Raw genomic sequence first — 57,671 nt, 5'->3', positions numbered from 1 at the left:
ATCATCCTGATCTCGGCCTCGCTGCTCTCCACGACGCTGGGCTATCTGCACCTGCCGCAGGAGCTGGGCGCGGCCATCGGCGCGATGAACCTCGACCCGCTGGCGCTGATCATGCTGCTGGCGCTGTTCTACCTGTTGCTGGGGATCTTTGTGGACGGGGTGGCGATCATCGTCATGACCCTGCCGATGACCCTGCCGCTGGTGACGGCGGCGGGTTACGATCCGGTCTGGTTCGGCGTCTTCCTGGTGCTGATGGTCGAAATCGGGCTGCTGACGCCGCCGGTGGGGATCAACCTCTTCGTGTTGCAGGGGCTGACAAACTGGCCGCTGGGACGGGTGGCGCGCGCCTCGGTGCCGTTCTTCCTGCTCTTCGGTCTGGCGGTGGTCATCCTTGTGGCCTTCCCGCAGCTCGCGCTCTGGCTGCCGAACCTGCTCTACGGCGCGTGATCCGTCGCGCCGGGGCCATCAGAGGTCGCGGCGCGATGGAATCCGGCGGCAATGTTCGTGTATATTTGCGACACCCCGCCTGAAGGATGCCGCCATGCCCGCCCCGTCCTCTCCCCCCGCAAAGCGCCTGCGCGTGGCTTTTCTGCTGGCCGACCGCTTCACGCTCTCGGCCTTTGCCAATTTCGTCGACGTGCTGCGGCTGGCCGCCGACGAGGCCGACCATTCCCGCCCGATCCTCTGCGACTGGGTGGTGCTGTCTGACACGCTGGAGGCGGTGCGGTCGAGCTGTGGCGTGCGGGTGCAGCCCGACACGCGGCTGCGGCAGGCCGGGCGCTACGATTATATCGTCGTGGTCGGCGGGCTCATTGGCGACAGCGCCGCGCTGAACGGCGCCGCGCAGGGGTTTCTGCGGCGGCAGGCCGAGGCAGGGGTGCCGGTGGTGGGGCTTTGCACCGGCGTCTTCATCCTGCAACGCATGGGGCTGCTCAAGGGCTATCGCTGCTGCGTGAGCTGGTTCCACCATCAGGATTTCCTCGACCAGTTCGAGGCGGAGACGCCGATCTCCGACCAGATCTTCGTGGTCGACCGTGACCGGCTGACCTGCTCCGGCGGCCATGGCGCGGCGCATCTGGCGGCCTTCCTCGTTCAGCGGCATGTGGGGCAGTCGGCGGCGATAAAGAGCCTCAATATCATGATGATCGACGATGCCATGGGCGGCGAAAAGGCCCAGCCCGGCCTGACGCTGGCGCGCCGCGCCAAGGACGAGCTGGTGCGCCGGGCGCTGCTGCGGATGCAGCAGAACCTGGAGATGCCGAAGACGGTGGAGGATCTGGCGCGCGAGCTGGGGGTGGGGCGGCGCACGCTGGAGCGGCGCTTTCTCGCGGATCTGCGGCAGACGCCGCTCAAGGCCTATCTCGACCTGCGGCTGGAGCGTGCGCTGCAACGGCTGCGCACCACGGATGCCTCGGTGACCAATATCGCGCTGGCCTGCGGCTTTTGCGACGGGCCGCACCTGTCGCGCACGATGAAGGCGGAGCGTGGCGTGACGCCGGCGGAATACCGCAAGGCGCAGGGTCGGTTCGAGCCGGGCGACGATCTGCCCGCGGTCGGCGTGCTGATGCGCGACGCGGAGTGACCGCGCCGCGCCATGGCGTTCAGAGTTCGAGCGTGACCTTGCCGCGCGGGTTCGAGCAGCAGGCGAGGATATAGCCCTCTTCGATCTCTTCGTCAGTGATGCCGCCGTTGTGCACCATATGGACCTCGCCAGAGATCTTCTTGGTCTTGCAGGTGCCGCAGACGCCGAAGGTGCAGCCCGAGGCAATCGCGATCCCGGAATTGCGGGCCACGGCGAGCACGGTTTCGGTTTCGGGGCAGGATTGCGTGACGCCCGAGATGTCGAAGATGATCTCGGCCATGACGTTCTCTTCCGGCAAGTGATCGTCCGGAATTTCGACCTCGATGAGTTCCGGCCCCGGGGTGCCCGGCGCGTGGAAGCTTTCCTGATGGTAGTGGTCCATGTCGAAACCGAGGCCGGCCAGCGCCTCGCGCACCGACTGCATGAAGCCTTCGGGTCCGCAGCAGAACACTTCGCGTTCGAGGTAATCCGGCGCCATCAGACCCAGCATCAGCTGGTTGAACGTGCCCTGATAGCCCGTCCAGGGCGAATACGGATCCGATTCCTGCACGACCCATTTCAGATCGAGCCCCTCGATCCGCGTGGCCATATGCTCAAGCCGGCGCTTGAAGATGATCTCGGACGGGCGGCGGGCGCAGTTCACGAAGACGATGTCGCAATGGCGGCCGAGATCGTAGATCTCGGTCGTCATCGACATCATCGGAGTGATGCCCGACCCGGCGGAGATGAAAAGATATTTCTCCGCCGGATACTCGGCCGATGTGAACCGGCCGCCGGGGCCCGTCGCCTTCAGCGTCATGCCCGGGCGCAGGTTGTCGATGATCCAGCGCACGCCGATGGAGGTCGACTGCGCCTTCATCGTGATCGTCAGGGATTTCGGCCGCGACGGCGCGGAGGAGATGGTGAAGGTCCGGTAGAGCGGCCCCCCCGGCACGGGCAGTTCCAGCGTGAGGAACTGCCCGGCCTGGAAGTTGAAGGGTCGGCCCGACGGAGCCTGAAAGCAGACCGTGACCACGTTCGGCGATTCAGGAAGAATCGAGACGCATTCCAGCACCTCGTCGTCGGTCCATGCTCCGGCGGCGGTTGCCTGGGTCTTGGCCATATCGCTTTACTCCGCTGCGAGGGTGGAAGGGGTGTGCGCGGCGCGCATCCGGTCGAGATACCAGCTCACGAACTGGGCGACGCCGTCCTCGTGAGTGGTCGAGTAGGGGCCGGGCTCGTAAACCGGCGAGTTGATGCCCTGCTGGTTGTCCTCGACGACGCGGCGGTCCTCGTCATTGGTGTGGGTCCAGACGCGGGTGAGATTTTCGAGATCGTAATCCACGCCCTCGACCGCGTCCTTGTTGACCAGCCAGGTGGTCTGCACCTCGGTTTCCTGCGGGCCGATCGGGGTCACGCGGAAGGTGATCGAGTGATCGGTGAGGAAGTGGTTCCAGGTGGTCGGGTAGTGGAACAGAAGCAGCGTGCCGGCGTCGAGGAAGGGCACCTGGCCCAGGCGCTTCTGCACGGCGATCTTGCCGTTCACCGTGTAGCTCTCGGCACCGTCGAGCAGCGGCATGCGCGCCACGCGGTACTGGCCCTCCTCGCCGAGCTTGAAGCGCGACGGCGCGCCGGCGGATTCGAGACGGTTGAAGTGGTTTTCCACCTTCTCGGGGAAGGTGCCGTCGGCGCTGACACCGGTGATCGTCGGATCCTCGGGATAGGTGCGGCACAGGTCGGGGTGGTTGCCGGCGCAGTGATAGCACTCGCGGTTGTTTTCCCAGACCAGTTTCCAGTTGCCCTTTTCGATGATCGTCGACTGATGCGCGACCTTGGCATTCGACAGGTCGTGCACACCCAGATAGGGGGCGACGGTGCCGGCGAAGGCGTCGAAATCGGGCGCGTCGGCGGCCAGGCAGATATAGACCAGCCCGGCCACGGTGCGGCAATGAACCGGCTTCAGCCCATGCTTGGACGGGTCGAAATCGGCGCCCATGTCGCGGGCCCAGATCAGCTTGCCGTCGAGATCGTAGGTCCACTGGTGATAGGGGCAGGTGAGCTTGGCGACGCGGCCCTGGGAGGCCGAGCAGATCACCGAGCCGCGGTGGCGGCAGGTGTTGTGGAAGGCGCGGATCTCGCCCTTGCCGTCGCGGATGGCGATGACGTCATAGGCGCCGATCTTCAGGCGCTGATAGGCGCCGGTCTTGTCGAGCATGCAGGCCGGGAAGGCATAGAGCCATTCGCGGTAGAAGATGGTTTCGAGATCGACCTCGAAGATTTCGGGCGCGGTATAGAAAGGCTGCTGGAGCGCATGGCCGGGGCGGTGCTGGACGAGCAGGTCGGAGAGCGGGGCGGTCTGGCTTGCCATATCGGAACTCCTGTCGCGGGAGAGGGGGGAATTTCCGGCAAAGAGACATTCCACAGTTGCGTTGACAATTGGCAAAAATCTCATCTGGGTTTAGACTGGCTAAACTCTCTCGCGATTTGTTCCATTCGCGACATACCTTGCCCGAAAGCGACCGAAGATGCCGAAACCCTATGATTTGCCATCCCTTGGCGATCTTGCCTGTTTCGAAGCCGCTGCCCGAAATTTAAGCTTCAAGATGGCGGCGGCGGAGATGAACGTGACCCCGGCGGCGGTCAGCCATCGAATCAAGGCGCTGGAGGAAGAGCTGGGCCAGCCGCTCTTCAACCGCCATTACCGGGGGGTGGAGCTGACCGAGGCGGGGGCGCTTTTGTTCGTCTCGCTGCAACGCGGCTTCGAGGGGATCTCGGAAAGCGTCGCCCGCATCCGCAGTCGCCACGACCGCAGCGGCGTGTCGATCGCCGCCACCACGGCGATGAGCGGGCTTTGGCTGACGCCCCGGCTCGCAGCCTTCTGGAAGGCGCATCCGGGCGTCGCGATCTCGCAGATGATCGAGGATTACGGTCGCGCGCGGGGCGTCGATCTCAGCATCCATTACGGCGATCCGGCGCTCGAGGATGACGAGACCCGGGTGCTGTTCCGCGACCGCATCCTGGCGCTGGGGACCGAGCAGTTCGCCGATAGCTACGGTATCCGCGACATCTCGGATCTGCTGGACGTGCCGCTGATCCACACGCAATCTGGAGTAAATGCCTGGACGGAATGGCCGGAATGGTTCTCGACCCTGGGCCGGACCGCGCCGCAGGGGCCGGGGTTCTTCCTCAACAATTACCTGATCTCGCTGAAGGCCGCCGAGGATCATGTCGGCGCGGTGCTGGGCTGGGAGGGACTGCTGGGCGGCTATCTCGACAGCGGGCGGCTGGTGCAACTTGTGCCCGAGGCGATGGAGTCGCCGCACCCGTTCTACCTGCGCATCCATGGCCGCGCCTCGGCCAATGCGCGGCTCTTCGCGGACTGGCTGGCGGAGCAGGAGACGCCGCTTTAGCGGGGGTGTGTGCGTCGGGAGCGGTGGGCAGATTGCCCACCCTACGTGGATTGTAAGATCGGGAGGGCAGTAGGGTCCGGCGCTGGCGCGCCTCTCGGCGTTTGCTTGCAAACGCCTGCCTCTCACACATCGCTTTGCGATGTGTGAGAGGCGCCCTGCGGGCTTGTCCCGCGCCGGGGCAATGCACAATCGTAGGGTGGGCAATCTGCCCACCGCTCCGCACAACAAAAAACTCCGGCGGAAAACCGCCGGAGTCGCTTGAGTTTATCTATACCGGTCCCGCCTCAGCTGCGCGGCTTGAGGTTCTCCGGGTCGTAGAGCGGCGCATAGCCCACCCCGGCGACCTCGACCGGATAGGTCTCGTCGAAATAGGTGACGTTCAGCGTGCGCCCGACCTGGCAGTAGTCCCAGGGCAGATAGGCCAGCATAATGTTCTTGCCGACCGTCGGACCGAAGGTCTGCGAGCTGGTATAGGAGCGGCGGCCCAGCTCGTCGACCAGCACCTCGCCGGTTTCCGGATCCATCACCGGCATGGTGTTCACCGGGTAGCGGGCCACACCCTTGCTGTCGGTGTTTTCGGTCATCACCAGCGTGCAGAGCATCGCCGGCTGGTGCTCGCGCGCACGGTATTCCAGATGCTTCTCCTTGCCCCGGAACTCCGCTTCCTTGACCTTCGGACGCGCCAGATCGGCCTCGTAGAGGTTGTACTCCGTTTGCAGGTCGGCGTTTTGCAGGCGCAGGGATTTCTCCAGCCGCCGGGAGTTGGCGTAGGTCTCGACCCCCACGGCCATCACGCCGGCATCGCGCAGCGCATCCCAGACGGCCAGACCGTCCTCATAGGCCATGTGAAGCTCCCAGCCCTGTTCGCCGACATAGGAGATGCGGAAGGCCGAGACCTTCTTGCCCGCGATTTCGATGGTCTTGATCGCCGCGAAGGGGAAGTTCTCCTTCTCCAGCATGTCCGGATCCGCGACCACCTTCTTAAGGTTCTCGCGGGCGTTCGGGCCCCAGATGCCGATGGTGGTGAAATCCTCGGTCACATCCACGATGGTGACGTCGAAGCCTTTGTCCTGCGCCATCCGCTTCATGTACATCTGGTCGCGCGGGCCGGCATCGGCTCCGTTCACCAGACGGCAGCGGTCTGCCATGCGGAACACGGTGAAGTCGGCGCGGACATTGCCCTCGTCATCGAGCATATGGGTATAGATGCCCTTGCCGATATTGTTGTCGCCGCCGATTTTCGCGGCGCAGAGGTACTCCATCAGCGCAACGTGATCCGGGCCCGAGATATCGGTCATGTGGAAGTGCGACAGGTTGATGATGCCGCAATCGGCGCTCATCTCAAGCTGCTCGGCGTTGGACACGCGCCAGAAATGGCGGTTGTCCCATTCGTTTTCGCGCAACGGAACCTGATCGGCGTATTTCTCCAGCAGGTGCTCGTTGGCCGCGTAGCCATGCGCCCGCTCCCAGCCGCCGAGCTCCATGAAGTAGCCGCCCAGCTCGACCTCGCGCTCGTAGAAGGGCGAGCGGCGGATGCCGCGTGCGTTGGCGAAGGGTTCGCGCGGGTGAACCGGCGGGTTGTAGATCTTCTTGGCGGTCTCTTCGCAGCGGCTCCAGATGAAGTCTTCGGTGAGCTGGTAATCCTGGAAACGCGAATAGTCGATGCCATGATGGTCGATATGGGTGCGCCCGTCGGTCATCCAGTCGACCAGCAGCTTCGCCATACCCGGCGCGTCCTTGACCCAGATCGCGACCGCATACCACAGGCCCCGCACCTTGCGGCTTTCGCCCATGGAGGGGCCGCCATCGGTGGTGGTTTGCAGCAACCCGTTGAACGAGTGGCTTTCGTTGAAGCCCAGCTCGGCGAGGATCGGGGTCAGCTCCATGGCGCGTTCGAGCGGCTCGATCACGTCTTCCAGTTCGAGGTCGCGCATGGACGGCCCGAGGCGTGCCTGGCCCTTCTCGAGAATGTCGCGCGGATGCACCATGCGCGGTTCTTTCTCGTAGTAATAGCCCCATTCGATTTGCCCGCCCTCGGTTGTGGCGGGGTCGCCGGTGTCGCGCAGATAGGCAGAGTTGCCCTGGTCGCGCAGCAGCGGACGGCCGATTTCGAGGCCGGTGCCGGCGAACTCGTCATAGGGGCCGAAGAAGGTCAGCGGGTGATCGACGGGCATCACGGGCAGGTCTTCACCCACCATGTCGGCGATCAGGCGGCCCCAGAGGCCGGCGCAGACGATGACATGGTCGGCCATGATGGTGCCGCGATGGGTCTTCACGCCGACAACGCGGCCGTTCTCCTGGATCAGCTCCAGCGCCGGGGTGTTTGCGAAGGCGCGCAGCTTGCCGGCCTTTTCGCCGGCATCCACCAGCTTGCCCGCGACGGTCTGCGAGCGCGGCACGACGAGGCCGGCATCCGGGTCCCACATGGCGCCCTGGATCTGGTCTTCCTCGAGCAGCGGGAATTTCTCTTTCGCCTCGGCGGCGGAGATCATCTTGACGCGGGTGCCGAAGGCGCGGCCGGAATCGCAGCGGCGCTTGAGCTCTTCCAGGCGCCCGTCATCGCCGACGCGGGCAACCTCGATGCCGCCGATACGGCTGTAATGGCCAAGCTTTTCGTAGAAATCGACCGAGTAAGTCGAGGTCCAGGTGGTCAGCTGGTCATGTGCGGTGACGTAGCAGAAATCCGACGCGTGGCCGGTGGAGCCGATATCGGTGGGGATGGCCGATTTGTCGATGCCGACGATGTTGTCCCAGCCGCGCTCGATCAGGTGATGCGCGACCGATGCGCCGACGATGCCGCCGAGACCGACGATGACGACGTTTGCACGTTCAGGAAACGAAGACATGGGTGATTCCACTTGTTCGAGAGGTTTGCTGGCAGAGTAAGTATGAACCGGCGCGGCACTGCGGCCCAACCGGCATTCACCGCGCGAAAAACGACCGTTTCACGCGCGGCGGGGAGAAGGTTACCAGAGTTGCGGCGCGGGCAGCCCGGCACGGCGATAGGCGGCGAGCATGGTGTTGTGCATCAGGCTCATGATGGTCATCGGTCCGACGCCGCCCGGCACCGGGGTGATGGCGCGGGCCTTTCGCGCGGCACCGGCGAAATCGACATCGCCGACGAGGCGTTTCTCGCCGTCGCGGATCACCCGGCTGGTGCCCACGTCGATGACCGTGGCGCCCGGCCTGATCCAGTCGCCCTGGATCATCTCAGCAGAGCCCACGGCGGCCACGACGATGTCGGCCTTGCCGACCTTCTCCGCCAGATCGCGGGTGCGCGAATGCGCCAGCGTCACTGTGCAGTTCTCGGCGAGCAGCAGCTGTGCCATCGGCTTGCCGACGAGGATCGAGCGGCCCACAACGATGGCGTCGAGCCCCGAGAGATCGCCCAGCGAATCCCGCAGCAGCATCAGGCAGCCGAGCGGCGTGCACGAGGTCAGCCCCGGCAGGCCCGAGGCGAGGTAGCCCGCGTTGACCGGGTGCAGCCCGTCCACATCCTTGGCCGGGTCGATGGCCTCGACCACGGCCAGGCTGTCGAGATGCCGGGGCAGGGGGAGCTGTACGAGGATGCCGTCGACGCTGTCATCGGCATTGAGCTCTGCCACCAGCGCCAGCAGAGCCGCCTGCGTGGTGTCCTCGGGCAGCACATGCTCGAAGCTTTCCATGCCCAGCTTGCGGGCCATGCGGCCCTTGCTGCGGACATAGACCTCGCTGGCCGGATCGCTGCCCACCAGCACCACCGCAAGGCCGGGCGCGCGCCCGGTCCCGGTGGTGAAGGCGGCGACGCTGTCTGCGATCTTGTCGCCGAGCCCGGCGGCATAGGCCTTTCCGTCGATGATATGCGCGGTCATGGGCGGTCTCCCTTCCCCGTGGCTGGCGTCAGAGCTGGCTTTCGAGTTGCGGCAATACGTCGAAGAGATCGCCCACCAGACCGTAATCGGCGACCTGGAAGATCGGCGCCTCTTCGTCGGTGTTGATCGCGACGATGACCTTGGAATCCTTCATCCCCGCCAGGTGCTGGATCGCGCCCGAGATGCCGCAGGCGACATAGAGATCCGGTGCCACAACCTTGCCGGTCTGGCCGACCTGGAAGTCGTTCGGCGCATAGCCCGCATCGACCGCCGCGCGCGACGCGCCGACAGCGGCGCCGAGCTTGTCGGCAACGGGGTTGAGCACCGCCTGGAACTTCTCTTCCGAGCCGAGCGCACGGCCGCCGGAGACGATGATCTTGGCCGAGCTCAGCTCGGGGCGGTCGCTGACCGAGAGGATGTTCTCGACGAAACGCGACAGCTCGGCGCCTTCGGTGCCCGCCTCAACGGTCTTGACCGGGGCGCTCGCATCGGCGGCAGCGGCAGCAAACCCGGCGGTGCGCACGGTGAGCACCTTTTTCGCCTCGCCGCTCTGCACCACCTCGATGGCGTTGCCCGCGTAGATCGGGCGCTTGAACGTGTCGGCGGAGACAACCTCGATCACTTCCGAGATCTGCATCACGTCGAGCAGGGCGGCGACGCGCGGCAGCACGTTCTTGCCGGTGGTGGTCGCCGGCGCGAGGATGGTGTCGTAATCGCCCGCCAGTGCCACGATCAGCGCGGCGGTGGGTTCGGCCAGACGCTGCTCCAGCGCGTCGCCCTTGGCCAGCAGCACCGAACGCACGCCGGCGAGCTTGGCGGCCTCATCGGCGACGGCGGCGGCGTCCTTGCCGGCGATCAGGATATCGACTTCGCCGCCGATCTGGGTCGCGGCGGTCAGGGTCTTTGCGGCGGCTTCGGAAAGCGCCGCGTTGTCGTGGTCTGCAAAGAGAAGAATAGCCATGGTCTTTGGTCCCCGTCCGGTCAGATGACGCCAGCTTCGTTTTTCAGCTTGTCGAGCAGTTCGGCAACCGAGCCGACCTTCACACCGGCCTGACGGCCCGCGGGCTCCTCGACGCGCAGTACGTTCAGGCGGCGCGCAACATCGACGCCGAAATCCTCGGGTGTCTTGGTGTCGAGCGGCTTTTTTTTCGCCTTCATGATGTTGGGCAGCGAGGCATAGCGCGGCTCGTTGAGGCGCAGGTCGGCGGTGACGATGGCGGGCAGGGTGACCTCGATCGCCTGAAGGCCGCCGTCGACCTCGCGGGTCACCTTGGCCTTGTCGTCCGACAGCTCGATCTCGGAGGCAAAGGTCGCCTGCGACCAGCCCAGCAGCGCCGAAAGCATCTGGCCGGTCTGGTTGCAATCGTCGTCGATGGCCTGCTTGCCCAGGATCACCAGGCCCGGCTCTTCCTCGGCGACCACGCCCTTGAGGAGCTTTGCGACGGTGAGCGGCTCGGTGGTGCCCTCGGTGGCGATCAGGATGGCGCGGTCGGCGCCCATGGCCAGCGCGGTGCGCAGCACGTCCTGCGCCTGCGCAGGGCCGACGGAGACCACGACGACCTCGGAGGCGGTGCCGGCTTCCTTCAGGCGCACCGCCTGCTCGACGGCGATCTCGTCGAACGGGTTCATCGACATCTTGACGTTGGCCAGATCGACACCGCTGCCATCCGCGCTGACGCGGATTTTGACGTTGTAATCGACGACCCGTTTCACAGGCACCAGGACTTTCATGCCAGTTCCTCTCTGTCAGAGCCCCGGGCCCGCCGGGACAGATGCGCCCGGGCTTTGCCGCCGGGCCGGTTTATTCGGAAGAACGGGTGCGACGTGCAATCCGCCGCGCTCCCCGTTCCGTTTACGGTGCGGGATCGCTCCCGCTTTGCTTGATTGTGCGGTGCCATGCCTCAAAGACAGGCAGTCTCCCGGATTCGTGATCGGAACTATTGCGATGAAGCGCCGCAAAAAAACAGGACGATTGCGTCAACCCGGGATTATGGCTACGACACCGGATCAGAAAATTCCCCCGACCGGCGGAGCGACCCGATGGAGACACGATCCGAGCTGCCAAGACCGGCGCCCCGCAACGCCGCGAGCCATGCCCTGCGTGCGCGTCCCGAGGGGGCGCGGCTGAATGTGGGCTTTATCCTGGCCAAGCGATTCACCCTCTGCGCCTTCGCGAATTTCGTGGACGTTCTGAGGCTTGCCGCCGACGAGGGCGACCGCTCGCGCCCGATCCTGTGCAACTGGACGGTGCTCTCGGACACGATGGATGCGGTCTCGTCGAGCTGCGGCATCACCGTGCAGCCGAAGGAGCGGCTGGGGGATCCGACGCGATTCGACTATATCGTCGTGGTCGGCGGGCTGATGGACGAGATGCCCGGGCTGAGCGCCGCCTATGTGCGCTTCCTGCATCAGGCGGCAGAGGCGGGCGTGCCGCTGGTGGGCATCTGTACCGGCGCCTTCATGCTGCACCAGGCGGGGCTGCTCGACGGTTACCGCTGCTGCGTGAGCTGGTTCCACCACGCCGATTTCCTCGAACAGTTCGAAGGGCTGAACCCGGTGGCCGACCAGATCTTTGTGGTCGATGGCGACCGGCTGACCTGTTCCGGCGGCGCCAGCTCGGCGCATCTGGCGGCCTATCTGGTCGACAAGCATGTGGGCCGGGCGCAGGCCAGCAAGAGCCTGCATATCATGATCATCGACGACGCCTTGCAGGCGGAGAAACCGCAGCCCGGCATCACCATGGATTTCAAGACCCGTGACCCGATCGTGTTGCGCGCGCTCTTGCTGATGCAGCAGAATATCGACACGCCGCTTTCGGTGACCGAGGTGGCGCGGCGCATCGGGCACAGCAAGCGCCAGCTCGAGCGGCATTTCCGCGTGGCGCTCGACACCTCGCCGCAGGCGGCGTTTCTCAGCATCCGCCTGTCGCTGGCGCATCACCTGCTGGAGAGCAGCGAGAAATCCATCGCTCAGGTCGCGGTGGATTGCGGCTTTTGCGATTCCTCGCATCTCAGCCGGATGTTCCGCCGCCGCTTCGGCTGCACGCCGCTGGCACTGCGCCAGCAGCGCGACACGGCGCTCGCCTGAAACGCAAACCGCCGCGGGGGCGGGGCCCCGCGGCGGTTGTTCAGCATGGTTCGAGACTCAGCGCGGTTCGCTTGCCAGCCCGCGCCAGATCGCGACGCACATCACCAGCAGCACCACGGTGAAGGGCAGGCCCGTCGAGATCACCATAGATTGCAGCGATTTCAGCCCGCCCGCCGAGAGCAGCAGGACGATTGCGACCACGCCCTCGAACAGGCACCAGAACACCCGCTGCGGCACCGGTGCATCGACCTTGCCGCCCGAGGTGATGGTGTCGATCACCAGCGAGCCCGAATCCGACGATGTGACAAAGAACACGATCACCAGAACGATCCCGACAAAGGAGGTGATCGCGGTCAGCGGCATCGCGTCGAGCATGGCGAAGAGCTGGAGCGGCAGTTCCGAGTCTTGCACGGCGGTATAGCCGTCGCGCAGCACCTGGTTGATCGCGGCGCCGCCAAAGACCGACATCCAGATCACGCAGACCAGCGACGGGATGAGCAGCACGCTGATGAGGAACTCGCGCACGGTGCGCCCGCGCGAGACCCGCGCGATGAACATGCCGACGAAGGGCGACCAGGAAATCCACCAGGCCCAGTAGAAGCTCGTCCAGCCCTGCATGAAGTTCACGTCCTCGCGCCCGACCGGGTTCGACAGGGCGGGCAGGTATTCGAGATAGGCCAGAAGATAATCGCCGATCCCGGTGAGCAGAAGCAGGCTCGGCCCGGCCACGAGCACAAAGACCAGCAGCAGGAAGGCCAGGCCCATGTTGATTTCAGAGAGCAGCTTGACCCCGGCTTCCAGCCCGCGGATCACCGAGAACAGCGCGATGGCGGTGATGGCGATGATCAGCACGATCTGCGCGGTGCTGTTGATCGGCACGCCGAACAGCTTGTGCAGCCCGGAATTCGCCTGCGCCGCGCCGAGGCCCAGCGAGGTGGCCAGCCCGAACAGCGTCGCGAAGACCGCGAGGATGTCGATGACATGGCCCGGCCAGCCCCAGACGCGCTCGCCGAAGATCGGGTAAAAGGCCGAACGGATGGTGAGCGGTAGGCCCTTGTTGTAGCTGAAGAGCGCGAGGCTCAGCGCCAGGATGGCGTAGATCGCCCAGGGGTGCAGCGCCCAGTGGAAGATCGAGGCGGCCATGCCGAGGCGCACCGCCTCGTCCGCATTGCCGCCCGCCGCGCCGAGCGGCGCCCAGTCGCTGCGCAGCCCGTCCGCGCCCATGGCGGTGCCGCCCAGCGAGGAAGAGAAATGGCTCAGCGGTTCGGAGACGCCGTAGAACATCAGGCCGATGCCCATGCCCGCGGCGAAGAGCATGGAGAACCAGCTCACATAGCTGAAATCCGGGGTGGCGTCGCGCCCGCCGAGGCGGATCTTGCCGTAGGGGCTGATCACCAGCACCAGGCAGAGCAGGACGAAGATGTCCGCCGCGCCGATGAAGAACCAGTCGAAGCCCTTGGTGACCTCGGAGAACATCGCGCTGAACAGCGCATCCGCCTGATCGGGCAGTGCGAGGGTGAAGATCACGAAGGCGACGACGGCAAAGGCCGAGATCGCGAAGACCGGGTTGTGTACGTCAAAGCCGAACGGCCCGACCGAGCCCTCGATATTGTCGCGCCCGATGGTGTAGTCGGTCTGGATGAGCCCGTCGGGCGGTGTTTCGGCTTCGGAGCCGTCCGTGTCGGAGATTTGCGTCAAGAGAAGTCCTCCAGTGCTGGCGTTGTGCCTGCCGGGGTGAAGGTCCGGAATTCGCTGTCCCGTCTTGACGCGGGAGCGAGCGGTATGTGGGGCGCCGGCCGGCTCTCCCACCTGCATCGGCAGGCTGTGACCGGGAGGACCGGGGCGATTCCCACGCTCGCCTTTTGCTTTTGCGCTGACCTGAATCCGGACCGGAGACAGGCAAAATTGTCGATCACCGGGTTATTCAGGGAAGCGTAACCACGCGGCAGAACGGGTGCGACAGGCGCGCGGTAGCATCGCGACGAAACTGCCGCCGTTCAGGCCCGGAAAGCGGCGAGGCGCTCAACTTAACCGGGTTTTCGCCGCGGGCTTGGCGCGACTCGGGTTTTGTGTCCGGGGGCCGCGATTCGCTCTTTTCGTCGACATCTGCCGGACCGGAACGGCGCTACGTGAAGGGCCGGGGCGCTGCGGAAAAAACGTTGCGTCATGGCGTGGCGCATATCTCCACCCAACCTGTCGCAAAGCTTCACGCATCGCGCCGCGCGGATCGCTACCCAAGCCCGAATACCTTCCCAGCCCGGGGTGCCATCATGACGCGTTTCAATGCCTTCAACCTTCTAAAGAATGCCCTTTCGGGGCATAAAAACTGGACCGAGCAGTGGCCTGACAGCCAGCCCAAGGCCGAATACGATGTGATCATCGTCGGCGCCGGCGGCCACGGTCTGGGGGCCGCCTATTATCTGGCGACGCAGCACGGCATCACCAATATCGCGGTGATCGACAAGGGCTGGCTGGGCGGCGGCAACACCGGCCGGAACACCACGATCATCCGCTCGAACTATCTCTATGACGAGAGCGCGCGGCTCTTCGACCACGCGGTCGACCTGTGGGAAAACCTCAGCCAGGAGCTGAACTACAACGTCATGTATTCGCGCCGTGGCTGCCTCATGCTCGCGCATAACGTGCATGACGTGCAGAGCTTCAAACGCCACATCCACGCCAACCGCCTGAACGGCGTGGACAACCGCTGGCTGACGCCGGAGGAGTGCAAGGAGTACTGCCCGCCGGTCAATATCTCGCCGAATGCCCGCTACCCGGTGATGGGCGGCGCGCTTCAGGAGCGGGCCGGCACCGCGCGGCACGATGCGGTGGCCTGGGGCTATGCCCGCGGCGCGGCGATGCGCGGCGTCGACATCATTCAGAACTGCCCGGTGACGGCGATCCGCCGCAACGCCGACGGCTCCGTCGCGGGTGTCGAGACTGGCAAGGGCTTTATCAAGGCCAAGAAGGTCGCGGTCTCCGCCGCTGGTCACACCTCGGTGGTGATGGACACCGCCGGCGTGCGCCTGCCGCTGGAAAGCTATCCGCTTCAGGCGCTGGTCAGCGAGCCCGTCAAGCCGATCTTCCCCTGCGTGGTGATGTCGAACGCGGTGCACGCCTATTGCAGCCAGTCCGACAAGGGCGAGCTGGTGATCGGCTCGGGCACCGACCAGTACACCAGCTACAGCCAGCGCGGCGGCCTGCCGCTGATCGAGCACACCGTGGCGGCGATCTCCGAGGTGTTCCCGATCTTCAACCGCATGCGCATGCTGCGCAAATGGGGCGGCATCGTCGACGTCACCCCGGACCGCTCGGCGATCATCTCCAAGACCCCGGTCTCGGGGCTCTACGTCAACTGCGGCTGGGGCACCGGCGGCTTCAAGGCGACCCCGGGCGCGGCGCATACCTTTGCCTGGACCATCGCCAAGGACGAGCCGCACCCGATCAACGCGCCCTTCACCATGGAACGCTTCCGCACAGGCCGTCTGATCGACGAAGCCGCCGCGGCGGCCGTGGCCCACTGAGACGAGGTTTCCAGAGATGCTTCTGATCCATTGCCCCTATTGCAACGAAACCCTGCCGGAACTCGAGTTCACATATGCCGGCCAGGCGCATGTCGTCCGTCCCGAGCAGCCCTCGGGCCAGAGCGATGAACAGTGGGAAGAATTCCTGTTCATCCGCGCCAATGTGCGCGGTCCGCACTACGAACGCTGGCGGCATTTCCACGGCTGCGGGCGCTTCTTCAACGCCGTGCGTGACACCGTGTCCGACAAGTTCCTGACCACCTATGAGGCGGACGCCCCGCGTCCGGACCTCTCCAGCCTGACGGAGCGCCAGAAATGAGCCAATATCGCGTTTCCGGCCGGGGCCGCGTCGACACCTCGCGCCCCGTGACCTTCACCTTCGACGGCAAGCGCTTCACCGGCGCGCAGGGCGACACGGTCGCCTCGGCGCTGCTGGCCAATGGCGTGCATCTGATGGGCCGGTCGTTCAAATACCACCGTCCGCGCGGCGCCGTTGCCGCCGGCAGCGAAGAGCCCAACGCGCTGATCGGCACCCGCCGCGGCCCGGGCCGGTTCGAGCCCAACACCCGCGCCACCGTGCAGGAGATCTGGAACGGTCTCGAGACCAATTCGCAGAACAAGTACCCGAGCCTCAAGTTCGACGTGGGCGCGGTGAACGACGCGGCCTACATGCTGTTCTCGGCGGGCTTCTACTACAAGACCTTCATGTGGCCGAAGAACTTCTGGCACAAGGTCTATGAGCCGTTCATCCGCGCCGCTGCGGGCCTGGGCGTGAGCCCCACCGAGGAGGATCCGGATCACTATGCCTCGCGCTATCTGCACTGCGATGTGCTGATCGTCGGCGCCGGCCCCACCGGCATCGCCGCCGCGCGCGCCGCTGCGGTGGACGGTCTCAAGGTCGTGCTGGTGGACGAGAACGCCGAGGCCGGCGGCACGCTGCTGTCCGAGCCGCAGGCGCAGATCGACGGCCGTCCGGCATGGGACTGGCTGGCCGCCGAGCTGGAAGCGCTGAAGGCGGCGGGGGTCAAGATCATGACCCGCACCACCGCCATTGGCTACTACCACCAGAACATGATCGGCATGGTCGAGAAGCTGACCGACCACCTGCCCGAGCTGCCCGAAGACACCCCGCGCGAGCGGATGTGGCGGGTGCGTGCCAAACAGGTCGTGCTGGCGCAGGGCGCGCTGGAAAAGCCGCTGGTGTTCCACGGCAACGACCGCCCCGGCGTGATGCTGGCGGGCTCGGCGCAGACCTACCTGAACCGCTATGGCGTGCTGGTCGGCAAGCGTCCGGTGATTGTCACCTCGCACGATTCCGCCTGGTTCGCGGCCTTCGATCTTCAGGATGCCGGTGCGCAGGTGCAGGCCATCGTGGATCTGCGCGAAGGCGTGCATGAGGCGCTTCTGTCGGAGGCCCGCGCACGCGGCATCACCGTGAAGCTGTCGCACACCGCCACCGCCACCTCCGGCCGTCTGCGCGTTTCCTCGCTGCGTGTGAACCCGGTCAGCGGCGGCAGCGTCGGCGCGGGCGAAGAGATCCGCTGCGACGCGGTGCTGATGTCGGGCGGCTGGACGCCCTCGCTGCACCTCTTCTCGCACACCAAGGGCTCGCTCGCCTGGGACGACGACCGCACCACCTTCCTGCCGAAGGACACCCCCGAGGACTGCCTGATCGCCGGCGCGAGCCGCGGTCTCTGGGGCGTCGAGGCGGTGCTGAAGGACGGTGCCGAGAAGGGCCGGGAAGTCGCCGAACTGCTGGGCAAGACCCCGGCGCAGGTGGCCTATTCGGTGGCGGGCGACCGCACGGGCACCGGCATCTCAATGAAGGAACTGCCGACCGACCGCAGCCCCGGCAAGGCCAAGGCCTTTGTCGACTATCAGAACGACGTCACCGCCAAGGACCTGCGCCTTGCCGTGCGCGAGGGCATGCGCTCCATCGAGCACGTCAAGCGCTACACCACCAACGGCATGGCGACCGATCAGGGCAAGATGTCCAACATCAACGGTCTGAACATCGCCGCCGACGCGCTTGGCAAGAAGCAGCCGCAGGTGGGTCTCACCACCTTCCGGCCGCCCTACACGCCGACCTCCTTCGGGGCCTTCGCGGGCTATCACCGGGGCGATCATTTCGAGGTCACCCGCAAGACGCAGATCGACGCCTGGGCCGAAGAGAACGGCGCGGTGTTCGAGCCGGTCAGCCAGTGGCGCCGGGCGTGGTACTTCCCGAAAGCGGGCGAGGACATGGATGCCGCCGTGGCGCGCGAATGCGCCGCGACCCGCAAGTCGGTGGGCATCTTCGACGCCTCCACGCTGGGCAAGATCGAGGTGGTCGGCCCCGACGCGGTCGAGTTCATGAACCGCATGTACACCAACCCCTGGACCAAGCTGGGCGTGGGCAAGTGCCGCTACGGCCTGCTGCTGGGCGATGACGGCTATATCCGCGACGACGGCGTGATCGGGCGTCTGGGTCAGGACAAGTTCCACGTCACCACCACCACCGGCGGCGCGGCACGGGTCATGAACATGATGGAGGATTACCTCCAGACCGAATGGCCCGATCTCAATGTCTGGCTGACCTCGACCACCGAACAATGGTCGACCGTCGCCCTGAACGGCCCCAACGCCGCCAAGCTTCTGGCGCCGCTGGTCGAAGGCGTGGAGCTGACCGAAGAGACCTTCCCGCACATGTCCTGCGTGGAATGCACCGTGGCGGGTATGCCCGCGCGGCTCTTCCGGGTGAGCTTTACCGGCGAGATCGGCTTCGAGGTCAACGTGCCGGCGCCCATGGGTCGCCAGCTCTGGGAAACGCTGTGGGAGGCGGGCCAGCAATACGGCATCACCGCCTACGGGACCGAGACCATGCACGTCCTGCGGGCCGAGAAGGGCTATATCATCGTCGGTCAGGACACTGACGGCACGGTGACGCCCTATGACGCCGGCATGGGCTGGGCCGTGGGCAAGAAGAAGCCCGATTTCGTCGGCATGCGCGGCCTTGCGCGGCCCGACCTTCGGGCGAAGAACCGCAAGCAGCTCGTCGGCCTTCTGACCGAAGACCAGAGCAAGCTGGAAGAGGGCGCGCAGATCGTCTTCGATCCCAAGCAGCCGGTTCCGATGACCATGGTGGGGCATGTGACCTCCTCCTACGACACCGGCACCACCGGGCGCCCCATCGCGCTCGCGCTGGTCGAGGGCGGGCACGAGAAACTGGGCGAGACCGTCTATATCCCGATGCCCGACCGCACCATCGCCGCCAAGATCACCTCGACGATCTTCGTCGATCCCGAAAACGCCCGTCTGAAGATCTGAGGAGTCTGTCATGAACGCACCTGTATCCTCCTTCACCTCCGGCGCGCTGGTCGAGACCAGCGCCGCCCGGATCAGCAAGGCCCCCGCCATCGGACGCCTGTCGCTGCGTGCCCGTGGCGATCTGGCGCCCTTCGACGCGGCGCTCGGGGTGGGGCTGCCGCTCTCCATCGGTCAGCGCGCCTCGGTGGACGGGACCGAGATCCTCCGGCTCGGCCCCGACGAATGGACGCTGACCACGCCGGTGCCGCGCACGGCCCAGATCGAGGCGGCCTTTGCCGAGATCTACGAGGCACATCCTCATAGCCTGGTTGACATCTCTGGCCGTGAGGTCACTTTCGAGATCGAAGGCGCGCAGGCCGCCGAGCTGCTGACGCTTGGCTGCCCGCGCGACATCGAGACGATCCTGCCCGGCCAGGGCCGCCGCACGGTGTTCGATGGGGTGACCGTCGTGCTCTGGCGCGATGCCGAGGACCGTTTCCGCATGGATGTGTGGCAAAGCTTTGCACCGCATGTCCTGGCGCTGCTCGACACCGGGTGCCGCGAACTCGCGGCACAGTCCCACTGACCCTTTTCACAGGATCGCATCCATGTTCGACCATCTTCCCAAGACCCGTATCGGTGATGCCGAGATCGCCTCTGCCGTGGCCGAGGAGCTCGACCGCCAGCAGAGCCAGATCGAGCTGATCGCCTCTGAAAACATCGTCTCTGCCGATGTCATGGCGGCGCAGGGCTCTGTGCTCACCAACAAATATGCCGAAGGCTACCCGGGCAAGCGCTATTACGGCGGCTGCGAATTCGTCGACAAGGTCGAGACCGTGGCCATCGAACGGCTCAAGCAGCTCTTCGGCGCGGGCTTTGCCAACGTCCAGCCGCATTCCGGCGCGCAGGCCAACCAGGCGGTGTTCCTGGCGCTGCTGCAACCGGGCGACCGCATCATGGGCCTCAACCTCGCCCATGGCGGCCACCTCACCCACGGCTCGCCGGTCACCATGTCGGGCAAATGGTTCGACGTCGTTTCCTACGAGGTCGATGCCGACAGCCACCTGATCGACATGGAAAAGGTGCGTGAAAAGGCGCTGGAGACCAAGCCCAAGCTGATCGTCGCGGGCGCCTCGGCCTATCCGCGCAAGATCGACTTCGAAGGTTTCCGCAAGATCGCGGACGAGGTCGGCGCCTATCTGATGGTGGACATGGCCCACTATGCCGGTCTCATCGCCGGCGGCCATTATCCGAACCCCGTGCCGCACGCCCATGTTGTGACCTCGACCACCCACAAGACGCTGCGCGGTCCGCGCGGCGGGGTGATCCTGACCAATGACGAGGCGCTGGCGAAAAAGCTGAACTCGGCTGTCTTCCCGGGCAACCAGGGCGGCCCGCTGATGCATGTGATCGCGGCCAAGGCCGTGGCTTTCGGCGAGGCGCTGCAACCGTCCTTCACCGAGTACGGCGCGCAGGTCATCGAGAACGCCCGGGCGCTGGCCGATGTGCTGCAAGTGGGCGGTCTCGGCATCGTCTCGGGCGGCACCGACTGCCACATGGTGCTGGTCGACCTGCAACCCAAGGGCGTCACCGGCAAGGTCGCCGAGATCGCGCTGGAGCGCGCGGGCCTGACCTGCAACAAGAACTCCATCCCCAACGATCCGCAGAAACCCTTCGTCACCTCGGGCATCCGCCTGGGCACCTCGGCGGGCACCACGCGCGGGTTCAAGGAGGCCGAGTTCGAGCTGATCGGCAGCCTGATCCTCAAGGTCATCGACGCGCTGTCGCAGACCCCCGAGGGCGACGCAGAGGTCGAAGCCGCCGTGCGCGAGGAAGTCCGCGCGCTCTGCGACAGCTTCCCCATCTACAGCGTCGAAGGCTGAGCCATGTTCCTCTCGGTCTTCGATGTTTTCAAGATCGGCATCGGTCCTTCGTCGTCGCATACGATGGGGCCGATGGTGGCCGCCGCGCGGTTCCTTGAGGATCTGCGCGGTGGGGCCGAGAAGATCCCCGGTGCGGGCAATCTGCACCGGCTGGCGGCGAGCCTTCACGGCTCGCTGGCCTGGACGGGCAAGGGCCACGCCACCGACCGCGCGGTGATCCTTGGCTTTTGCGGGCTGCTGCCCGAGACGCTCGATCCCGACCGCGCCGAAGAGCTCGAGGCGCAGGTGCGGGCCGAGGGCATGGTGCATCCCGAGGGGCTGGCGCCGCTGGTCTTCGACACCGAGGCGGATCTGGTCTTCGATTTCGGGCCGCCGCTGCCGGGCCATGCCAATGGTATGGTGCTGAAGGCCTATGACGAGGCCGGCAACACCTATCACCAGCAGACCTATTATTCGGTGGGCGGCGGCTTTGTCCTCACCGAGGCGGAGCTTGCGGCGCAGAAAGCCGACGACCAGCACAGCCTGCATGACGAAAAGGCCGCGCAGCGCTTTCCCTATCCGTTCGGCACCGCCGCCGAGATGCTGGAGATGGGCGAGACATCCGGCCTGAGCGTCGCGCAGATGAAGCGCGCCAACGAGCGCGTGCTGCACGGCGCCGCGCTCGACGAAAAGATCGATCGTATCCTCGACACGATGGACGAATGCGTCGCGCGCGGACTGGAGCAGGAGGGAATCTTGCCCGGCGGGCTCAAGGTGCGCCGCCGTGCCAAGGCGATCCACGACCAGCTTCAGGCGGAAAAGGGCATGAACCTCGCCCAGCCGCATCAGGCCAATGACTGGATGAGCGTCTATGCCATGGCGGTGAACGAGGAGAACGCCGCCGGGGGCCGCGTGGTGACCTCGCCCACCAACGGCGCTGCGGGCGTGGTGCCGGCGGTGATCCGCTATTACCGCGACCATTGCGTCGGCGCCACGCGCCAGGGCTGCCGCGACCTGCTGCTCACCGCCTCCGCCATCGGCGGTCTGATCAAGCACAACGCCTCGATCTCGGGCGCCGAAGCCGGCTGTCAGGCCGAGGTCGGCAGCGCCGCCGCCATGGCCGCCGCCGGGCTCTGCGCGGTGCTGGGTGGCTCGAACAAGCAGATCGAGAACGCTGCCGAGATCGCGCTCGAACACCATCTGGGCATGACCTGCGACCCCGCCGCCGGGCTGGTCCAGGTGCCCTGCATCGAGCGCAACGCGCTCGGCGCGATCAAGGCCGTCTCCGCCGCCGCGCTGTCGCTGCGTGGCGATGGCGAGCATTTCATGCCGCTCGACAACTGCATCCGCGTGATGCTCCAGACCGGGCAGGACATGAGCGAGAAATACAAGGAAACCTCGACCGGCGGGATTGCCGTCAACCTGCCGGAATGCTGAGTTCAAGAAAGGTCCAACAGACATGACCAAGATCATCCTGACCGTCTCCTGCCCGGTGCGCCCGGGCATCGTGGCGGCGATCTCCGCTTATCTGGCGGAGCAGGGCTGCAATATCCACGACAGCTCGCAATTCTCCGACATCGCCAATGACCGCTTTTTCATGCGTCTCAGCTTTGTCTCGGAGCAGGGCCGCAGCCGCGAGGCGCTGCGCGACGGGTTCGCCGCGACCGCCGCGAGCTTCGACATGGATTACGAATTCCACGATCCCTCGGAGAAGATGAAGGTCATCATCATGGTGAGCCGCTTCGGCCACTGCCTGAACGACCTGCTCTACCGCTGGCGCATCGGCGCTCTGCCGATCGACATCGTGGCGGTGATCTCGAACCACATGGAGTATCAGAAAGTGGTGGTGAACCACGATCTGCCGTTCCACTGCATCAAGGTGACCAAGGCCAACAAGCCGGAGGCCGAAGCCGAGCAGATGCGCATCGTGCGCGAGACCGGCGCCGATCTGATCGTGCTGGCCCGCTACATGCAGATCCTCAGCGACGAGATGTGCAGGGAAATGTCGGGGCGGATCATCAATATCCACCACTCTTTCCTGCCGAGCTTCAAGGGGGCGAACCCCTACAAGCAGGCCTTCGAGCGCGGCGTGAAGCTGATCGGCGCAACCTCGCATTACGTGACCGCCGACCTCGACGAAGGCCCGATCATCGAGCAGGACACGGTGCGCGTGACGCACGCGCAAAGCTCGGAGGATTACGTCTCGCTCGGTCGCGACGTGGAAAGCCAGGTGCTGGCCCGCGCCATCCATGCGCATATCCACCGCCGGGTGTTCCAGAGCGGCGACAAGACCGTGGTCTTCCCCGCGAGCCCCGGCGAATACGCCTCCGAGCGCATGGGGTAAGAAACAGAGCCGGGCTTTGCGAAGCCCGGCTTTTTCATGTCTTCGGTTTCGACGCGGTGGGCGCTCGCGCGCCGGCAAACGGGGCGGGGCGAAGGCCGTGCATCAGCATCGCGCCGGCTTCGGTAAAGGCGGTGCGCGGGGACTTGAACCGCTCGCTGTACCGGTCGGTGACCGGCACCGGCAGGCCATCGATTTCGCCGAACAGCAGCGCCCGCGCGGCCCGGGTTCCGAACACCGTGCCCGGCCCGATGCCCCGCCCGGAATAGCCGAAGACCGATAGCGCGGCCGGACCGAAGGACAGCACCTTTGGCAGGTGGTCCGCGGTCATCGCGATGGCGCCGGACCAGGCATGTTCGAAGGGCGTGCCCGCAAGTTCGGGGTAGATCTGCGCCAGTTTCCGTTCTGCCCAATTGCGGTGGACGATGCCGCCCGGTCCCTCGGCGTTGCCGACGCCGCCGACAATCACCCGCCCGTCGCGGTCGACGCGGATCGAGCTCATGACCAGATCTGTGTCCCAGCAGCCTTCGCCGCCGGGCAGGATATGGCGTCGCCTTGCTTCGGGTAAGGGTGCCGTGGCGAATTGGCTGAAATGCACCGGAACGAATTCCCGTGCCGGTGCCCCGGCGATGCCATCCGCATAGGCGTTGGTCGCCAGTAGCAGCGCCGGCGCGCGCACCTGCCGGTCGTTGGCTTCTGCGGTCCAGACCGTGCCGTCATGGCGGATCGCGCGTACCAGAGTGTTTTCGAAGATCCGCGCCCCGTGGCTCCGTGCCGCCTGCGCCAGTCCCCGGCAGTAGCCGAGCGGTTGCACCGTCCCGGCGCGCGGGTCGAAGAGCCCTCCGAAAAACGCCCGCGACCCCGTCCGCCGCGCGGTCTCTGCGGCATCGAGCAGTTGCAGCGGCGCGCCGCTCCGGTTGCCCTGCCGGAACCGGCTTTGCAGATCCCTGAGCCCAGAGGGTGCGTGGGCGAGGTGCAGAGTTCCGTTGCGGGTCGCCTCGCAGGAGATCCCGTAGTGCTCGATCAGCCGGAAGACCAGATCCGGCGCGTCCGAAAGCGTGTCGATCAGGCGCGTTCCGGCCTCCTGTCCGAGCTTTGCGCCGATCTCATCCGGCGGCAGCCAAAGACCGGCATTCACCAGCCCGACATTGCGCCCGGAGCCGCCATGTCCGATCGTCCGGCCCTCCAGCACCACAACGCGCGCACCTTCCTTTGCCGCTTCCAGCGCGGCGGCGCATCCGGTGAAGCCGCCCCCGATCACCAGAAGATCGGCCTCTTCTCCGGCGCTCAGTGGGATAGGGTTCGAGGTCGTCCGGTGGCTGTGCCGCCAGAGATTTTGCGGATGTTCAGATGTCAAAGCGGGCCTCCCTTGCCGGGCAACGCTTTCCGGTTTGTGCGGTCATAGAACACATATCCGGAAATGAGAGCTAAAAATATTGACTTGATCGAACAAGCATTGGAGGAAATTGCAGATGATCGCGCCGCGCCGCTTCCTGCCCTCCATCACATCGCTGCTCGCGCTCGAAGCGGTCGAGCGCCTCGGCACGGCGACGGCTGCGGCGGAGGATCTTGCACTGACCCATTCGGCGGTCAGCCGTCAGCTCAAGGTTCTCGAAGAGCAGATTGGCGTGTCGCTTTTCCTGCGCGAGGGCAAGGCGCTGCGGCTGACCCCTGCGGGCGTCTCTTATGCCCGGGCGGTACGGGATTGCCTGAACGATCTCGCCCGCGCCAGCCTCAAGGTGAAGGCGAGCGGATCGCGAGACAGTCTGAATCTGGCGGTGCTGCCTTCCTTCGGCACGCACTGGCTGGGGCAGCATCTGCAACGGTTTCGCGAGGCGCATCCAGACATTCTCGTCAACCAGAGCACCCGCACCAAACCGTTCGATTTCGAGCACGAGGATTTTGACGCCGCGATTCATTTCGGAACGGCGGACTGGCCCGGCGCGCATCATCTGCCCCTGCTGAAAGAGCGCGTCATCGCCGTTTGTGCGCCGGAGTTCAGAGATGGCCTGCCATTGCTGCCGGAGCGCCTGCTGACCCAGCCGCTGCTGCATCTCGAAAGCCGCCCCGGCGCCTGGGAGGACTGGTTCAGGGCGCAGGGGATCGACGCGACGCGGCTGCGCGGCATGCTGTTCGACCAGTTCACTCATATGGCCGAGGCGACCGCCGGCGGGGCGGGGGTTGCACTTTTGCCGGAGTTTCTCGCGCGGCAGGAATTGCGGCGCGGACGGGTGGTGCCGGCCAGCTCTGGCTATGTCGATGTGGATGGGACGTATTTTCTCGTCTGGCCGAAGTTCCGACCGGCGGGACGCCCACTCGCCGGCTTTCTCGATTGGCTGGTTGGGTCCGGGGCGGCGCTCCGCCCTGTTGCGCCCGGGGATTGAGGGTATCAGCCGGCTCTATGCGGTATCCGGCGCGGGCTCATAGGTGAGCAGCTGCCGGTCGAAGGTCTCGAGCAGCGCTTCGAGATCCGGGCCAAGCATCATGCCGCGCGGGCGGATGATCGCCAGCCGGAAACGATGGGCGCCTTCGAAGGGCCGCACCAGCCCGCCCTGATCCGCATGCACCCGTGCAGTGAACGGATCGACCAGCGATACGCCCAACCCGCGCAGAACAAGCGCTGAGACGATGGTCGACAGATGCGAACGCACCACCACTTCGGGGCTTTCGGTCATCTGTGCAAAGGCCCGGTTCATCATGCTGCCGGTGGCGGTATTGTCCGAGTAGGCGACCACCCTGTGCCCGAGGAAATCGTCGAAGCAGAGGCGGTCCCGCGCCGCCAGCGGATGACTGCGCGGCAGGATGCAGAGATAGGGCAGCTCGACGGTGCGGATCAGGTCGACATCGTGCTCGTGCCGCGTGGGCGAGGTGAAGCCGAGCTGGCTCTGCCGGGTGGCGACGCGGCGGATCACGTTGTTGGTCTGCATGGATTCCAGCGAAATGCGGAAATCCGGGCGCGACTCCAGCAGCTCCACCAGCGTGTCGGGCAGCACTGAATGCGCCAGCGCGGGCATGGCGGCGATAGAGACCGTGCTTTGCTTGCCGAGTCTGATGTCGCGTGCGGTCTTTTCGATGGCGCCGAGCCCGACAAAGGCGCGTTCGACCTCGACGGCGAGCTGCCGCGCCTCGGGGGTGGGCACGATCTTGCCGCCGAAGCGGGTGAAGAGCCGCAGCCCGGTGCGGGTCTCGAGATCGCGGATCAGCCGGCTCACCGCCGGCTGCGACACGTTCATGATTTCCGCGGCACCCGAGACGCTGCCGCATTCGAGCACGGTGTGAAACGCCTCAAGGGCGCGCTGCGACAGCATTTCTATAACATTCCCGCATATAGGTCGGTATTATTGTTATTTGATTTATGGGCTCATTTGCAAGGAAACTGGCTGGGAACAGCGAATTTCCTTTCCCAGCCAAGAGCCTGCCGCCGCCCATGTATACCCGTTCAGAACCGGTCACGACGCCGGTGCATTTCACCTTCGAGGGCAGGCCGATGCAGGCGCAGGCGGGCGAGACGGTCGCCGCGGCGCTGCTGGCGGGCAATGTCGGCGCCTTTCGCGACACGCCTGTTAGCGGAACGGCACGGGCGCCCTATTGCATGATGGGGACCTGTTTCGAATGCCTGGTGACCATTGACGGACGGCCCAACCGGCAGGCCTGCATGACCGAGATCCGCGAGGGCATGGCGGTGACGCGCCAGAAGGGCGCCGCATGAGCCGGAAGGATCTGTGCATCGTCGGTGCCGGCCCCGCGGGCATGGCGGCGGCTGTGGCGGCGCGGCAGAACGGGCTGAGCGTGACGGTGCTGGACGAGGCGCCGCGCCCGGGCGGGCAGATCTATCGCGACATCACCCGTGCGCCGCAGCAACGGCAGGCGCTGCTGGGACCCGACTATCGCGCGGGGGCCGGGTTGGCGCAGGCCTTTGCGCAAAGCGGCAGCGTGCATCTGGCGGGCGCCTCGGTCTGGCATATCGAGGAGGACGGCGCCGGTTTTGTGCTGTCCTATTCCACGGATGAGGGCTCGCGCGTGGTCGAGGCCAATGCGCTGATCGTGGCCACCGGCGCGCTGGAACGGCCCATGCCGCTGCCCGGCTGGACATTGCCCGGGGTGACCACCACCGGCGCCTTGCAGATCCTGATGAAAAGCGCCGGCGTATTGGCGGAGTCTCCGGTGCTTGTGGGCTGCGGGCCGCTGCAACTGCTGCTGGCGGCGCAGCTCGTGGCGGCGGGCCGTCCGCCCCGCGCCATTGTCGAGACAGTGCCGGCGGAGAACATGCGCCGCGCGCTGAAACACCTGCCGCGCGCCTTGCGCGGGGCGGGCTATCTGGTGAAGGGAGCGGGGCTGCTGGCAAGGCTGCGCCGCGCCGGGGTGCCGATCTACCGTGACGCGCGCGACATCGTGCTGGAGGGCGAGGATCGGCTGGAGGCGGTAAGCTTTCGCTCCCGTGGGCGCGCCCACCGGATCGAGACGGGCAGCGCCGGGCTGCATCACGGGGTGGTGCCCAATCCGCAGGTCACCCGGCTGATGCGCTGCGAGCATCGCTGGCACGACAGCCAGCGCGCCTTTGTTCCGGTTTGCGACGCTTATGGCGAAAGCTCGGTGCCCGGGCTTTTTGTGGCGGGCGACGGTGCGGGCATCCGGGGCGCGCGCTCGGCGGCGCTGGCTGGGCGGCTGGCGGCGCTGCGGGTGGCGGAAAGGGCAGGGCAGGCGGCCTCGCCCGAGATCGCAAAGCTGCGCCGCGCGCTGGCGCGGGACGCGGCGGTGCGGCCGTTCCTGGAGACGCTCTATGCGCCCTGCGCGCAGGCGCTCTCGCCGGCGGAGGACACGCTGGTCTGCCGCTGCGAAGAGGTCACCGCCGGGCAGGTCCGCGCCGCCGCAAAGGCCCACGCACCCGGGCCGAACCAGGTGAAATCCTTCCTGCGCACCGGCATGGGCCCCTGTCAGGGCCGTGTCTGCGGGCTCGCGGTGACGGCGCTTCTGGCCGAGAGCAGCGGGCGCAGCCCGGACGAGACCGGCTATTTCCGCATCCGCCCGCCGCTCAAGCCGTTGTCGTTGAGCGAGCTGGCCGAATTCGTGCCCGACGAGGAATGACCCCGCCCCGCGCATCTGATCTGCTCGTGATCGGCGGCGGGCTGCATGGCTGCGCCGCAGCGCTCTTTGCCGCTCAGGCGGGGCTGCGGGTGACGCTCTTGGAAAAGGACAGCGTGGCGCGGCACGCCTCGGGGGTGAATGCCGGCGGCGTGCGGCGGCTCTGGCGCGATCTGGAAGAGGTGCCGCTGGCCGAGCGGTCCATGCAGATGTGGCACCGGATCTCCGACATCGTCGGCGAGGAGTGCGGCTTTCACCCGGTGCCGCAGGTCAAGGTCGCCGAGAGCGAGGACGACCTGGCGTTTCTCGCCGCCCGTGCCGAACGCATGCGCGCAGAGGGCTTCACCCATGAGACGATCATCGACCGCAAAGAGCTGCGGGTCCTGCTGCCGGCGGTTGCGGAGCATTGCACCGGGGCGCTCGTGTCGGAGGACGGCTTTGCCCAGCCCTTCCAGACCACGCGCGCTTTTGCCCGCCGCGCGCGGGCGCAGGGCGTGGCGATCCACGAGGGGCAGCAGGTGCGGCGTCTCAGCCACGAGGCCGGGTTGTGGCGTGCCGAGACGCCGGAGGCGGTGTGGACCGCCGGCCGGGTGCTGAACTGCGCCGGCGCCTGGGCCGGCGGCATCGCCGCGCAGATCGGCGATGTCGCGCCGGTGGAGCCCATCGCGCCGCTGATGATGGTGACCCAGCGCATGCGCCCCTTCTGTTCGGCGGTGGTGGGCGTGGCGCGGCGCCAGCTGTCCTTCAAGCAGATGCCGAACGGCACGGTGGTGATCGGCGGCGCCCGGCTGGGCCGCGTCGATCCGGCGCGCAACCGCACCGATATCGACTTTCGCGAGCTGGCGCAGACCGCCCGCACCGCGCGTGAGATCTTTCCGCTCATGGCGGGTGCCGCGATCCAGCGTTGCTGGTCCGGCATCGAGGGGCGTATGCCCGACCGCCTGCCGGTGATCGGCCGTTCGGCACGGCACGAGAGTGCCTTTCACGCCTTCGGCTTCTCGGCCCATGGCTTTCAGCTCGGCCCCGCGACGGGCGCGCTGATGGCCGATCTTATCGCGACCGGGCGGCTGGCGCCCGAGATCGCACCGTTTTCCATCACCCGCTTCGCGGCCTCCGCCGAAGCACAATCCCAGACTAGGAGAACCTCATGATCACCCGTCACATTCCGGGCAAGATCCACCACCGCGTCGTCGAGCATGGCGACACGCTCTATATCGGCGGGCTGGTTGCCAGCGACAAGAGCAAGGACATGAAGGGCCAGGCCGAGGAGATCTTCGGCAAGCTCGACGAGCTTCTGGCGCTGGCCGGCAGCTCCAAGGAAAAGCTGCTCTCGGTGACGATCTATTCCGCCGCCTTCGATCAGAAGGACGGGTTCAACGCCGCCTGGACCGAATGGCTGGATCCGGCGCATTTCCCGGTGCGCGCCTATATCGGCGGTGCCGAGCTCTCCCCGGGCACGCTGGTCGAGATCACCACGGTGGCGGCGAAGTAAGCCGCGCCTTCCCCTATCTCCCCGACTGGCCCTCCGCTGCGGCGGGGGGCTTTTTTGCGTCTGGGCCGGGCGGGTGACCCAACGCCCCGGACTTGATCCGGGGCCTCCACGCCAGTCACGCATGAAAACGCCCGCCGCATGCGCGCGGCGGGCGTAACACCTTGCGAAGAAAGGCCGCTCAGACCTGCGCCAGCGCCGCGTCGAGCTTGGCCCTACCATAAAGCGCCTCGGCCCGCTCCCGGCTCATGCGCCCGTCGCGCAGGTCGCCCGCCAGCGCCGCCGGGTCGCGCTCTGCCGCATCGCCGTAGCCGCCGCCGCCCGGGGTTTCCAGCCGGACGTTCTCGCCCGCCTCCAGCGTCAGATTGGCGATCATCGGGCTCAGTTCCTCGGCATGATCGCTGCCTGCGTTCTTCACCAGATGCGCCGGGCGCCCCGCCGTGCCGCCGCGTGCGCCGGGGGCGCCCTCGCGGTGGCCGTCGGAGCGGGCGGTGAAGATCACCCCGCCATGGGGCGCCGAGATCTGCCGGGCGATGCCCATGCCGCCGCGATAGCGCCCGGCGCCGGAGCTGTCCTCGACCAGTGCGTATTCGTCGACGATCAGATCGTATTCGATCTCCAGCGGTTCGATGGGCAGGTTGGAGGAATTGGTGACATGCACATGCACCCCGTCCATGCCGTTCCCCAGCGCCCGTGCGCCGGCGCCGCCGCCGATGGATTCGAGATAGACATAACCCTCGTCACGGCCCCGGCGCTTGCCGGCAAAGACCATCACCGGCACGATATCCTGCCCGGCGGCCTGGCCGCGATCCTCGGGCAGAAGCTGCGAGAAGGCGCCGATGAGCGCGCGCACCACCTTGTTGCAGGTGATCGAGCGGGCGCCGGTGGCGGCGGGCTGGCGCGGGTTCAGCAGGCTGCCCTCGGGGGCGGAGATCTCCACCCCGTCGAACATGCCGGAATTGGGCAGGAGATACGGGTCGAGCAGCGTCTTGACCACGTAATAGACCGAGGCGTTGAGCGCCGAGGCCACCACGTTGAGCCCGCCACGCGCCTGCGGGCCGGTGCCCTCGAAATCGACGATCAGCCGGTCGCCCCTGACCGTGACATTGGCCTGGATCGGCACCTCGACCGGGCCGAGCCCGTCGCTCTCGATCTTGGAATGAAAGCTCGCGGTGCCGTCCTGCATCTCGGCGATGCGGTTGCGCAGGCGCTGCGCGGTATAGGCAAAGAGATCTTCGACCAGCGCATCGACCTTGTCGGCGCCCAGCGTATCGGCGAGCTCGCGCATCAGCCGCGCGCCGCGCTCGTTTGCCGCCGCCTGGACCTTGATGTCGAGCCAGCGTTCTTCGGAGGAGCGCGAGTTGAGCGAGATCATCCGCAGCAGATCCTCATCCAGCACACCGGCGCGGAAGAGCTTCATCACCGGCAGCCGCAGCCCCTCTTCGAAGATCGAGGTGGCGCCGCCATGGATCGAGCCCGGCACGGTGCCGCCGACATCCGAATGGTGGCCGATATTGGCGGTGAAATAGCGCAGCCGCCCGTCGGCAAAGACCGGGGTGACAACCGAGATATCCGGCGTATGCGTGCCGCCCGCCACATAGGGATCGTTGCAGATGAAGACATCGCCCTCGACCATGCGCTCGATCGGATAGGCCTTCAGCACCGCGCCGACCGAGCCCATGAGCGAGCCCAGATGCAGCGGGATGTGGCTGGCCTGCGCGATCAGCCGCCCGTCGGCGGAGAACAGCGCCACCGAGCAATCCTTACGTTCCTTGATGTTCGACGAGAACGAGGCGCGGATCATCGAAGTGCCGATCTCGTCGGCCACCGCCAGCAGACGGTTGGTAAAGACCTCCATGGCGATGGGGTCGGAGAGGGCGGGTTTGCGTGTGTCGTTCATGGCTCAGACCTCGATAATCATGGTGCCCGACGCATCCACGCGCAGCCGCTGTCCCGGCTCGACAATGGTGGTCGAGGACATTTCCTGGACGATGGCGGGGCCTTCGACATAGGGCCCGACGGGCAGGCGGGCGCGCTCGTAGAGGCTGGTCTCGTACCAGCCGCCGTCGAAATAGACCTGCCGCGAGCCGATCACCGGATCGCCCTCCTGTGCGCTGTACTCGGTCTCCGCCGGGGCCGCCGAGGCGCCCTTGACCGAGAGCCGCAGGTTGACGATCTCGACCGCGCGCTCCTCGATGTCATAGCCGTATTCCTGCCGGTGGGCGGCGCGGAACCCGTCGAGGAAGGTGACGTAGCCGGCCTCGGGGCCGTCGAGCGCCACCTGCACCTCGTGGTTCTGCCCGTCATAGCGCGCATCCACCACATAGAGCATGGCGCGGCGGTCTTCCGGCACGCCCTCGTTCTCCAGCCAGGCGTTGCCCTGCTCCAGCATCTCGTGGAAGGCGGCGCCGATCTCCGGCCAGCGGTCGGGCGAGGCGGTGGAAACACCGGTGCGGACGAAATCGAACCCCACATCCGAGAGCAGGATGCCGCGGGCGCACATGGTGCCGGGCTGGGCGGGCACGATCACCGTCTTCATGCCGGTCTCGACCGCCACGGCGGCGGCGTGCAGCGGCCCCGCGCCGCCATAGGCGAAGAGCGCGAAATCTTGAAGCCGGTGGCCCTTTTCGGTGGAGACCGCGCGGATCGCCCGGCCCATATTGGCCACGGCGATGCGCAGGATGCCAAGCGCGGCCTCTTCGACGCTCAGCCCCAGCGGTTTGGCGATCTTGCTCTCGATGGCGGCGCGGGCGGCCTCGGTATCCACCTGCATGCGGCCCGAGAGCAGCGTGTCCGAGGCGAGCCGGCCCAGCACCAGATTGGCGTCGGTGGTGGTGGGCTCGGTGCCGCCCTGGCCATAGGCGACGGGGCCGGGATAGGCGCCCGCCGAGCGCGGCCCGACCTTCAGCGCACCGGCATCGTCCAGCGCCGCGATGGAGCCGCCGCCGGCGCCGATCACGTTGATATCCAGCATCGGGCAGCGCACCGGGTAATCCGCCACCAGCCGCGAGGTGGTGAAGGCCGGGCGGCCCTCTTCGACCAGCGACACATCGGTGGAGGTGCCGCCGACATCATAGGTGACGATGTTGGGATAGCCCGAGACGCCGGCGACCTTGGCCGCGCCCACCACGCCCGCCGCCGGACCCGAAAGGCAGGTGCGCACGGGGAAGCTGCGCACCGCGTCCACCGACATCAGCCCGCCATTGGAATGGATCGTGCGCGGCGCGCTTTCGATGCCGATATCGGCCAGCCGTTGCAGGAAGCGTTCGAGATAGCGGTCCATGCGCGGCCCGACATAGGCGTTGATCACCGTGGTCGAGAAACGTTCGAACTCGCGGAACTCCGGCAGCACCTCGGACGAGATCGAGACATAGGCGTTTGGCAGCACCTCGCGCACGATCTCGGCGGCGCGGCGTTCGTGGCGCCCGTCGCGATAGGCATGCAGGAAGCAGATCGCCACCGCCTCGGCGCCGGCGTCGCGCAGGGTTTCGGCGGCCTTGCGCACCTCATCCTCGTTCAGCGGCTCCAGCACGTCGCCATCGGCGTTCAGCCGCTCGGTGACCTCCAGCGCCATGTAGCGCTCGACCAGCGGCTCGGGTTTGGTAATGGCATAATCGTAGAGATGTGGGCGGGTCTGGCGCCCGATCTCCAGCACGTCGCGCGCGCCTTTCGTGGTGATCAGCCCGGTCGGCACGCCGCGCCGCTCGATCACCATATTGGTGGCCACCGTGGTGCCGTGGCCGACGAATTCGAAGGCCTCGGGCGCGACGCCCAGCTCTTCGACATAGTGGCGCAGGCCGGTCTCGATCGCCTCGGACGGATCGTGCGGCGTGGAGGAGGTCTTGAAGTGGATGGCTTTGCCGGTTCCGGTCTCGAGGGCCGTGAAATCGGTGAAGGTGCCGCCCACATCGAAGCCGATACGGTACATTGTGTCAGGTCCTTTGCAGTCAGTCTTATTGCGCCGTCGGCATCAGCAGATCGGGCAGGAACAGCGTGATCTGCGGCACGAAGGCCACCAGAAGCGCCACGGCGATCATCGCCAGGTAGAAGGGGGCCAGCGAGCGGGTCAGCTCGCCCATCCGGATGTCGGCCACGGTCATCACGGTGTAGAGCACGAGCCCCACCGGCGGGGTGATGGTGCCGATCATCATGGTCACCACCACGGTCACCCCCAGATGCACCGTGTCGATGTCAAAGCTCGACGCGATGGCCAGCAGCGTCGGTACCAAGAGCACCAGCGCCGCCAGCACCTCCATGAACATGCCGACGATCAGCAGGATCACGATGATCAGCGCGATCGCCGCCGCCTTGGAGACGAAGAGATCCTGCATCAGCCCGACCATCTCCAGCGGCAGCCGCTGGATCGAGATGATCCAGCCGAAGACCGCGGAGACCGCGATGATGAAGAGCGTCGCCGCCGAGGTCCGCACGGTGCCGAGCAGCGCCTCGGCGATCTGCCGGCGGTCGAACCCCATGGAGATCGTGCCGATCACCAGGATATAGAGCACCACCACGACCGAGGCTTCGGTGGGGGTGAAGACGCCGGCGAGGATGCCGCCGAGCAGGATCACCGGCGCCATCAGCGCGGGCAGGGCACGCCAGAAGGCGGTGACCACCTCGGCAAAGCTGGCGCGCGGCAGGCGCGGCGCGGTCTCGCGCCCGGTGACGACGAGCAGGTAGATGATCACCATCAGGGCAAAGCCGCTCAGCAGCCCCGGCAGCGCGCCGCCGAGAAACAGCCGCCCGACGGATTCCTCGGCGAGGAAGCCATAGACCACCAGCGTGATCGAGGGCGGGATGATCGGCCCCATGGTGGCCGATGCGGCGGTGACGGCGGCGGAGAAGCGCTTGGAATAGCCGGCCTGCTCCATGGCGCGGATCTCGACCGAACCGAGCCCGCCGGCATCGGCGACGGCAGAGCCGGACATGCCGGCAAACAGGATCGAGGCCACCACGTTGACATGGCCCAGCCCGCCGGTGATGTGGCGCACCAGCACCCCGGCAAAGGCAAAGATGCGTTCGGTCACGCCCATGCCGTTCATCAGGTTGCCGGCCAGCAGGAACATCGGGATCGCCAGCAGCGAAAAGCTCTCGATGCCGCCCGAGGCGCGCAGGGTGAGCTGGATCTCCGGCAGCCCAGCCAGCAGGATATAGACCGCCGAGGTCACCAGCATTGTATAGGCGACCGGCAGGCCGAGGATCAGCAGCCCGAAGAAGAGCGCGAGAAAGATCGCGGTGGTCATGTGTCGGCCTCCGCCGGTGCGCCGCGCAGCTCGGTCCAGACCGCCTCCAGCGCGAAGAGAATGGTCATGCCCGCGCCGATGCCGAAGGGCAGCAGGATCAGCATGAATTTCGAGGTCAGCGGCCCCTTGGGCACGGTGCCGAATTCCAGCCGCGACATCAGCGGGTAGAGCTGGCGCACCTGGGTGATGATATAGGCCAGCACCGCCACCACCAGCAGGTGCAGCACGATGCGCAGCCAGCGCCGCAGCGCCGGGCGGGTGAGATTGTCGAGCAGGTCGAGCCCGATATGGCCGCCCTCGCGATAGACCAGGGCAGCGCCCAGAAAGGTCATCCAGATCAGCGAGATTTCCGCGATGTCGTCGGTCATGTGAACCGGCGCGTTGAACACGTAGCGCGAGACGATCTGGACGCTGAGCGCGCCGATGATCGCCACCGCAAGCGCCGCGCAGAACCAGAGCGTCAGGCGGTGCAGGCCGGAAAGCAGGGTTGTCATGGCAAGGGTCCGGGTTGGGGTTGCGCGGGCCGGAAACCGGCCCGCGGCGCCTGTCCGCGCGGCGGCGGGATTACTTCATCGCCTGGATCTGATCCCACCAGCCTTCGGGCAGCAGCCCCTCTTCCTCGAAGGTGGGAACCGAAGCCGCGACCTTGGCGGAGAAGGCCGCGCGGGTCTCGGCGGACATCTCGCAGAAGGTCACGCCCTCGACCTCCATCGTGGCGCGGTTGGGCGCGGTCTGCTCCTCGACCAGCGAGACAAAGTAATCACCCGCGTCCTCTGCGGCCTGGGTGACGATGGCCTTGTCCTCGTCGGAAAGCTGCTGGAAGGCGCTTTCGGCGACATAGACCGAGTTCTGCGGATACATCATCTGCGCGTCGGTCACATAGGGCAGCACCTCGTAGAATTTCGAGGAGAAGACCTGCTCGCCGGCGCTTTCGGCCATGTCGGCGACGCCCTGGCTCAGCGCCATATAGGTCTCGCCATAGGAGATGGTGACCGGCACGGTGCCGATGGATTCCCAGCCGGCGACGAACATCGGCAGGTTGGGCGAGCGGGCGCGCTTGCCGGCGATGTCCTCGGGGCTCTCGACGCAGGATTCCTTGGTCAGGAAGACGCGGGGCAGGCGGAACCAGTTGGTGGCGAGGATACGGACGTTGAACTCGTCGCGCAGCCGCTGCTGGAGCCCGGCGGCAAGATCGCTTTCCATGAAGGCAAGGAAGTGGTCCTGATCCTCGAAGACGAAGGGAATGTCGACCACGCCGAATTCCTTGACCAGGTTCGAGGCGTTGGAGCCGGAGGAGATATAGCCCTCCTGAGCGCCCACCGACATGGCCTCGATCTGCGCCGGGCCGGAGCCGAGCTGCGAGCCTTCGTAGAAGTCGATCTGCACGCGGCCCTCGGTGCGCTCGGTCACCAGTTCGGCAAAACGCTTGGAGGCCTGGGTGACCGGCGCGCCGGGCGGGTTGATGCCGCCGAAGGTCCATTTGACATCGGCGCTGGCGGGCGCGGCAAGAAGGCCGGCGGCAAGCAGGGAGGCGAGGGAAAGACGGGTATATGTCATGGTGTTGTCCTGTTGGTTTTTTCAGTTTGGTTGTTGAAAGCGTTGCGCCGTAAAGCTGGCGAATTCCGGGGGCCTCTGCCCGTTCATGATCCACTGCGCGAGCGGCCCCCGGTGGGCCGGTGCGAGGGTCACGCCGGAATGGGTCGTGGCCACGAAGATCCCGGGATGTGTCGGGGATTCGTCATAGACCGGGTGGCCGTCCGGGGTGAGCACGCGCAGCGCGGCCCAGCTGCGCACGATCCGCAGCCCGCCGATGGCCGGGAACAGCCGCACCGCGCGGCTGGCGAGCTGGCGCATGCCGGCGCCGGTCGAGCGGTCTTCGGCGGTCTCTTCCTTGGTGTCGCCGATCAGGATCGTGCCCTCGGCGGTCTGTCGCAGGCCGGAGGTCACCGCCGGCAGCACAGGGGCGCTGCGCTCGGTCACCAGGATCTGGCCCTTCTGCGGCCGCACGATCTCGGGAAAGCCGAAGGGCCGGGCGAGATCGTTGGTCGCCAGCCCCGCCGCGATCAGCACCTTTCCGGCGCGGGCGCAGAGCCCTTCGGCCTCGACGCGATACCCCGCGTCCTCGGGGATGATGGCCGTCACGGCGATATTCGACATCAGCGTCGCGCCCGCCTGCTGCGCCGCGAGGCTGAGCCCGCGATAGAGCGCCAGCGAATGACAGGCGCCGTCCAGCGAGGAAACCGAGGCGCCGCTGACCTCCGGGCCGATGCCCGGCATGATCGCGGCCAGCTCGTCGCGGCCGATCATGCGCACATCGTCGCCCGGCAGATTGTGCGCCATGACACGACGTATCATGGCGGCGCGGGTGTCGAATTCCGCCGCGCCGAGGCAGAGATGCAGCCCCAGCCCGGTCTCGTAATGGGTATCGACGCCGGCGAGGTCGCGCAGCTCGTCCTGAAGGTCGGGCCAGGCGCGGACGGCGCTGCGGGTCCAACTGGCGTAGTCGCGGCTGTCTGCGCCCTTGCTCTGCGCCCAGACCAGCCCGAAATTGCCGCGGCTCGCGCGGAAGCTGGTGTCGGAGGCGTCGAGGATGAGCACCCGTGCGCCGTCCCGCGCCATGCCGAGCGCCGTGGCCGTGCCGACGAGTCCGCCGCCGACCACCACGATATCCCAAGTGCCCAGATCCGTCACCTTGCTCTCACCGTCGCAGGAAAATGTCGCGAGGATTAAGCGGCTCGGGCTGCCATAACGCAAATATCAATGCGTTCAGTTGATATACGGATATGTTATGCTGATCGGCGCCCTGTCCCTTTGCGAAAGGACTGCGGCGGGTATGGAGGGTGAGGCCTAAGACTTGCGGTCCGGCAGCGGCACATGCGGATGGTGGCGGCGGGCGTAGTCCTCGGTGATATAGCCGTCTTCGAGATCCGCCAGCACCGCCTCCGGCGCTCTGTCTCCCGGGGCGCCATAACCGCCGCCGCCGCCGGTGCGCAGCCGCAGGAGATCACCTTTCGGCATGGGGATGCGCGTCGCCTTGGGCCGGTTTTCAACGGCGCCGCCGGCGCGTTCTATCCGAACCGCATTGGCCCGCCCGCCGCTGCCGCCTGCCAGACCCCAGGGGCCGTTTTCGGTGCGCTCGACCGAGGTCGTCACATAGGTGTCCTCCAGCATCCGAAAGGCGAAATCCACGCCCATGCCGCCGCGCCACTGGCCTGGTCCGCCGCTGTCGGGCACCAGTTCCATGCACTCGACGAGCCACGGATTGCGGCTTTCCCAGACCTCCACCGGCGAGAACCGTGTCGCGCTTTCCGCGATATGAAGCATCGTGCCGCCGTCATGGCCCTTCCAGGCGCCCTGTCCCACCGGATGCGGCGCGCCATCGGCCCAGGGCTCGCCGGTCTTTTCGCGCGTGCCCCAATGGACCAGCGAGCAGATGCAGCCACCGGACATGGCGGGCACGATCTCGGGCGCGGCATGGCTGAGCGCCTGATAGACCGCTTCGATGGCCTGCACGGCGGGCCAGCCATAGAGAAAGCACGGCGCGGGCGGCAGGGGGTGGAACATGGTGCCGGGCCGGGTCACCACCTCGATGGCGCGGAAATGGCCTTCGTTCGGTGCCTCGCCCATGCCCGCCAGCATCGAGATCGCCACGCGGCTGGTGGAGATGGTCGACGGCACCGGGCAGTTGATTGGCCCAGCCTGCTGCGGCGGCGCGGCAGAATAATCCAGCCGCACGCTGTCGCCCTCGACGATCACCGTGATGTCGAAGGGGATCTGCCCCGGTTCCACCCCATTGTCGTCCATCACGCCGGAGCCGGAATAGGTGCCGTCGGGGATCGCCTCGAAATAGGTGCGCACGACACGCTCGCCATGGTCGAACATCTCCTCCACGGCGCGACCGAACTCCGCCAGCCCGTGGCGCGCGACGACTTCGAGAAGCGCGCGCACGCCGGTGCGCACGCCGACGATCTCGGCATTCAGGTCGCCAGCGATCATCTTGGGCACCCGGGAATTGGCCAGGATGATCCGGTAGATCGGCTCGACCATCCTGCCCGCCTCGACGATCTTTACACCGGGATAGATCGTGCCCTCCTGAAAGACGTCGATCGTGTCGGTGCAGTAGGGATCCTTGCCCGCGATATCGAGCCAGTGGCCCTTGATCGCGGCATAGCCCACCAGCTTGCCCTCGTGAAAGGCCGGCATCACCACGGCCAGATCCTGCGGATGTGAGCCGGTGCCATAGGGCCAGTTGTAAATGATGATATCGCCGTCATTGAGGTTTTCCTCCCCGCCGATGCCTTTGACCGCCTCGATGACGCAGAAGTTCAGTGTGCCCATGAACATCGGCAGGCTGGGCGCCTGGGCGAGCAGCCGCACGTCGCGATCGTAGAGCGCTACGGCAAAGTCGAGCACCTCATAGATCACCGGGCTGAATGCGGTGCGCACCAGCGCCCGTTTCATCTGGTTCGCGGCCGAGTTCAGCGCATGGCGCACGACTTCGGTGGTGATCGGATCGACCGGGTCGGAGGGCGCGGTGCGCGACTGGCCGGCCTTGTGCAGGATGGTCTCCATGGCTCAGATCTCCTTGCGCTCCAGGATCAGCTCGCCCTGCCCGCCGGGGCGGATCGTCCAGCCGGCATCGACATAGAGGGTCGAGGTGGTTTCGGTCACGATGCAGGGGCCCGTTGTCGCTCCCGCGATGCTGCCGCGCGGGAGGATGGCAAAGGCCGTGCGGCGGTTCAGGGCAAAGGAATGTGTCTCGATCGTCGTGGTCTCCGCCGGGGCGGGCTGCGGCGCCGGCACCCGGATCTCGCGAGGGGCGAGAGCCTCGGTATAGGTGGCGCGAACGGCCACTGTTTCGATCTGCTCGTCCAGCGTGCCGCCGAAGGTCTTTTGATATTCCGCGGCAAAGGCGGCGCGGATGTCATCGGTGTCGTCGGCGATGGTCGCGCCGTCGAGCGGCAGATCGACCGACAGCGAATGCTCCTGCCCCTTGTAGCGCAGGTCGAGCCGGGCCGCGGCCGTGGCCTTGCCGGGCCGTGCGCCACGCGCTTCGAGTTCGGCCAGCAGCGCGTCGAGCAGCGCCTGAGCGCGGCTCAGCCCGGCGGTGTCGAGATCGGCGACCATGGTGCGGCTCGCCGACTGCACCCGGTCGGCGCCCAGCAGGCCCCAGGCCGAGAAATTGCCGGCGAAGGGCGGCAGCACGATGCGGCTCATACCGAGATCCTCCGCGAGCAGGCAGGCCATCAGCGGCCCGGCCCCGCCGAAGGGCAGCAGCGTCATGCCGCGCGGATCGAGCCCCTGTTCCACGGTCAACTCGCGCATCGCCCCGCCCATTGCGGCGGCGGCGATGCGAAGCACGCCTGTGGCCACGGTTTCGACCTCCTGGCCCAGGGTCTCGGCGACGCGCGCGAGCGCGGCCTCCGAGGCGCCGATATCCAGCGTGATCCCCGAGGCGAGCTCGCCCGGGCCGAGCATGCCCAGATAGGCCGCCGCATCGGTGAGGGCGGGCTGTGTGCCGCCCTTGCCGTAACAGGCCGGGCCGGGCACCGCGCCGGCCGATTGCGGGCCGACACGCATCAGCCCGCCGCGATCCACCTGCGCGAGCGACCCGCCGCCCGCGCCGATGGAGCGCACATCCACCCAGGCGGTCTGCACCGGCATGCCGTCGATCATCCCCTCGTAGAGAACTTGCGGCTCCCCGCCGAGAATCAGCGCGGTGTCGAAGCTTGTGCCGCCCACATCGGCGGTGATCAGCGCGTCGATCCCCAGGCTGCGGGCGAATTCCGAGGCGCCATGCGCCCCGCCCACCGGGCCGGACATGATGGTCTCGAAGGGGCGGTCCTCGGCCTCGGCAAAGCTCATCGAGCCGCTGCCCGACCGGGTGATGAGCGCGGTGCCGGTAAAGCCCAGATCGCGCAGGCGGCGTTCGAGCCGGCGCAGATAGTTCGACATCCGCCCGCGGACAAAGGCGTCGATCACGGTGGTCGATGTGCGCTCGTATTCGCGGTATTCGCCCGAGATCCGGTGCGAGAGCGATATGCCGCCCGCGAACCCCTCGTCGCGGATGAGCCGTTCGACCAGCAGCTCGTGCTCGGGATTGGCCCAGGCGTTGATCAGCGCCACGGCGATGGCATCGACCCCGAACCGCATCAGCGCCCGGATCGCGGTGCGGGCGGCATCCTCGTCGACCGCGACGTACACGGAGCCGTCCGCCATGATCCGCCCCGGCACTTCCAGCCTGCGGCGGCGGGGGACCAGCGCGGGGGGCTGCCGCCAGAAGAGGTTATACATCTCCGCCCGGTCGCCGCGCCGGATCTCCAGCACATCGCGAAAGCCCTGCGTGGCGAGCAGGCCGACCTCGGCGCCGCGCCGTTCCAGCAGTGCGTTCAGCCCGACCGTGGTGCCGTGCAGGAAATAGGCGGCATCGACGATCACACCGGGGGGAACATGCGCCTCGACCGCGTGAATCACGCCTTCCTCCGGCGCGTGCGGGACGGTGGGCACCTTGCCCTCGACTGTTTCGCCGGTGGTCTCGTCGTAATAGATCAGATCCGTGAAGGTGCCGCCGATATCGACGCCGATGCGCGTTGCCACCTCTGTTCCTTTCCTGCTGCTCTCAGCCCGGCGCGCGCCCGGTTTCCCGGATCGCGTCGCGCATCGCTTCTTCATCGGCGCTGGCCACCGGCACCGCGCCGATGAGCTGTCGGGTGAAGGCCGCCTTCGGCGTGCTGAAGATCTCGTCGGCGCTGCCGGTCTCCACCCGCTTGCCCTCGGCAAAGACGCTGATGCGATCGGCCAGGGCCCTGACCACCGCGAGGTCATGGGTGATGAAGACATAGGTCAGCCCGCGGTCGCGACGCAGCCGGTCGAGCAGCTTTAGAACCCTTGCCTGCACCAGCACGTCTAGCGCCGAGGTCGGCTCGTCGAGCACGATCAGGTCCGGCTCGGCGGCGAGCGCCCGGGCAATGGCCACGCGCTGGCGCTGACCTCCCGACAGCGAGGCCGGCGTGCGCCGCGCCATCTCGGGTTCCAGCCCGACCTCGACCAGCAGCTCCTCGACCTTGCGGGCGCGGTCGCGGCGTTCGCCCAAACCGTGCACATCCATCGGCAGCCGCACCGATTTGCCGATCCGCCGCCGTCCGTTGAGAGAAGATAGCGGGTTCTGCTGCACGAGCTGGATGCGCCGCTTCATCGCGCGGGGGCGGTACTGGTGCAGCGGCTTGCCGTCGAACTGCATCTCGCCGAAGCTGGAGTGGTGGATGCCGAGGATGATATTGGCCAGCGTCGATTTGCCCGATCCGCTTTCGCCCACCACCGCATGGCATTCGCCGCGCCGCACGTCGAAATCCACATCGTCCAGCGCCTTCACCTCGTGATCGCCGGTCTTGAAGATCTTGCTCAGCCGCGTGGTGCGAAGAAGAACATCGCTCATGCGGGCACCTCACCGGGTTCGCCGCAGCCCTCATGCACGACCAGCGGCTCGCGGAAGGCGTCGGAATGCTCGGGAAGATCGGGCAGCCCGCCGCCGATCAGCTTTGGCGCCGCCGACAGCAGCGCCTGCGTGTAGGGGTGGCGCGGATCGGCGAAGAGCTGGGCGGTACGGCCATGCTCGACGATGCGGCCCCGGTAGATCACATAGACCCGGTCGGCAAACTCTCGCACAACCGAGAGGTTGTGCGAGATGAACAGCACCGCCGTGCCCTTCTGGGTCACCAGATCGTCCATCAGCCGCAGGGTCTGGGCCTGCACCGTCACGTCGAGCGCGGTGCCCGGCTCGTCGGCGAGCAGCAGCTCGGGCTCGTTGACCAGCGCCATGGCGATCATCACCCGCTGGTTCATGCCACCCGAAAGCTGGAACGGGTAGCTGTCGAGCGCGCGTGCCGGGTCGGGGATATGCACTTCGGCCAGCGCCTTCAGCGCGCGCTCGCGGGCGGCGGCTTCCGAGACCCTGCGCCCGCCGGAGCGCAGCACTTCGGCAAAGATCTCGCCGATGCGAAAGACCGGGTTCAGCGCCGAGGTCGGATCCTGAAAGATCATCGTCATCCGGTGCCCGCGCTCGGGCGCCATGGCCTCGGGTCGTGCGATGAGGTCGTGGCCGACCACCTCGATGGCGCCGGTGGTCAGTGTGCCGCGCTCTTGTTGCAGCCGCCCGAGCGCGAGCTGCGCCGTCACCGATTTGCCCGAGCCGCTTTCGCCTACCAGCGCGACCTTTTCGCCGGCAGCGACATGCAGCGAGACGCCGTGCAGCACCTGCGCGGTCTGCCGTCCCTTGCGGAAGCCGAGAGTGAGATCCTTGATCCTGAGAACGCAAGACATGCTCACACCTCCGCGTCGAAGGCTTCGCGCAGCCCGTCGCCCAGCAGGTTGAAGCCAAGCACGAGGATCATGATCGCGAGCGCCGGAAAGATCGACAGCCACCAGGCGTCGGGCATGTATTTCGCCCCGTCCGCCACCATGGAACCGAGGTCGGGCGTCGGCGGCTGCACGCCGAGGCCGAGGAAGGAGAGCGAGGAGACCATGAGCACGACAAAGCCGATATCGAGCGTCAGCTTGGTCAGCACGGCGGGGGCGCAATTGGGCAGGATCTCGCGGAACATCAGATGCAGCGGCGAGGCGCCGATCACCTCGGCGGCCAGCACATAGCCCTCGCGCGCCTCGGCGCGGACGACGTTGTAGACGAGCCGCGTATACCAGGGCCACCACATGACCGTCACCGCAAGCATGGCGTTGGTCAGCGTGGCGGGCAGGAACCCCATGATCGCCATGGCCAGTACCAACGGCGGGATCGCGAGGAAGATGTCGGTGAGCCGCATCAGCACAAACTCCACCCAGCCGCCGAGATAGCCGGCGAACAGGCCGAGGATCACCCCCACCGGCATCGAGATCGACAGCACCAGCACCGCCATCAGCAGCGACAGGCGGAAACCGTAAACGATGCGGGTCAGAAGATCGCGCCCGATTGTGTCGGTGCCGAACCAGTGCGCCGCCGAGGGCGCCTGGTTGATCGCGGTGAAATCGCCGATTGGGCCGACATGGGCGGGGTAGGGGGTGATGACATCGGCAAAGAGCGCGAGCGCAATGCAGAACACCACAAGCACGAGCCCCAGGATCGAGATCGGGTTGGAGCGGAATTCGGTCCAGGCCACCGAGGAGGATTTGCCACTCATGCTTTCGCCTTTCTCTCCGCCAGGCGGATGCGCGGATTGATGATCGAGACGATCAGATCGACAATCAGGTTGGTTATCAGGAACATCGCCGCGATGACGAGTACGACGCCGACGATGGCGTCGAGATCCTTGCGCAGGATCACCTCGACCCCGTAGCGGCTGAGCCCCGGCCAGACAAAGACCCGCTCGACGAGGAAGGCATTGGCGAGCATCGCGGCGAAATCGAGCCCGAGGATGGTCAGCGTCGGGATCAGCGAAGGCCAGAAGGCAAAACGGCGCGAGATCCGGGTCTCGCGAAAGCCATAGGCCCGCGCCATGCCGATGAAAGGCTGCCGGTAGGTCTCGATCATCGAGGACCGTGTGAGCCGCGCGGTCTGGCCGATGCCCGAGAGCGCCAGCGCCGTGGCCGGCAGGATGAGGTGATAGAGCGCGTCGAAAAACGTGCCGATCTGACCGGCCAGCAATGCGTCGAGCGTATAGAACCCGGTGATCGCGGCGGGCGCGTCGACGCCGTTCGACAGCCGCCCCTCGAGCGGGAAGATCGGCCAGATATAGGCAAAGCTCAGTTGCAGGATCACGCCCCAGACAAAGGCCGGCGTACAGACCGCGATGACCGAAAGCAGCCGTGCCAGATGGTCGGGCCAGCGCCGCTGGAACCGCGCGGCGAGCCGGCCCAGCGGCAGGCCCAGCAGGATCATCATGGCGCCGGCATAGAGCACCAGCTCCAGCGTCGCGGGGAAATAGGTGGCGATATCCTGGGTGACCGGGCGCTTGGTATAAAGCGAGGTGCCGAGATCGCCGTTCAGCATGTCGCGCAGGAACCAGCCATATTGCACGACGATGGGGTCGTTGAGATGCCGCGCCTCACGCAGCGCATCGACCTGTGCCTGCGAGGCATTGGGGCCGAGCGCGATGCGGGCGGGATCGCCGGGCACGATGCGGGCGATGAAGAAGATCAGGATCGACACGCCGATCAGCACAAGGACGGAGATGGCGAGCCGCTGGAGGAGAAGACGCAGAACCGGGGACATTGGATCAGCCCTCCCCTTGGTCGCAGGTATCCGGCGCCGCGCGCCCCTCCGGGCAAGCCTGTCGCGGCATGACGGTTACGCGTGCCTCTTCGGCATCGCCGCCGGCCGGGGTCTCCCACAGAATGCGCATGGAACTCTCCTGATGGTCGGATGGCTCCGGGAGCATCCCCCCGGAGCCCGGAGGGTCAGTCGGTGACCCGGATGTCCTTGAACAACATCGAGAAGGCAGAGATCGGATAGAGCTTTCCCTCTTCTTCGAGATTGGGAACCTCGATGCCGTTGCGGATGCCGTAGACGCCGGTGAACTCGTAGGCATAGATCGCCGGGGCCAGATCGCGCAGGCGGGCGTTCAGATTGCGGTAGATCTCTGCCCGCGCTTCGGGGTCGGTCTCGGTGCGACCGGCTTCGAGATACCCATCGACCTCGTCATCGGCGAGATAGGAGGCCGACATCCAGGTATGCGGGACAGTCGAACTGTACATGTTGTACATCAGCGAATCCGTGTCCGGCGTGCGGATCGACACGGCGATCTCGATGGCGTGCGGCGCGGTTTCCGGTTCGGTCACCTGCTGGGTGATCAGCGCCCAGGGCGTCCGCGTCACCTTCACGTCCATGCCGAGCTGGGTGAAGGTCGCCTGCATCAGCAGCGCCAGCCGCTCGCGCGCGGGCACCTCGGCAATCCAGGCGAGATCGAGCGGATATTCGTCCGGCGCATATTGGCAGAGCTCGAGCTCCTCCCGGGCCTTGTCCATGTCCTGCGTGGGCATCGGCCGGTCGAGATCGGCACCGTAGAGTCCCGAGGGCAGGGCGCCGTTCATCGCGATGCCCTGTGCCATGTCATCGGTCACCGCCAGCAGCTGCAAGGTGGTGGCGTAGTCGTAGGCATAGGTCAGCGCCAGCCGGCAATGCACGTCGTCGAGCGGTGGGCGGCGGGTGTTGAGCATGATGTACTCGCCCGTGCCGCCCGGTTCGGCGGCCAGATGCACGGTACCGTCCGCCTCCATCGCCTTGAGAACCTCCGGCGGCAGCCAGAGCGACGAGATGTCATGCTCGCCGCGCGACATCAGCGCGCGCACGGTCGAGGCTTCGAGCGAGTAGCGATAGGTCACCTCGTCGGGGGCCAGCGGATCCATCGCCTGGCCGGTGTAGTTCGGATTCGGCACCATCACGGTTTCGATCTGCGGGTCGTGCTCGCTGGTCATATAGGCGCCGGAGCCGGCGGAGGCCGAGGAGAGCCAGGCCGAGGCGTAATCGCCGAATTCTCCGAAATCCCCCTCGGCCTGATGTTCCATGGCCAGTTTGCTGTCGACCACCGACAGCTGCACCAGCGACGCGAGGAAAGGTGCGAAGGGTGCGGTGAGGGTGATGGCAACGGTGCTGTCATCGACGGCTTCGATACTTTCGACCCGGCCCTCGAAAAGCGACGAGGGGCCCTGGCCGAGCGCCATCAGGCGGTCATAGGAATAGACCACGTCGGCGGCGGTCACCGGGTTGCCGCCGGCGAATGTTGCGCCGTCGCGCAGGGTGAAGGTGTAGGTGAGCCCGTCGATTGTCCAATCGCTGGCGAGCCAGGGCTGCACGCCGGGGCCGCCCTGTTTGGGATAGACCAGCGCTTCGTAGAGATTCACGCCCAGCACGGTATCGGCGTAATCCGATCCCTTGGCGGGGTCGATTTCGCCGACGGCGGCTTCGTCCAGCCGCAGGGGCCGTTCCTGTGCGGCAAGGGGGGCCGCGAGGAACATCGCGGCAGAGCAGGCAAGGAGGCCGAGCCTCGTCATCATTGTCATCTGTTTCCGTCCTCTGTTGGTCCGTCGTTGGTTGGTTTTGTTATGGGGTCTCTTCATTGTTGGAGGCGGGCGGTCCCCAGCCGCCGCCATTCGCGGTGTCGATCCGCAGCGCGTCGCCGGGTTCGAGCACGATGCCCGAGGCGAAGGCGAAGGCCTCTGTGCCGCCGTCGCGGCGCTCTATGGCGATGCGGTTGCGCCCGCCGCAATCGCCGCCATTGGCGCCCCAGACCGGCACGCGGGTATGGCTGTAGCCGGCGGCAAGCGTGGCGCGACCGCGCGGGCGGTAGCAGGTCGAGAGGCCGCGCCCGCCGCTGTGCAGGCCCTTGCCGGCCGGGCTTTCCGACAGCTGCCGCCAGCCGACATCGATGCCATAGCGCGCCTCGCAGATCTCGACCGGGCAGTTGAACGTGTCGCCGTGATTGGTGGAATACATCGCGTCTAGCCCGTCGCGCTCGGCGGTGGCGCCCCAGCCGCCCATCTGCGGCTCGACCATCGTGTAGCGCCGCCCGGTATCGGGATGGATCCCGGCGATCACCGTGCCGCAGATCGAGGCAAAATGACCGGCGGGCAGGCGGTCGGGCAGAACCTGGGCCATGGTCTGCCACAACATGTCCGAGAGGCGGATCCGTGTCTCCGAGTAATAACCGTGCGGTGCCGGCGCCTCGGCCTCGAAGATCGTGCCGGGCCGGGTGATCACCTTCAGCGGGCGGAAGGAGCCGGCATTGGCGTAGAGTGCCGGATCCGTCAGAACCTTGAAGATAAGCTGGCAGGCGATGAGCGTGCCGTCGCGCGAGGTGTTGAACGGCCCCCGTTTCTGATCGGGCGCTCCGGTAAGATCGACGGTGAAGGCCTCGTCGGTGATCTCGATCACCGCGTGCCAGGTCTCGCCCTCGTCCTGCTCCTGCGCCACCGGGTAACGTCCTTTGGGCAGCGCGGCGAGCCCGCTGCGGGCACGGGCCTCGCCCTCGGCAAAGGCCGCTGCGATGGCGTCGCGAAAGCTCTCCGTGCCGTAGGTCGCGGCCATCTCGGCAATGGGTTTCGCCGCCCGCCGCCCGGCGGAGATCTGCGCCCAGAGATCGCCCATGACGAAATCGGGCAGGCGGGAATTCGTGGCGATGATGTCGAACACCGCGTCGATGCGGCGCCCGCCGTCGAACAGCCGGATACAGGGCAGGCGCAGCCCTTCCTGAAAGATCTCGACCGCGTCGGCGGGCATCGAACCGGGCGTCATCCCACCCACGTCGTTCCAATGCGCGATGGAGGCGGTCCAGGCCAGCAACTTGCCCTCGACAAACACCGGCTGCGCCACCACCACATCATTGAGATGCGTGACCCCGCCCCAGTAGGGATCGTTGGTCACAAAGACATCGCCGTCCTTCACCGTCGGTCCGTGCAGTGCCACGATCCGCTTCACCGCCTTGTCGAGAACGCCCACAAAACCGGGAATGCCGGCGCCCGAGGAGACGATCTCGCCCTCTGCATCGGTGATGCCGGTGCCAACGTCGAGCACCTCGTAGATGATCGGGCTCATGGCGGTCTTTTTCAGCACGGCGAACATCTCGTCCGCCGCAGCCGTCAGCCCGGCCTGGATGACCGCGCGTGTGAAGGGGTCGGCGGCCACCGCTCAGCCTCCGACCACGGTCACGTCGCGCGGCAGTTCCGAGAAGCGCTCGGCGCCGTCGGCGGTCAGATAGACAATCTCTTCGAGCCGCAGCCCGAACCGGCCGGTGAGGTAGATCCCGGGCTCGATGGAAAACACCATTCCCTCCTCCAGCACCGTGTCGGACGAGCCGGTCATGTAGGGCGGTTCATGCACTTCGATGCCGAGCCCGTGGCCGGTGCGGTGAAGGAAGTTCTCGCCATAGCCCGCCTGTGCGATGTGATTGCGCGCCGCCGCGTCGATCTCGCGCGCGGTCACACCCGGTTTCGCCGCGCGCATGGCCGCCTGCACGGCGCCCTCGACGATGGCGTGGATCTCGTCATAGCCCTCGGGCTTTTCGCCGACGACGCACATGCGGGTGATGTCGGAAGGCATGCCGCCGAGCCGCGCGCCGATGTCGATCACGATAGCGTCGCCCGCCTGGATTACCGTGTCGCCGGTGTGGTGATGCGGGAAAGCGCCGTTGCCGCCGGTGCCGATGATCGCGAATTCCAGGCTGGCGCCATCCCTGGCAAACCGCTCCTCCACGATCTGTTTGACCGCGTTCTCGGTCATGCCGGGCCGGATCGCGGCGAAGGCGGCTGTCATCGCCTCGTCTGCGAGCAGGGCGCTGGCCTTGAGCCGGGCGCGCTCGTCCTCGTCTTTCTTCATGCGCAGCCGGCCAAGCGTCGAGGGGGTGAAGACATGCCGCGCGCCGGGCAGCCGGTCGAGCAGGGCCAGCGCGAAATCCGCGCGCATGCCCTCGTCGACCGCTACGGTCATGGCGCCGTTCCCATTCACCGCCGCAAGCGCGCTGTCGAGTGCATCGTCCGGCCCCTCCGCATCGGCCCAGGGATGCATTGGCAGGTCGGTATGCTGGCTGGCGCTGTCGGCCTCCAGCGCGGGCATGGCGAATTCGGCGCTCTGCTGCGTGACGAGCAGCAGCAGCAGACGCTCGTCCGCATGCGGCTGAAAGCCCAGCAGCCATTGCATATGCGGTCCGGGGCCGAGCGCCAGCAGCTCGATGCCTTCCGCGATCATCGCGGTTCGCAGCGCCTCCATCCGGTTGGTGACCACGTCCTTCGGCATCACGCCTCTCCCTCGTATCCGTAGATGTCGCGCGCCGTATCGGCGCTGATGAGCCCGTCGCGCAGATCCGCCGCGACCTTGTCGCTTGGGCGGTCCTTTGGATCGCCCAGGCCACCGCCATTGCCGGTGATCACCCGGATCACGTCGCCGGGCCGCGTCTTCATGTTCGACACGAAGGCGAACTCGCGGGGCTCGCCCTCGGCCGGGATGAAGCGCACATAGTTGGGGCTGCCCGCGTGGCCGCCATCCAGACCCCAGGCAGGAAAACGCGAGCGGGTATAGCCGACGGTGACATAGCCCGCCTCGGAACGGGTGCGGTAGTCGATGATCACACCGCGCCCGCCGGTCTCGCGGCCCTCGCCGCCGGGGGCGGTGTTCAGCGTCATCCGGTCGATGATCACGCCGTTCCGCGCCTCGTTGATCTCGGCGGGGCAGTTGTATGTCTCGCCATGGAATGAGGAAAAGATCGCCGAGTTGCCGTCGCGCCCGGCGGCGGCGCCCCAGCCGCCGACCTGTGGCTCGATGATCGTATATTGCCGTCCGGTATCGGGATGGATGCCGCCGATGAAGGTGCCGCAGACGGATGCGAAATGCCCCGCGCCCAGGCGGTCGGCCATGTGCGGCGCGAGGCAGCGCCACATGAGATCGTAGGCGCGCAGCTCCAGCTCGTAGTAAAAGCCCATCGCCGCCGGTTCCTGCGCGTCGAAAACCGAGCCTTTGCGGGTCAGCAGCTCAATGGGCCGGAAACTGCCCGCATTGGCGAGCCCGCGCGGGTCGGTGAGCGATTTGAACAGCATCTGTGCCGCGACCATGACGCCGTCGCGACAGGAATTCGTGGGCCCCGGCGATTGGTCTGGGTTGTCGCGCAGATCGACGATAAAGCGGTCGTCGGTGATCTCGATCTTCACGTTGAAGACCGACCCGTCGTCCTGTTCCTCGTCGAGCGCATATCTGCCCTTGGGCAGCTCGGCCAGCGCCGCGCGCGACACCTTCTCGCCATGGTCCATGAAGTCGGACAGCGCCTGTTCGAACGCCGCGACCCCGTATTTGTCGGCCAGCTGGGTCAGGCGCCGCGCCCCGACCCGGACCGAGGAAATCGCCGCCCAGACGTCGCCCTCCAACACGTCCGGCATGCGGCTGTTGACCTTGAGGATCTCGAAGACCGGCGCGATGGGTGTGCCCGCCTCGATCAGCTGGATGGCGGGCAGGCGCAGGCCTTCCTGAAAGATCTCCGTCGCCTCACCGGTCAGCGAGCCGGGCGCCATGCCGCCGACATCGGAGTTATGCGCGATATTGGCGGTCCAGGCGATCAGCCTGCCACCGGCAAAGACCGGCATGGCGACGATGATGTCGTTGAGATGTGTGACGCCGCCATAGAACGGGTCGTTGGTGGCGTAGACATCGCCCTCGCGCACCTTGTCGGCGGGGAACTTGGCGGCGATGACCTTGACCGCCTTGTCCAGCACGCCGACAAATGCCGGGATGCCGGCGCCGGAGGAGGCGATCTCGCCCTGCGCGTCGAGAATGCCGGTGCCCATGTCCAGAACCTCGTAGATGATCGAGGACATGGCGGTTTTCTTCATCGCCACGAACATCTCGTCGGCGGCGGCCTGGAGCGAGTTCTGGATGATCTCGCTGGTGATCGGGTCGAGCGCCATCAGACCGCCTCCAGCGTCGGGGTCTCGGCGGTGACGGAGAGCAGGATGTGCAGATTGCCCCAGCGATCTACCTCCACCCTGTTGCCGGGATGGACGACGATGGTCGTGCCCGGATCCTCGACGATGGCCGGCCCGTCGAAACGCATGCCTGGCAGCAGCTTCTCGCCGTCATAGATCTCGGCCTCGTGAGTGCCCTCAATCGCGTAGTCGACACTGCGGCGGCCCTTTGATGCGGTGCCGGCCGGCGCGTCGCTCAGCGGCTGCTCGACCGGTGTCAGCTTGCCGACCTCGGCGGAGGCGATGACATGCAGGCCCACCATCTCGACCGGCGCGGCCAGGCGATAGGTGTATTCCTTTTCATAGGCGTCGTGGAAATCGGCGGCGATGCGGGCGAGCGCGTCCTCGGTCACGGCGCCGTCGATGGGCACCTCGACGGTGTGTTCCTGGTTCTGGTAGCGGAACTTGCCGAAGCGCTTGAGTGCGACCTTGTCGGCGGCCACGCCTTCCGCGGCGAACTGGTTGCGGGCCTGCGCTTCGGTCTCGGCAAAGCGGGCTTCCAGCGCCGCTGCGGCGCCATCGCCCAGATCGGCGAGCGCGGTGAGGAAATAGTCGCGGCGCAGGTCGGACATCATCATGCCCCAGGCCGAGAATACCGAGGCGCCGGTGGGGATGACCACCTTCTTCACGCCCAGTTCCTGCGCCAGCGCGACCGCATGCATGGCGCCGCCGCCGCCAAAGGCCACCAGCACGAAATCGCGCGGATCGTGGCCGCGGTTCAGCGACACCAGTTTCAGCGCGTTGACCATGTTGTTGTTGGCGATACGCACGATGCCCTGTGCAGCCTGATCGCGGTCGACGCCGAGCCTGTCGGCAACGGTCTGTAGCGCGGCGCCCGCCGCTTCCATATCCGCCTCGACCGCGCCGCCGCAGAAATAGTCGCGGTTGATCCGGCCCAGCCAGAGATTGGCGTCGGTCGTGGTCGCCTCGCTGCCGCCCTTGCCATAGGCGGCGGGTCCGGGCACGGCACCGGCGGATTGCGGCCCCACATGCAGCTTGCCGAAATCGTCGACCCAGGCGATCGAGCCGCCGCCATTGCCGATCTCGACCAGATCCACGACCGGCACCATGATCGGATAGCCGGCGCTGGTGCGGTCGCGCTCGATCCAGTAGTCGGTCATGATCTTGACCTCGCCGCCCTCGATCAGCGAGCATTTCGCGGTGGTGCCGCCGATATCGAGCGCCAGCACATTGGGTTCTCCGATCAGCTTGCCGAGCTCGGCGGCGCCCCAGAAGCCCGACGCCGGGCCGCTTTCGACCATGGTGATCGGGATGCGGGCGGTTGCCTCAAGGCTGTCGATGCCGCAATTGGACTGCATTACATAGAGCTGGCCGCCGAACCCGCCCTCGGTCAGTCCGGATTCCAGCCGGCGCAGATAGCGCTCGGCGACGGGCTGGACATAGGCCGAGAGCACCGCGGAATTGCCCCGCTCGTATTCCCGCCACTCGCGGCTGATCTGGTGCGAGCCCACCGCCGAGACCTCTGGCCAGAGCGCGCGGATCGCGTCGAGAAGCGCCTCTTCATGGGCGGGGTTGGCATAGGCATGCAGCAGCGAGACGGCAATCGCCTGCACCTCGTCGGCCCGGAAATCCTCGAGGATCCCGGCAAGGTCCGAGAGGTCGAGCGCTTGCGTCTCCTCGCCCTTGTAGTTCATTCGCCCGGGCAGCTCGCGCCGGAGGTAGCGTTTCACGAAGGGCGCCGGCTTGACATAATGCAGGTTGAAGAAGTCGGGCCGGTTGCCGCGCGCGATCTCCAGCGTGTCGCGGAAGCCCTCGGTGGTGATCAGCCCGACCTTGACGCCCTTGCGTTCGGTCAGCGCGTTGATGACCACGGTGGTGCCATGCGCCATGAAATCGACCGTGGCCGGATCGACCCCGCCCTTTGCCAGCACGTTCAGAACGCCCTTTTCGAAATCCGGCGGCGTGGTGTCGGATTTGGCGGTGGTGATGCGGCTTGCGCCGGTCTCCAGATCCGTTTCGAAACAGACCATGTCGGTGAAGGTGCCGCCCACATCGGTGGCGACGCGGATGGTGCGGCTGCGGTCCGTTTCGGTCATGCGGCTGTCCTTTCCGGGTTGGTCTTGCGCTCGAGCATCAGGCAGAGCGCGCCGGGCGCGATCAGTCTCGCGGCGCGGGCGACGCGCTCGGGCGTGTAGTGATACGCGACGTCGAGGCAGTTGAGCGTGCCCAGCACCTCGCCGGCCACGACCACCGGCAGGTTGAGGCAGCTTTCGCAGCCGAGACTGACGATCAGTTCGTGATCGGGGAAATGCGGGGCGAATTCCTCGGGCACCTGCGCGACAAAGGGTTCGTGACGGTCCAGCACCCGCGCGCCCCAGTCGGTGGGCGGCATCTCCTTGGTGCCGCCGGGCGGGTATTCTCCGGGCCTGTTCGACCAGGTGCGGCTCGCCAGCCGGGTGACCGGATCGAAAGTCATGACGGTAAAGAGCTGCGCGCCGATCTCTTCCTGCACCAGAGCGCAGAGCGCCGCGAAGAGCGCGTCGAGATCGTCGCCGGCGGCGGCCTCGGCAAATCCGGTCCAGGCGGTCATTTCCGCTCCTCCGCCGCTTCGAGCAGGGCGGCCTCGTGCCCGGCGCGGGTGCCGGGGATATCCTCTGCGGCGGCGATGCGGTCGCCGAAAACATCCATGGTGCAGACATGCAGGACCGCCGCCTCGCGGTCGGTGTGGTTCCAGGTCGAATGCAGCCGGTGAGAGGAGAAATGCAGGCTGTCGCCGGCGGCCAGCTCGATCCGCTCGCCTTCGAGTTCGACGGTGAGCGCGCCTTCGAGGACAAAGAAGATTTCCTCGCCCTCATGGCTTTGCGGCTCACTGCGGTAGCCGGGCGCCTCGCGGATGATCACGCCGTTCAGGACCGAGCCCGGGAAGGTGGTCGAGACCCGTTCATAGGCGGTCGCCTGCGGGCTCTCCTGTTTCAGCTTGAGGGTCTGCCGGGCGTCGCGCCGGGTGGCCTCGGGGGCGGGGCCGGAGCCCGGCAGCACGTCCTGCACGGCGATGCCCAGCACGGTGCAGATCCGGTTGAGCGAGGTCAGCGAGGGGATGGCGATATCGCGCTCCGCCTGACTGATGAAGCCGGTCGATAGCCCGGCCCGTTCCGCGACGTCCTGAAGGGTCAGTTTCAGCTCGCGGCGCCGGGCGCGCAGCCTGGCGCCGATTTCCGGCTTGCCGCTTGGCCGGCCTGTTTCATGTTTCGTTTCACCTGTCACAGGGCACCTTTTTAAGTAATACTAAATTTTTGAGATGGATCGGGCGATTCCGTCAAGGGGCACCGCCCGGTCAGGCGGCTTTCTCCTTGCGGTCGGTCAATTGATAGGCGCTCTCCGCCGCTTCAGGCGAGACCAGCCCCAGCCGGACATCGCGCTCGACCAACGGCACCGGGCGCTCTTGCGCCGGGCCGAAGCCGCTGCCGGCGGAGAGGATCAGCTCGATCTCGTCGCTAAGCCCCTCCAGCGCAAAGATCCCGCCTGTGCCGCAATCGGTCACGCCCTCGGCGTTGGTGATCGTCGCACGGGCGCTGAGTCCGGCGCCGCCGCCATGCAGACCCGCGACCGGCAGGTCGACGCCTTCGGGCGCGACCTGGCAGGTCATTTGCCCATCGCCATCGCGCCGGCGCACGCGGATGCGCGTCGCGGGGCCGCCGCGCGCCGCGCCCGGCCCGCCGCTGTCGATGACAAAGCCCTTTTCCTGCACCAGGATCGGCAGGCGCTGCTCCAGCAGTTCCAGCGAGGAGGAGGCCGCCGAGGTCGGCCAGAGCAGCGCGCCGCGCCCGTCGAGCCGCTGTCCCGCGCCCTGTCCGCCGCCCATCAAAAGCATCTCGGAATAGGGTTTGCCCTCCGGGTCGGTGCCCCAGAATGTCAGCACGCTGGGCAGGCCGGAATAGGCCCGCACCGCGCCGGGCAGGGTCTCGGCCATGGCACGGAAGATGTTGGGCGAGGAATACCAGCCGGTTCGCGTGCGCAGGCTCACCGGCGCGGGATGATCGCAATTCAGGATCGAGCGTGCCGGCGCCTTGACGGTAAAGGGCCGGTAGCAGCCGGCATTGCCGCGCACACCGGGGGTCAGCATGCATTTCAGCGGATAGGTTGCATGCGCCTCGGTATAGCTCATGGTGCAGTTGATGCCGCCCAGCGGCACCTGCGCCGGTGCGCCTGCGAAATCCACCTCGATCTCGTCGCCGCTGACGGTCAATGCCATTGGGATGGTCATGCGCTGGCCCAGAGGGTTGAAATCGACCGTCGAGCGATAGGTGCCGTCCGGCAGGGCACGTATCTCGGCGCGCATGGCGGCCTCGGAGCGGTCCTGAAGCACGGCGGCCAGCCCGCGTAGATCGCGCAGCCCGTATTCGGCGAGGAAGCGCCGCACCTGTGCCGCGCCGCGCGCGTTGGCGGTGATCAGCGAGCGCACGTCGCCCAGCACCTGGCCCGGCTCGCGTACATTGTGGAACATAAGGCGGAAGAGATCCTCGTTCTCCGCGCCCTCCCGCACCAGCCGCATGGGCGGGATCTGCAAGCCTTCCTCGAACACTTCGGTCGCCGCCAGACCGTTGCGCAGCCCGCCGATATCGCCGACATGGCCGACCGTTGCGGCCAGCGCCACGACCTGGCCCTCGGCAAAGACCGGCGTGACCACCGCGATATCGAAGAGATGCCCGGCGCATTCCCAGGGGTCGTTGGTCACATAGACATCGCCCTCGCGCATCTGATCGGCTGGGTAGGTTTTGAGAATATGGCGCACGGCGCGGGGCAGGGTGATGTTAAAGACCGGCATGACCCGGGCGGAATGGGCAATGGTCTCGCCCGACGGGTCGAGCAGTGCGCAGCCGAAATCCTGGCTTTCCGAGATGATCAGCGAAAACGCGGTGCGGCAGACGGTCTGCCACATATCTTCGGTCACGGTGACGAGCCGTGCCCACATGATCTCTAACGCGATCGGGTCCGCCTCCAGCCGCGCCTTGGCTTCGGTCAGCGGCAGCGCGCCGGTGACCCTCACAGCAGCTTCGGTGTTGCGTCCGATGCGGATGCGAAGGTTGCCCGCACCGTCCAGCGCGGCGCTGTCGCCCTTGGGGATCAGCGTGGTGGATTCGGGTTCTTCGACGATGGCGGGGCCGGCGATCTCCTGGCCTTCGGTCAGCTCGGCACGGAGGTGGACGCTGGCGGTTTCCCAGGCCGCGCCGGTCCAGACCTCGCGGCTGCGCGGCGCGGCGATGGCGCTAACGGCCGTTGCGGTGCCCACCGACAGATCCGGCGCAGGGCCCCGGGCGCGCAGGCGAAGGGAGAGGATTTCCAGCGGCGCCTCCGCCGGACGCCGGGAGTAGCGGTTGAGATAGACCGCCTCGAAGGCCGCCCTGAGCACCGGCTCCGCCGAGGTGTCCAGCGTGCCGTCGGGCAGCGGGACGGAGACCACATGCAACTGCCCCCGAAGCCGCATGTCGAGCGTCAGGTCGCAGCCAACGGCCTGCTCGGAGAGCCCGGCTGCGGTCAGCTCGGCTATCGCCTCCTGCCGCATTTCGGCGGCCAGTGTCTCGATCCCGCCGGAAAGCGCCTCGCCGATCTGCATCGGGCGCGAGCGCACCAGATCGACTGCCAACGGCGCCGAGAGAAAACCCAGCGCCGAGGCCGCGCCCGAGGCGGGTGGGATCAGCACCTCGGCCACCCCGAGGATGCGGGCGACGCGGGCGGCGAAGGCCGGGCCGGCACCGCCGAAACCGATCATCGCGTAGTCACGCGGGTCGCGGCCCTTTTCCACCATGTGGATCTGCGCCGCCGAGGCCATGGACTCCGCCACGGTCTGGTGAATGCCCCAGGCCGCCTCGACGGTGGAGAAGCCCAGAGGCCGGGCGATTTCCTGCATTGCGGTTTCTGCCGCCGCGCGGTCCAGCGCCATTTTGCCGCCGAGAAAGCGCTCGGGGTCATAGTAGCCCAACAGCACCGAGGCATCGGTGACGGTGGGATCCGTGCCGCCGCGCCCGTAGCAGGCCGGGCCGGGGGCCGCGCCGGCGCTGCGCGGGCCGACCTTCAGCAGCCCAACCGCGTCGATGCCGGCGATGGAGCCGCCGCCCGCGCCGATCTCGATCATGTCGACGGTGGGCGCGCGCACCGGGAGGCCGGAGCCGTTCTTGAACCGATGTTCGCGCCCGGCCTCCAGCACGGGGGCGATATGCGGTGCACCGCCCTCGATCAGGCAGGCCTTGGCGGTGGTGCCGCCCATGTCGAAGCTGAGCACATCAGAAAGGCCCGCCGCACCGGCAAACCAGGCGGTGGCCAGCGCTCCGCCCGCCGGGCCGCTTTCAAGCAACCGGATCGGTAGGGCGCGGGCGGTGTCCACCGGCACCAGCCCGCCCGCCGAGGTCATCAGGCGCAGCGCGCCGGCAAAGCCCTGTGCTGCCAGCTCGGTTTCCAGCCGGGCCAGATAGTCGGCCATCAGCGGTTGAACGAAGGCGTTGGCACAGGTCGTTACAAAGCGCGGATATTCGGAGATCTCGCCGAC

45 protein-coding genes (2 of these 45 running past the window's edge) are annotated in these 57,671 nt (G+C 66.8%); 16 read left to right on the top strand and 29 right to left on the bottom strand.

Features of this window, described 5'->3' with window-relative positions:
- Together I6N89_RS08115 and I6N89_RS08110 are read left to right on the top strand one after the other, a co-directional pair.
- On the top strand, positions 1–447 hold the end of the coding sequence (locus I6N89_RS08115) for a TRAP transporter large permease (RefSeq protein ID WP_207017750.1). Its footprint begins 867 nt before the window's first position; only the last 447 of its 1,314 coding nucleotides appear in the window; its start codon lies beyond the left edge, outside the window; it ends in the stop codon at positions 445–447.
- A 94-nt stretch (positions 448–541) separates the two neighbouring features.
- Positions 542–1,582, top strand: a complete 1,041-nt coding sequence (locus I6N89_RS08110) for a GlxA family transcriptional regulator (RefSeq protein WP_207017749.1) — start codon at positions 542–544, stop codon at positions 1,580–1,582.
- A gap of 19 nt (positions 1,583–1,601) precedes the next feature.
- On the opposite strand, the gene I6N89_RS08105 is transcribed toward I6N89_RS08110, so the two are convergent.
- Both I6N89_RS08105 and I6N89_RS08100 read right to left on the bottom strand, forming a co-directional pair.
- On the bottom strand, positions 1,602–2,684 hold the full coding sequence (locus I6N89_RS08105; RefSeq protein WP_207017748.1) for a hybrid-cluster NAD(P)-dependent oxidoreductase: 1,083 nt from the start codon (positions 2,682–2,684) through the stop codon (positions 1,602–1,604).
- A gap of 6 nt (positions 2,685–2,690) precedes the next feature.
- Positions 2,691–3,929 carry an aromatic ring-hydroxylating oxygenase subunit alpha gene (locus I6N89_RS08100; protein ID WP_207017747.1) on the bottom strand — a complete coding sequence of 413 codons (1,239 nt, stop codon included), beginning with the start codon at positions 3,927–3,929 and terminating at the stop codon, positions 2,691–2,693.
- Positions 3,930–4,086: 157 nt separating this feature from the next.
- Here I6N89_RS08100 and I6N89_RS08095 point away from each other — a divergent pair, with 157 nt between their 5' ends.
- A complete protein-coding gene (locus I6N89_RS08095) occupies positions 4,087–4,971 on the top strand; it encodes a LysR family transcriptional regulator (protein ID WP_207017746.1) in 885 nt (294 codons plus the stop codon).
- 284 nt (positions 4,972–5,255) lie between these two features.
- Here I6N89_RS08095 and I6N89_RS08090 read toward each other — a convergent pair whose 3' ends face one another.
- The 4 genes from I6N89_RS08090 to I6N89_RS08075 all read right to left on the bottom strand — a co-directional run bounded on the left by I6N89_RS08090 (position 5,256) and on the right by I6N89_RS08075 (position 10,553).
- A complete protein-coding gene (locus tag I6N89_RS08090) occupies positions 5,256–7,817 on the bottom strand; it encodes a GcvT family protein (RefSeq protein WP_207017745.1) in 2,562 nt (853 codons plus the stop codon).
- 120 nt (positions 7,818–7,937) lie between these two features.
- Positions 7,938–8,822 (bottom strand): bifunctional methylenetetrahydrofolate dehydrogenase/methenyltetrahydrofolate cyclohydrolase FolD, encoded by an 885-nt coding sequence (gene folD / locus I6N89_RS08085; protein WP_207017744.1) that lies wholly within the window; start codon positions 8,820–8,822, stop codon positions 7,938–7,940.
- A 28-nt stretch (positions 8,823–8,850) separates the two neighbouring features.
- Entirely contained in the window at positions 8,851–9,783 is a 933-nt protein-coding gene (locus I6N89_RS08080) for an electron transfer flavoprotein subunit alpha/FixB family protein (RefSeq protein ID WP_207017743.1), read from the bottom strand.
- A gap of 20 nt (positions 9,784–9,803) precedes the next feature.
- Entirely contained in the window at positions 9,804–10,553 is a 750-nt protein-coding gene (locus tag I6N89_RS08075) for an electron transfer flavoprotein subunit beta/FixA family protein (protein WP_207017742.1), read from the bottom strand.
- A gap of 309 nt (positions 10,554–10,862) precedes the next feature.
- Here I6N89_RS08075 and I6N89_RS08070 point away from each other — a divergent pair, with 309 nt between their 5' ends.
- Positions 10,863–11,909 carry a GlxA family transcriptional regulator gene (locus tag I6N89_RS08070; protein WP_236016491.1) on the top strand — a complete coding sequence of 349 codons (1,047 nt, stop codon included), beginning with the start codon at positions 10,863–10,865 and terminating at the stop codon, positions 11,907–11,909.
- 57 nt (positions 11,910–11,966) lie between these two features.
- Here the strand turns inward: I6N89_RS08070 and I6N89_RS08065 are convergent, their stop codons facing one another.
- Entirely contained in the window at positions 11,967–13,607 is a 1,641-nt protein-coding gene (locus I6N89_RS08065; protein ID WP_236016490.1) for a BCCT family transporter, read from the bottom strand.
- Positions 13,608–14,179: 572 nt separating this feature from the next.
- Here I6N89_RS08065 and I6N89_RS08060 point away from each other — a divergent pair.
- Genes I6N89_RS08060 through purU form a run of 7 tightly spaced genes read left to right on the top strand, consistent with a single transcriptional unit; the run spans position 14,180 to position 22,924 of the window.
- Entirely contained in the window at positions 14,180–15,433 is a 1,254-nt protein-coding gene (locus I6N89_RS08060; protein WP_207017740.1) for a sarcosine oxidase subunit beta family protein, read from the top strand.
- Between the two features lie 16 nt (positions 15,434–15,449).
- The gene (locus tag I6N89_RS08055; protein WP_207017739.1) at positions 15,450–15,752 is read left to right on the top strand and encodes a sarcosine oxidase subunit delta; all 303 of its coding nucleotides are present in this window, start codon (positions 15,450–15,452) and stop codon (positions 15,750–15,752) included.
- A complete protein-coding gene (locus tag I6N89_RS08050) occupies positions 15,749–18,739 on the top strand; it encodes a sarcosine oxidase subunit alpha (protein WP_207017738.1) in 2,991 nt (996 codons plus the stop codon). Before I6N89_RS08055 ends, I6N89_RS08050 begins: the two co-directional genes overlap by 4 nt.
- A 10-nt stretch (positions 18,740–18,749) precedes the next feature.
- A complete protein-coding gene (soxG, locus tag I6N89_RS08045; RefSeq protein ID WP_207017737.1) occupies positions 18,750–19,304 on the top strand; it encodes a sarcosine oxidase subunit gamma family protein in 555 nt (184 codons plus the stop codon).
- 22 nt (positions 19,305–19,326) lie between these two features.
- Complete coding sequence (gene glyA / locus I6N89_RS08040; RefSeq protein WP_207017736.1) at positions 19,327–20,601, top strand: serine hydroxymethyltransferase; 1,275 nt, start codon at positions 19,327–19,329, stop codon at positions 20,599–20,601.
- Positions 20,602–20,604: 3 nt separating this feature from the next.
- Positions 20,605–22,017, top strand: coding sequence for an L-serine ammonia-lyase (locus I6N89_RS08035; protein WP_207017735.1), 1,413 nt, complete (start codon positions 20,605–20,607; stop codon positions 22,015–22,017).
- A gap of 22 nt (positions 22,018–22,039) precedes the next feature.
- Complete coding sequence (gene purU / locus I6N89_RS08030; RefSeq protein ID WP_207017734.1) at positions 22,040–22,924, top strand: formyltetrahydrofolate deformylase; 885 nt, start codon at positions 22,040–22,042, stop codon at positions 22,922–22,924.
- Positions 22,925–22,958: 34 nt separating this feature from the next.
- Here purU and I6N89_RS08025 read toward each other — a convergent pair whose 3' ends face one another.
- Positions 22,959–24,278, bottom strand: a complete 1,320-nt coding sequence (locus I6N89_RS08025; RefSeq protein ID WP_207017733.1) for an NAD(P)/FAD-dependent oxidoreductase — start codon at positions 24,276–24,278, stop codon at positions 22,959–22,961.
- Positions 24,279–24,393: 115 nt separating this feature from the next.
- On the opposite strand from I6N89_RS08025, the gene I6N89_RS08020 reads away from it, so the two are divergent.
- Entirely contained in the window at positions 24,394–25,305 is a 912-nt protein-coding gene (locus tag I6N89_RS08020) for a LysR family transcriptional regulator (protein ID WP_207017732.1), read from the top strand.
- A 15-nt stretch (positions 25,306–25,320) separates the two neighbouring features.
- Here I6N89_RS08020 and I6N89_RS08015 read toward each other — a convergent pair whose 3' ends face one another.
- Positions 25,321–26,229 (bottom strand): LysR substrate-binding domain-containing protein, encoded by a 909-nt coding sequence (locus tag I6N89_RS08015; protein WP_207017731.1) that lies wholly within the window; start codon positions 26,227–26,229, stop codon positions 25,321–25,323.
- 119 nt (positions 26,230–26,348) lie between these two features.
- On the opposite strand from I6N89_RS08015, the gene I6N89_RS08010 reads away from it, so the two are divergent.
- From I6N89_RS08010 to I6N89_RS07995, 4 genes are read left to right on the top strand one after another with little or no spacing between them, the layout of a single operon-like run.
- A complete protein-coding gene (locus I6N89_RS08010; RefSeq protein ID WP_207017730.1) occupies positions 26,349–26,630 on the top strand; it encodes a (2Fe-2S)-binding protein in 282 nt (93 codons plus the stop codon).
- Positions 26,627–28,006, top strand: a complete 1,380-nt coding sequence (locus I6N89_RS08005) for an NAD(P)/FAD-dependent oxidoreductase (protein ID WP_207017729.1) — start codon at positions 26,627–26,629, stop codon at positions 28,004–28,006. The genes I6N89_RS08010 and I6N89_RS08005 overlap by 4 nt, the downstream gene beginning before the upstream one ends.
- Positions 28,003–29,154: an NAD(P)/FAD-dependent oxidoreductase gene (locus tag I6N89_RS08000; RefSeq protein ID WP_207017728.1), complete on the top strand. Its 1,152-nt coding sequence runs from the start codon at positions 28,003–28,005 to the stop codon at positions 29,152–29,154. The genes I6N89_RS08005 and I6N89_RS08000 overlap by 4 nt, the downstream gene beginning before the upstream one ends.
- A complete protein-coding gene (locus I6N89_RS07995) occupies positions 29,151–29,495 on the top strand; it encodes a RidA family protein (protein ID WP_076694370.1) in 345 nt (114 codons plus the stop codon). Before I6N89_RS08000 ends, I6N89_RS07995 begins: the two co-directional genes overlap by 4 nt.
- A gap of 178 nt (positions 29,496–29,673) precedes the next feature.
- Here I6N89_RS07995 and I6N89_RS07990 read toward each other — a convergent pair whose 3' ends face one another.
- From I6N89_RS07990 to I6N89_RS07895, 20 genes are all read right to left on the bottom strand, one after another.
- The gene (locus I6N89_RS07990) at positions 29,674–31,392 is read right to left on the bottom strand and encodes a hydantoinase B/oxoprolinase family protein (protein WP_207017727.1); all 1,719 of its coding nucleotides are present in this window, start codon (positions 31,390–31,392) and stop codon (positions 29,674–29,676) included.
- A gap of 3 nt (positions 31,393–31,395) precedes the next feature.
- Positions 31,396–33,420: a hydantoinase/oxoprolinase family protein gene (locus tag I6N89_RS07985; RefSeq protein WP_207017726.1), complete on the bottom strand. Its 2,025-nt coding sequence runs from the start codon at positions 33,418–33,420 to the stop codon at positions 31,396–31,398.
- Positions 33,421–33,445: 25 nt separating this feature from the next.
- Complete coding sequence (locus I6N89_RS07980) at positions 33,446–34,735, bottom strand: TRAP transporter large permease (protein ID WP_207017725.1); 1,290 nt, start codon at positions 34,733–34,735, stop codon at positions 33,446–33,448.
- Positions 34,732–35,229, bottom strand: coding sequence for a TRAP transporter small permease (locus I6N89_RS07975; protein ID WP_207017724.1), 498 nt, complete (start codon positions 35,227–35,229; stop codon positions 34,732–34,734). The genes I6N89_RS07980 and I6N89_RS07975 overlap by 4 nt, the downstream gene beginning before the upstream one ends.
- Before the next feature lie 70 nt (positions 35,230–35,299).
- Positions 35,300–36,292 carry a TRAP transporter substrate-binding protein gene (locus I6N89_RS07970; RefSeq protein WP_207017723.1) on the bottom strand — a complete coding sequence of 331 codons (993 nt, stop codon included), beginning with the start codon at positions 36,290–36,292 and terminating at the stop codon, positions 35,300–35,302.
- A gap of 21 nt (positions 36,293–36,313) precedes the next feature.
- Entirely contained in the window at positions 36,314–37,426 is a 1,113-nt protein-coding gene (locus tag I6N89_RS07965; RefSeq protein WP_328805858.1) for an FAD-dependent oxidoreductase, read from the bottom strand.
- Positions 37,427–37,582: 156 nt separating this feature from the next.
- Positions 37,583–39,307 carry a hydantoinase B/oxoprolinase family protein gene (locus tag I6N89_RS07960; RefSeq protein WP_207017721.1) on the bottom strand — a complete coding sequence of 575 codons (1,725 nt, stop codon included), beginning with the start codon at positions 39,305–39,307 and terminating at the stop codon, positions 37,583–37,585.
- A gap of 3 nt (positions 39,308–39,310) precedes the next feature.
- A complete protein-coding gene (locus tag I6N89_RS07955; RefSeq protein ID WP_207017720.1) occupies positions 39,311–41,332 on the bottom strand; it encodes a hydantoinase/oxoprolinase family protein in 2,022 nt (673 codons plus the stop codon).
- 22 nt (positions 41,333–41,354) lie between these two features.
- Positions 41,355–42,170, bottom strand: coding sequence for an ABC transporter ATP-binding protein (locus I6N89_RS07950; RefSeq protein ID WP_207017719.1), 816 nt, complete (start codon positions 42,168–42,170; stop codon positions 41,355–41,357).
- Entirely contained in the window at positions 42,167–43,054 is an 888-nt protein-coding gene (locus I6N89_RS07945) for an ABC transporter ATP-binding protein (RefSeq protein WP_207017718.1), read from the bottom strand. Before I6N89_RS07945 ends, I6N89_RS07950 begins: the two co-directional genes overlap by 4 nt.
- Positions 43,055–43,056: 2 nt before the next feature.
- Positions 43,057–43,905, bottom strand: coding sequence for an ABC transporter permease (locus I6N89_RS07940; protein ID WP_207017717.1), 849 nt, complete (start codon positions 43,903–43,905; stop codon positions 43,057–43,059).
- On the bottom strand, positions 43,902–44,936 hold the full coding sequence (locus I6N89_RS07935) for an ABC transporter permease (protein ID WP_207017716.1): 1,035 nt from the start codon (positions 44,934–44,936) through the stop codon (positions 43,902–43,904). Before I6N89_RS07935 ends, I6N89_RS07940 begins: the two co-directional genes overlap by 4 nt.
- 185 nt (positions 44,937–45,121) lie before the next feature.
- On the bottom strand, positions 45,122–46,723 hold the full coding sequence (locus I6N89_RS07930) for an ABC transporter substrate-binding protein (RefSeq protein WP_207017715.1): 1,602 nt from the start codon (positions 46,721–46,723) through the stop codon (positions 45,122–45,124).
- A 40-nt stretch (positions 46,724–46,763) separates the two neighbouring features.
- Positions 46,764–48,344 (bottom strand): hydantoinase B/oxoprolinase family protein, encoded by a 1,581-nt coding sequence (locus tag I6N89_RS07925; RefSeq protein ID WP_207017714.1) that lies wholly within the window; start codon positions 48,342–48,344, stop codon positions 46,764–46,766.
- 3 nt (positions 48,345–48,347) lie between these two features.
- Positions 48,348–49,451: a M24 family metallopeptidase gene (locus I6N89_RS07920; protein ID WP_207017713.1), complete on the bottom strand. Its 1,104-nt coding sequence runs from the start codon at positions 49,449–49,451 to the stop codon at positions 48,348–48,350.
- On the bottom strand, positions 49,451–51,109 hold the full coding sequence (locus I6N89_RS07915; RefSeq protein WP_207017712.1) for a hydantoinase B/oxoprolinase family protein: 1,659 nt from the start codon (positions 51,107–51,109) through the stop codon (positions 49,451–49,453). Before I6N89_RS07915 ends, I6N89_RS07920 begins: the two co-directional genes overlap by 1 nt.
- A complete protein-coding gene (locus tag I6N89_RS07910) occupies positions 51,109–53,223 on the bottom strand; it encodes a hydantoinase/oxoprolinase family protein (protein WP_207017711.1) in 2,115 nt (704 codons plus the stop codon). Before I6N89_RS07910 ends, I6N89_RS07915 begins: the two co-directional genes overlap by 1 nt.
- On the bottom strand, positions 53,220–53,717 hold the full coding sequence (locus I6N89_RS07905) for a GAF domain-containing protein (RefSeq protein ID WP_207017710.1): 498 nt from the start codon (positions 53,715–53,717) through the stop codon (positions 53,220–53,222). The genes I6N89_RS07910 and I6N89_RS07905 overlap by 4 nt, the downstream gene beginning before the upstream one ends.
- Entirely contained in the window at positions 53,714–54,391 is a 678-nt protein-coding gene (locus I6N89_RS25745) for a helix-turn-helix domain-containing protein (protein WP_207017709.1), read from the bottom strand. The genes I6N89_RS07905 and I6N89_RS25745 overlap by 4 nt, the downstream gene beginning before the upstream one ends.
- A 70-nt stretch (positions 54,392–54,461) precedes the next feature.
- Positions 54,462–57,671 carry the 3' portion of a hydantoinase B/oxoprolinase family protein gene (locus I6N89_RS07895; protein ID WP_207017708.1) on the bottom strand. 585 nt of this gene lie beyond the right edge of the window, so 3,210 of the gene's 3,795 nt are visible here — the last part of the coding sequence; its start codon lies off the right edge, out of view — the gene reads right to left on this strand; its stop codon occupies positions 54,462–54,464.

Source organism: Salipiger abyssi (assembly GCF_017311415.1).
GTDB classification, from domain to species: Bacteria; Pseudomonadota; Alphaproteobacteria; order Rhodobacterales; family Rhodobacteraceae; genus Salipiger; species Salipiger abyssi_A.
This window is presented reverse-complemented; position numbering and strand designations above follow the sequence as displayed.

Excerpts from the sequence above, each read along its gene's own strand:
- I6N89_RS08110 (WP_207017749.1), top strand. The coding sequence starts at position 542 with ATGCCCGCCCCGTCCTCTCCCCCCGCAAAGCGCCTGCGCGTGGCTTTT.
- I6N89_RS08105 (WP_207017748.1), bottom strand. The coding sequence starts at position 2,684 with ATGGCCAAGACCCAGGCAACCGCCGCCGGAGCATGGACCGACGACGAG.
- I6N89_RS08100 (WP_207017747.1), bottom strand. The coding sequence starts at position 3,929 with ATGGCAAGCCAGACCGCCCCGCTCTCCGACCTGCTCGTCCAGCACCGC.
- I6N89_RS08095 (WP_207017746.1), top strand. The coding sequence starts at position 4,087 with ATGCCGAAACCCTATGATTTGCCATCCCTTGGCGATCTTGCCTGTTTC.
- I6N89_RS08090 (WP_207017745.1), bottom strand. The coding sequence starts at position 7,817 with ATGTCTTCGTTTCCTGAACGTGCAAACGTCGTCATCGTCGGTCTCGGC.
- folD (WP_207017744.1), bottom strand. The coding sequence starts at position 8,822 with ATGACCGCGCATATCATCGACGGAAAGGCCTATGCCGCCGGGCTCGGC.
- I6N89_RS08080 (WP_207017743.1), bottom strand. The coding sequence starts at position 9,783 with ATGGCTATTCTTCTCTTTGCAGACCACGACAACGCGGCGCTTTCCGAA.
- I6N89_RS08075 (WP_207017742.1), bottom strand. The coding sequence starts at position 10,553 with ATGAAAGTCCTGGTGCCTGTGAAACGGGTCGTCGATTACAACGTCAAA.
- I6N89_RS08070 (WP_236016491.1), top strand. The coding sequence starts at position 10,863 with ATGGAGACACGATCCGAGCTGCCAAGACCGGCGCCCCGCAACGCCGCG.
- I6N89_RS08060 (WP_207017740.1), top strand. The coding sequence starts at position 14,180 with ATGACGCGTTTCAATGCCTTCAACCTTCTAAAGAATGCCCTTTCGGGG.
- I6N89_RS08055 (WP_207017739.1), top strand. The coding sequence starts at position 15,450 with ATGCTTCTGATCCATTGCCCCTATTGCAACGAAACCCTGCCGGAACTC.
- I6N89_RS08050 (WP_207017738.1), top strand. The coding sequence starts at position 15,749 with ATGAGCCAATATCGCGTTTCCGGCCGGGGCCGCGTCGACACCTCGCGC.
- soxG (WP_207017737.1), top strand. The coding sequence starts at position 18,750 with ATGAACGCACCTGTATCCTCCTTCACCTCCGGCGCGCTGGTCGAGACC.
- glyA (WP_207017736.1), top strand. The coding sequence starts at position 19,327 with ATGTTCGACCATCTTCCCAAGACCCGTATCGGTGATGCCGAGATCGCC.
- I6N89_RS08035 (WP_207017735.1), top strand. The coding sequence starts at position 20,605 with ATGTTCCTCTCGGTCTTCGATGTTTTCAAGATCGGCATCGGTCCTTCG.
- purU (WP_207017734.1), top strand. The coding sequence starts at position 22,040 with ATGACCAAGATCATCCTGACCGTCTCCTGCCCGGTGCGCCCGGGCATC.
- I6N89_RS08020 (WP_207017732.1), top strand. The coding sequence starts at position 24,394 with ATGATCGCGCCGCGCCGCTTCCTGCCCTCCATCACATCGCTGCTCGCG.
- I6N89_RS08015 (WP_207017731.1), bottom strand. The coding sequence starts at position 26,229 with ATGCTGTCGCAGCGCGCCCTTGAGGCGTTTCACACCGTGCTCGAATGC.
- I6N89_RS08010 (WP_207017730.1), top strand. The coding sequence starts at position 26,349 with ATGTATACCCGTTCAGAACCGGTCACGACGCCGGTGCATTTCACCTTC.
- I6N89_RS08005 (WP_207017729.1), top strand. The coding sequence starts at position 26,627 with ATGAGCCGGAAGGATCTGTGCATCGTCGGTGCCGGCCCCGCGGGCATG.
- I6N89_RS08000 (WP_207017728.1), top strand. The coding sequence starts at position 28,003 with ATGACCCCGCCCCGCGCATCTGATCTGCTCGTGATCGGCGGCGGGCTG.
- I6N89_RS07995 (WP_076694370.1), top strand. The coding sequence starts at position 29,151 with ATGATCACCCGTCACATTCCGGGCAAGATCCACCACCGCGTCGTCGAG.
- I6N89_RS07990 (WP_207017727.1), bottom strand. The coding sequence starts at position 31,392 with ATGAACGACACACGCAAACCCGCCCTCTCCGACCCCATCGCCATGGAG.
- I6N89_RS07985 (WP_207017726.1), bottom strand. The coding sequence starts at position 33,420 with ATGTACCGTATCGGCTTCGATGTGGGCGGCACCTTCACCGATTTCACG.
- I6N89_RS07980 (WP_207017725.1), bottom strand. The coding sequence starts at position 34,735 with ATGACCACCGCGATCTTTCTCGCGCTCTTCTTCGGGCTGCTGATCCTC.
- I6N89_RS07975 (WP_207017724.1), bottom strand. The coding sequence starts at position 35,229 with ATGACAACCCTGCTTTCCGGCCTGCACCGCCTGACGCTCTGGTTCTGC.
- I6N89_RS07970 (WP_207017723.1), bottom strand. The coding sequence starts at position 36,292 with ATGACATATACCCGTCTTTCCCTCGCCTCCCTGCTTGCCGCCGGCCTT.
- I6N89_RS07960 (WP_207017721.1), bottom strand. The coding sequence starts at position 39,307 with ATGGAGACCATCCTGCACAAGGCCGGCCAGTCGCGCACCGCGCCCTCC.
- I6N89_RS07950 (WP_207017719.1), bottom strand. The coding sequence starts at position 42,170 with ATGAGCGATGTTCTTCTTCGCACCACGCGGCTGAGCAAGATCTTCAAG.
- I6N89_RS07945 (WP_207017718.1), bottom strand. The coding sequence starts at position 43,054 with ATGTCTTGCGTTCTCAGGATCAAGGATCTCACTCTCGGCTTCCGCAAG.
- I6N89_RS07940 (WP_207017717.1), bottom strand. The coding sequence starts at position 43,905 with ATGAGTGGCAAATCCTCCTCGGTGGCCTGGACCGAATTCCGCTCCAAC.
- I6N89_RS07935 (WP_207017716.1), bottom strand. The coding sequence starts at position 44,936 with ATGTCCCCGGTTCTGCGTCTTCTCCTCCAGCGGCTCGCCATCTCCGTC.
- I6N89_RS07930 (WP_207017715.1), bottom strand. The coding sequence starts at position 46,723 with ATGACAATGATGACGAGGCTCGGCCTCCTTGCCTGCTCTGCCGCGATG.
- I6N89_RS07920 (WP_207017713.1), bottom strand. The coding sequence starts at position 49,451 with ATGCCGAAGGACGTGGTCACCAACCGGATGGAGGCGCTGCGAACCGCG.
- I6N89_RS07915 (WP_207017712.1), bottom strand. The coding sequence starts at position 51,109 with ATGGCGCTCGACCCGATCACCAGCGAGATCATCCAGAACTCGCTCCAG.
- I6N89_RS07910 (WP_207017711.1), bottom strand. The coding sequence starts at position 53,223 with ATGACCGAAACGGACCGCAGCCGCACCATCCGCGTCGCCACCGATGTG.
- I6N89_RS07905 (WP_207017710.1), bottom strand. The coding sequence starts at position 53,717 with ATGACCGCCTGGACCGGATTTGCCGAGGCCGCCGCCGGCGACGATCTC.